This window comes from Pseudomonas petrae (assembly GCF_021728295.1).
GTDB lineage: Bacteria > Pseudomonadota > Gammaproteobacteria > Pseudomonadales > Pseudomonadaceae > Aquipseudomonas > Aquipseudomonas petrae.
This window is the reverse complement of record NZ_JAKJXE010000022.1, coordinates 1-57671: the sequence shown is the minus strand read 5'-3', so window position 1 is coordinate 57671 and position 57671 is coordinate 1. Positions and strand designations below refer to the sequence as shown.

The 57671-nt window shown below is 59.3% G+C and carries 46 protein-coding genes (1 of these 46 running past the window's edge); 21 read left to right on the top strand and 25 right to left on the bottom strand.

What is annotated here, in order from left to right; genetic code table 11:
• The 6 genes from lhpI to L4G42_RS25150 all read left to right on the top strand — a co-directional run.
• Positions 1-970, top strand: partial view of a cis-3-hydroxy-L-proline dehydratase gene (gene lhpI, locus L4G42_RS25175; RefSeq protein WP_237261283.1) — the 3' portion only. 803 nt of this gene lie to the left of the window's left edge; the window shows 970 of its 1773 coding nt (coding positions 804-1773); its start codon lies off the left edge, out of view; its stop codon occupies positions 968-970.
• A complete protein-coding gene (locus tag L4G42_RS25170; protein ID WP_065992814.1) occupies positions 963-1628 on the top strand; it encodes an amino acid ABC transporter permease in 666 nt (221 codons plus the stop codon). Before lhpI ends, L4G42_RS25170 begins: the two co-directional genes overlap by 8 nt.
• 10 nt (positions 1629-1638) lie before the next feature.
• A complete protein-coding gene (locus L4G42_RS25165) occupies positions 1639-2289 on the top strand; it encodes an amino acid ABC transporter permease (RefSeq protein WP_237254665.1) in 651 nt (216 codons plus the stop codon).
• Positions 2282-3004 (top strand): amino acid ABC transporter ATP-binding protein, encoded by a 723-nt coding sequence (locus L4G42_RS25160; protein WP_237254664.1) that lies wholly within the window; start codon positions 2282-2284, stop codon positions 3002-3004. The genes L4G42_RS25165 and L4G42_RS25160 overlap by 8 nt, the downstream gene beginning before the upstream one ends.
• 226 nt (positions 3005-3230) lie before the next feature.
• Complete coding sequence (locus tag L4G42_RS25155; RefSeq protein WP_237254663.1) at positions 3231-4268, top strand: trans-3-hydroxy-L-proline dehydratase; 1038 nt, start codon at positions 3231-3233, stop codon at positions 4266-4268.
• A gap of 231 nt (positions 4269-4499) precedes the next feature.
• A complete protein-coding gene (locus L4G42_RS25150) occupies positions 4500-5417 on the top strand; it encodes a dihydrodipicolinate synthase family protein (protein WP_237254662.1) in 918 nt (305 codons plus the stop codon).
• Positions 5418-5583: 166 nt separating this feature from the next.
• On the opposite strand, the gene ttcA is transcribed toward L4G42_RS25150, so the two are convergent.
• The gene (gene ttcA / locus L4G42_RS25145; RefSeq protein WP_237254661.1) at positions 5584-6408 is read right to left on the bottom strand and encodes a tRNA 2-thiocytidine(32) synthetase TtcA; all 825 of its coding nucleotides are present in this window, start codon (positions 6406-6408) and stop codon (positions 5584-5586) included.
• Between the two features lie 312 nt (positions 6409-6720).
• Between ttcA and L4G42_RS25140 the strand changes: the two genes are divergently transcribed.
• Together L4G42_RS25140 and L4G42_RS25135 are read left to right on the top strand one after the other, a co-directional pair.
• Positions 6721-7323 (top strand): Yip1 family protein, encoded by a 603-nt coding sequence (locus L4G42_RS25140; protein ID WP_237254660.1) that lies wholly within the window; start codon positions 6721-6723, stop codon positions 7321-7323.
• 83 nt (positions 7324-7406) lie between these two features.
• Positions 7407-7901 carry a SprT family zinc-dependent metalloprotease gene (locus L4G42_RS25135; RefSeq protein ID WP_237254659.1) on the top strand — a complete coding sequence of 165 codons (495 nt, stop codon included), beginning with the start codon at positions 7407-7409 and terminating at the stop codon, positions 7899-7901.
• A gap of 9 nt (positions 7902-7910) precedes the next feature.
• Here L4G42_RS25135 and L4G42_RS25130 read toward each other — a convergent pair whose 3' ends face one another.
• From L4G42_RS25130 to L4G42_RS25110, 5 genes are all read right to left on the bottom strand, one after another.
• Positions 7911-9092, bottom strand: a complete 1182-nt coding sequence (locus L4G42_RS25130) for a CaiB/BaiF CoA transferase family protein (protein ID WP_237254658.1) — start codon at positions 9090-9092, stop codon at positions 7911-7913.
• 108 nt (positions 9093-9200) lie between these two features.
• On the bottom strand, positions 9201-10538 hold the full coding sequence (locus tag L4G42_RS25125; RefSeq protein WP_237254657.1) for a dicarboxylate/amino acid:cation symporter: 1338 nt from the start codon (positions 10536-10538) through the stop codon (positions 9201-9203).
• Between the two features lie 299 nt (positions 10539-10837).
• Positions 10838-12181: an ATP-binding protein gene (locus tag L4G42_RS25120; RefSeq protein ID WP_237254656.1), complete on the bottom strand. Its 1344-nt coding sequence runs from the start codon at positions 12179-12181 to the stop codon at positions 10838-10840.
• Positions 12178-12855, bottom strand: coding sequence for a response regulator transcription factor (locus tag L4G42_RS25115; RefSeq protein ID WP_237254655.1), 678 nt, complete (start codon positions 12853-12855; stop codon positions 12178-12180). The genes L4G42_RS25120 and L4G42_RS25115 overlap by 4 nt, the downstream gene beginning before the upstream one ends.
• Positions 12856-12981: 126 nt before the next feature.
• Positions 12982-13410, bottom strand: coding sequence for a hypothetical protein (locus L4G42_RS25110; RefSeq protein ID WP_237254654.1), 429 nt, complete (start codon positions 13408-13410; stop codon positions 12982-12984).
• An 886-nt stretch (positions 13411-14296) separates the two neighbouring features.
• Between L4G42_RS25110 and L4G42_RS25105 the strand changes: the two genes are divergently transcribed.
• Positions 14297-15022, top strand: a complete 726-nt coding sequence (locus tag L4G42_RS25105; RefSeq protein ID WP_237254653.1) for a 4'-phosphopantetheinyl transferase family protein — start codon at positions 14297-14299, stop codon at positions 15020-15022.
• Here the strand turns inward: L4G42_RS25105 and fhuF are convergent.
• The 3 genes from fhuF to L4G42_RS25090 are packed head-to-tail and all read right to left on the bottom strand — an operon-like array spanning position 14973 to position 18085.
• Positions 14973-15746: a siderophore-iron reductase FhuF gene (gene fhuF, locus L4G42_RS25100; RefSeq protein WP_237254652.1), complete on the bottom strand. Its 774-nt coding sequence runs from the start codon at positions 15744-15746 to the stop codon at positions 14973-14975. The genes L4G42_RS25105 and fhuF overlap by 50 nt on opposite strands.
• A complete protein-coding gene (locus L4G42_RS25095) occupies positions 15704-17344 on the bottom strand; it encodes an ATP-binding protein (protein ID WP_237260027.1) in 1641 nt (546 codons plus the stop codon). The genes fhuF and L4G42_RS25095 overlap by 43 nt, the downstream gene beginning before the upstream one ends.
• Before the next feature lie 3 nt (positions 17345-17347).
• Positions 17348-18085 carry a response regulator gene (locus L4G42_RS25090; protein ID WP_237254650.1) on the bottom strand — a complete coding sequence of 246 codons (738 nt, stop codon included), beginning with the start codon at positions 18083-18085 and terminating at the stop codon, positions 17348-17350.
• A gap of 1015 nt (positions 18086-19100) precedes the next feature.
• Here L4G42_RS25090 and L4G42_RS25085 point away from each other — a divergent pair.
• The 4 genes from L4G42_RS25085 to L4G42_RS25070 all read left to right on the top strand — a co-directional run bounded on the left by L4G42_RS25085 (position 19101) and on the right by L4G42_RS25070 (position 24835).
• Entirely contained in the window at positions 19101-22016 is a 2916-nt protein-coding gene (locus L4G42_RS25085) for a ribonucleoside-diphosphate reductase subunit alpha (RefSeq protein ID WP_237254649.1), read from the top strand.
• Between the two features lie 151 nt (positions 22017-22167).
• On the top strand, positions 22168-22338 hold the full coding sequence (locus L4G42_RS25080) for a YhfG family protein (RefSeq protein ID WP_192172937.1): 171 nt from the start codon (positions 22168-22170) through the stop codon (positions 22336-22338).
• A complete protein-coding gene (locus L4G42_RS25075; RefSeq protein ID WP_237254648.1) occupies positions 22338-22946 on the top strand; it encodes a putative adenosine monophosphate-protein transferase Fic in 609 nt (202 codons plus the stop codon). Before L4G42_RS25080 ends, L4G42_RS25075 begins: the two co-directional genes overlap by 1 nt.
• Positions 22947-23587: 641 nt before the next feature.
• A complete protein-coding gene (locus tag L4G42_RS25070; protein WP_237254647.1) occupies positions 23588-24835 on the top strand; it encodes a ribonucleotide-diphosphate reductase subunit beta in 1248 nt (415 codons plus the stop codon).
• Positions 24836-25258: 423 nt separating this feature from the next.
• On the opposite strand, the gene L4G42_RS25065 is transcribed toward L4G42_RS25070, so the two are convergent.
• From L4G42_RS25065 to L4G42_RS25045, 5 genes are all read right to left on the bottom strand, one after another.
• Positions 25259-26920, bottom strand: coding sequence for a response regulator receiver domain (locus L4G42_RS25065; protein ID WP_237261281.1), 1662 nt, complete (start codon positions 26918-26920; stop codon positions 25259-25261).
• Between the two features lies 1 nt (position 26921).
• The gene (locus L4G42_RS25060; protein ID WP_237261278.1) at positions 26922-29864 is read right to left on the bottom strand and encodes an ATP-binding protein; all 2943 of its coding nucleotides are present in this window, start codon (positions 29862-29864) and stop codon (positions 26922-26924) included.
• A 35-nt stretch (positions 29865-29899) separates the two neighbouring features.
• Positions 29900-30982, bottom strand: a complete 1083-nt coding sequence (locus tag L4G42_RS25055; RefSeq protein WP_272904128.1) for a DNA cytosine methyltransferase — start codon at positions 30980-30982, stop codon at positions 29900-29902.
• Between the two features lie 93 nt (positions 30983-31075).
• On the bottom strand, positions 31076-32404 hold the full coding sequence (locus tag L4G42_RS25050; protein WP_237260025.1) for an McrC family protein: 1329 nt from the start codon (positions 32402-32404) through the stop codon (positions 31076-31078).
• The gene (locus L4G42_RS25045) at positions 32401-34497 is read right to left on the bottom strand and encodes an AAA family ATPase (RefSeq protein WP_237260024.1); all 2097 of its coding nucleotides are present in this window, start codon (positions 34495-34497) and stop codon (positions 32401-32403) included. The genes L4G42_RS25050 and L4G42_RS25045 overlap by 4 nt, the downstream gene beginning before the upstream one ends.
• 355 nt (positions 34498-34852) lie before the next feature.
• Here L4G42_RS25045 and L4G42_RS25040 point away from each other — a divergent pair, with 355 nt between their 5' ends.
• The gene (locus L4G42_RS25040) at positions 34853-35833 is read left to right on the top strand and encodes a restriction endonuclease (RefSeq protein ID WP_237254383.1); all 981 of its coding nucleotides are present in this window, start codon (positions 34853-34855) and stop codon (positions 35831-35833) included.
• A 490-nt stretch (positions 35834-36323) separates the two neighbouring features.
• Here L4G42_RS25040 and L4G42_RS25035 read toward each other — a convergent pair whose 3' ends face one another.
• On the bottom strand, positions 36324-37577 hold the full coding sequence (locus tag L4G42_RS25035; protein ID WP_237260023.1) for a glycine hydroxymethyltransferase: 1254 nt from the start codon (positions 37575-37577) through the stop codon (positions 36324-36326).
• Positions 37578-37602: 25 nt separating this feature from the next.
• Positions 37603-38328, bottom strand: coding sequence for a GntR family transcriptional regulator (locus L4G42_RS25030; RefSeq protein WP_237260022.1), 726 nt, complete (start codon positions 38326-38328; stop codon positions 37603-37605).
• Between the two features lie 162 nt (positions 38329-38490).
• Between L4G42_RS25030 and L4G42_RS25025 the strand changes: the two genes are divergently transcribed.
• From L4G42_RS25025 to L4G42_RS25015, 3 genes are all read left to right on the top strand, one after another.
• Positions 38491-39702, top strand: coding sequence for a pyridoxal-phosphate-dependent aminotransferase family protein (locus L4G42_RS25025; RefSeq protein ID WP_237254386.1), 1212 nt, complete (start codon positions 38491-38493; stop codon positions 39700-39702).
• Positions 39703-39815: 113 nt separating this feature from the next.
• Positions 39816-41114: an MFS transporter gene (locus tag L4G42_RS25020; RefSeq protein WP_237254387.1), complete on the top strand. Its 1299-nt coding sequence runs from the start codon at positions 39816-39818 to the stop codon at positions 41112-41114.
• A gap of 91 nt (positions 41115-41205) precedes the next feature.
• Positions 41206-41970 carry a 2-keto-4-pentenoate hydratase gene (locus tag L4G42_RS25015; RefSeq protein ID WP_237260021.1) on the top strand — a complete coding sequence of 255 codons (765 nt, stop codon included), beginning with the start codon at positions 41206-41208 and terminating at the stop codon, positions 41968-41970.
• A 64-nt stretch (positions 41971-42034) separates the two neighbouring features.
• Here the strand turns inward: L4G42_RS25015 and L4G42_RS25010 are convergent, their stop codons facing one another.
• Positions 42035-43711 carry an NAD-dependent malic enzyme gene (locus L4G42_RS25010; protein ID WP_237260020.1) on the bottom strand — a complete coding sequence of 559 codons (1677 nt, stop codon included), beginning with the start codon at positions 43709-43711 and terminating at the stop codon, positions 42035-42037.
• Between the two features lie 394 nt (positions 43712-44105).
• Between L4G42_RS25010 and L4G42_RS25005 the strand changes: the two genes are divergently transcribed.
• Positions 44106-44690: a DcrB/PsbP domain-containing protein gene (locus tag L4G42_RS25005; protein WP_237254390.1), complete on the top strand. Its 585-nt coding sequence runs from the start codon at positions 44106-44108 to the stop codon at positions 44688-44690.
• Positions 44691-44784: 94 nt separating this feature from the next.
• Here the strand turns inward: L4G42_RS25005 and L4G42_RS25000 are convergent, their stop codons facing one another.
• Positions 44785-45954, bottom strand: a complete 1170-nt coding sequence (locus tag L4G42_RS25000; protein WP_237254391.1) for a hypothetical protein — start codon at positions 45952-45954, stop codon at positions 44785-44787.
• A 105-nt stretch (positions 45955-46059) separates the two neighbouring features.
• Positions 46060-46695 carry a LysE family translocator gene (locus L4G42_RS24995; protein WP_237254392.1) on the bottom strand — a complete coding sequence of 212 codons (636 nt, stop codon included), beginning with the start codon at positions 46693-46695 and terminating at the stop codon, positions 46060-46062.
• A 305-nt stretch (positions 46696-47000) separates the two neighbouring features.
• On the opposite strand from L4G42_RS24995, the gene L4G42_RS24990 reads away from it, so the two are divergent.
• Positions 47001-48080, top strand: coding sequence for a diguanylate cyclase (locus L4G42_RS24990; protein ID WP_237254393.1), 1080 nt, complete (start codon positions 47001-47003; stop codon positions 48078-48080).
• Between the two features lie 32 nt (positions 48081-48112).
• Here L4G42_RS24990 and L4G42_RS24985 read toward each other — a convergent pair whose 3' ends face one another.
• From L4G42_RS24985 to L4G42_RS24960, 6 genes are all read right to left on the bottom strand, one after another.
• A complete protein-coding gene (locus L4G42_RS24985) occupies positions 48113-48832 on the bottom strand; it encodes a hypothetical protein (RefSeq protein ID WP_237254394.1) in 720 nt (239 codons plus the stop codon).
• 187 nt (positions 48833-49019) lie between these two features.
• The gene (locus L4G42_RS24980; RefSeq protein ID WP_237254395.1) at positions 49020-49292 is read right to left on the bottom strand and encodes a LuxR C-terminal-related transcriptional regulator; all 273 of its coding nucleotides are present in this window, start codon (positions 49290-49292) and stop codon (positions 49020-49022) included.
• Between the two features lie 391 nt (positions 49293-49683).
• Entirely contained in the window at positions 49684-51003 is a 1320-nt protein-coding gene (locus tag L4G42_RS24975) for an MFS transporter (protein WP_237254396.1), read from the bottom strand.
• Positions 51004-51118: 115 nt separating this feature from the next.
• On the bottom strand, positions 51119-53290 hold the full coding sequence (locus L4G42_RS24970) for a TonB-dependent siderophore receptor (protein WP_237260019.1): 2172 nt from the start codon (positions 53288-53290) through the stop codon (positions 51119-51121).
• 808 nt (positions 53291-54098) lie between these two features.
• The gene (locus tag L4G42_RS24965; RefSeq protein ID WP_237254398.1) at positions 54099-55265 is read right to left on the bottom strand and encodes a PQQ-dependent sugar dehydrogenase; all 1167 of its coding nucleotides are present in this window, start codon (positions 55263-55265) and stop codon (positions 54099-54101) included.
• 41 nt (positions 55266-55306) lie between these two features.
• Positions 55307-55660 carry a hypothetical protein gene (locus L4G42_RS24960; protein WP_237254399.1) on the bottom strand — a complete coding sequence of 118 codons (354 nt, stop codon included), beginning with the start codon at positions 55658-55660 and terminating at the stop codon, positions 55307-55309.
• 438 nt (positions 55661-56098) lie between these two features.
• Between L4G42_RS24960 and L4G42_RS24955 the strand changes: the two genes are divergently transcribed.
• Positions 56099-56935 (top strand): AraC family transcriptional regulator, encoded by an 837-nt coding sequence (locus L4G42_RS24955; protein ID WP_237254400.1) that lies wholly within the window; start codon positions 56099-56101, stop codon positions 56933-56935.
• 54 nt (positions 56936-56989) lie between these two features.
• Positions 56990-57592 carry a LysE family translocator gene (locus tag L4G42_RS24950; RefSeq protein ID WP_237254401.1) on the top strand — a complete coding sequence of 201 codons (603 nt, stop codon included), beginning with the start codon at positions 56990-56992 and terminating at the stop codon, positions 57590-57592.
• The last annotated feature ends 79 nt before the right edge of the window (positions 57593-57671 follow it).

Genomic DNA, 57671 nt, shown 5'->3' with positions numbered 1-57671 from the left:
CATGGGCGCGCGCGTGAGTTTTACCTGCGCGCCGTACCTGCTGGACAGCGCGCCGGAGCTGGGCGAGCAAATCGTCTGGGCCGAGTCCAACGCAGTGGTGTACGCCAACAGTGTGATCGGCGCGCGCACCCTGAAATACCCGGACTACCTCGACATCTGCATCGCCCTCACCGGCCGCGCGCCGAAGATCGGCTGCCACCTGACGCAGCAACGGCTGGCGACCCTGCGCATCGACGTACCTGCACTGGACGGCCTCGACGACAGTTTCTACCCGCTGCTCGGTTATCACGTCGGGCTGCTGTGCGGCGCCACGATTCCGGTGATCTGCGGCCTGGAGCACAAGGCCCCCACGCTGGATGACCTCAAGGCCTTCGGCGCTGCGTTCGCCACCACCTCCGCTGCGCCGATGTTTCATATCGTCGGCGTGACACCCGAAGCCACCACCGCCGAACTGGCAATGGGCGGGCACGCGCCGGAGAAAATCCTGACCATCAGCCCGGCGGATCTGCTGCACAGCTGGCGCGAGCTGAACAGCGCGCAGACGCCGGAAGTGGACGCCGTGACGTTGGGCAATCCGCATTTTTCCCTGAGCGAATGCGCGACGCTGGCGCACCTGTGTGGCAGCCAGCGCAAACATGACAACGTGGCGATCGTGATCACCTGCGGCCGCGCCACGCTGGAGCGCGCGCAACAGGCCGGCTATGTCACCACGCTGGAACGCTTCGGCGTGCAGTTCGTCACCGACACCTGCTGGTGCATGCTCGGCGAGCCGGTTATCCCGCCGACCGCGCGCAACCTGATGACCAACTCCGGCAAATACGCGCATTACGCCCCCGGGCTGGTGGGGCGTCGCGTGCATTTCGCCAGCCTGGCCGAGTGCGTACACAGCGCGATCACCGGGGTTGCCAGCGGGCGCCTGCCGGTCTGGCTGCAGGCCGCCACCGTTGCCGAGGCCAGCCCCCATGTTTGATTACAACTTCCACTGGCGCGCCGCGTTCAAGGCCCTGCCCGACATGCTCAACGGCGCGTGGGTGACCTTCGAAACCGCCGCGCTGTCGATGATCCTCGGCGTCACCATCGCACTGTTTCTGGTGTTCATGCGCCAGGGCAAAAACCGCCTGTTCCGAGGCTTCGCGGCGACCTGGATTTCCATCGCGCGCAACACGCCGTCGCTGTTTCAGGTGTACATCCTGTATTTCGGCCTGGGCTCGTTCGGCCTGCACATCAGCTCATGGGCGGCATTGCTCGCGGGCATCACCATCAACAACGCGGGCTATCTGGCGGAGAACTTTCGCGGTGGTCTGAAGGCCGTGCCCGACACCCAACTGCGCGCCGCCCGTTCGCTGGGCATGAGCGCACCTCAGGCCTATCGGCTGATCGTCATCCCGCAGTTGCTGCGCATCGTTTTCTATCCACTGACCAACCAGATGGTCTGGGCCGTGCTGATGACCTCGATGGGCGTGATCGTCGGCCTGAACAACGACCTCACCGGCGTGACCCAGGATTACAACGTCAAGACCTTCCGCACCTTTGAATTCTTCGCCATTGCGGCGGTGCTCTACTACCTGATCGCCAAGCTGATAGTGGCCGTTGCCCGGCTGCTGTCCTGGCGGCTGTTCCGGTACTGAGGAGATGGGCATGTTCGAGAGCACGTTCACCTGGAACGACCTGCAATTCATCCTTCAGGGCGCCTGGGTCACGATTTTGCTGACGGTGGTGTCGATGATCATCGGCACGCTGGCCGGGGTGGTCTGCGGCATGGCCCGCGCCCTGCTGCCGCGCAGCACCATCCCGCTGGCGTGGCTGCTGGACGTGTTTCGCAGCGTGCCGTTGCTGATTCAGTTCGTGCTGTTCAACGCACTGAAAAGCATCGTCGGCCTGAACTGGAGCGCCTTCGCCGTCGCCTGCGTTGTGCTGGGCTTGTATGTCACCGCGTACTGCACGGAGATCGTGCGCAGCGGTGTGCTGTCGGTGCCGCTCACCCTGCGCCGCGCCAGCCGTTCGCTGGGGCTGACGTACTGGCAGGACCTGCGCCAGATCGTCATGCCGATGGCCACCCGCGTGGCGTTTCCCGGCTGGATCAACCTGCTGCTGGGGGTGATGAAAGACACCGCGCTGGTGATGTGGATCGGCATCGTCGAACTGCTGCGCGCCTCGCAAACCATCGTCACGCGCATTCAGGAGCCGCTGCTGGTGCTGTGCATCGCCGGCCTGATTTATTACGTCATGAGTCTGGTGGTCGCCCGTTTAGGCGCCCGGCTGGAAACGAGGTGGCAGGAAAATGATTGAGATCGACAACGTGCACAAGTCATTCGGCGAGCTTGAGGTCATCAAGGGCGTGAGCCTGCAGGTGAAGAAAGGCGAAGTGGTGTCGATCATCGGCGGTTCGGGCTCGGGCAAGTCGACGCTGCTGATGTGCATCAACGGGCTGGAATCGATCAAGAGCGGCAGCATTCGCGTCGACGGCACCGAGGTGCATGCCCGGGGCACGGACATCAACAAGCTGCGGCAGAAGATCGGCATCGTCTTTCAGCAGTGGAATGCGTTTCCCCATTTGACGGTGCTGGAAAACGTGATGCTGGCCCCGCGCACGGTGCTGGGCAAAAGCAAGGCCGAAGCCGAGGCGCTGGCGGTCAAGCAACTGACCCATGTGGGCCTGGGCGACAAGCTCAAGGTGTTTCCCGGCAAGTTGTCGGGCGGCCAGCAACAGCGCATGGCGATTGCCCGGGCGCTGGCGATGTCGCCGGATTACATGCTGTTTGACGAGGCGACGTCAGCGCTGGATCCGCAACTGGTGGGCGAGGTGCTGGACACCATGCGCATGCTCGCGGAGGACGGCATGACGATGATTCTGGTGACCCACGAAATCCGCTTCGCCCGGGACGTGTCCGACCGCGTGGCGTTTTTCCGCAATGGGCTGGTGCATGAGATCGGCACGCCGGATCAGGTGATCGGCAACCCGCAACGGCCGGAGACGGCGGATTTTTTGAGATCGATTAATTAGGGGGTTGGCTTGAAGGAGGGCGTCCATGGAAACCACCACCTGTAGGAGTGAGCTTGCTCGCGAAGACTGCATTGCAGGCGCCAGAGAGGATGTGAATGTACCGGCCCCTTCGTGAGCAAGCTCACTCCCACAAGTCATCCAGCGTAAGTGAGATCGAAGGCTCGCCTCATTTTCTGATGAGCCCAAGCAAATCGATAAGTATTTTTTTACAGGAGGGCCTTAGGTCATGCGCTCATCGAAAGTGATTCATGTGGTCAGTTGTCACGCCGAGGGTGAGGTGGGCGATGTGATTGTCGGCGGGGTTGCGCCACCGCCGGGGGAGACGATCTGGGAGCAGTCGCGCTGGATCGAGAAGGACAACGTGCTGCGCAATTTCATGCTCAACGAGCCGCGCGGCGGGGTGTTCCGCCACGTCAATCTGCTGGTGCCGCCCAAGCACCCGAAGGCGCAGATGGGCTGGATCATCATGGAGCCGGCCGACGTGCCGCCGATGTCTGGCTCCAATTCCCTGTGCGTGGCGACGGTGCTGCTGGACAGCGGGATCCTGCCGATGACCGAGCCGGAAACCCGCCTGATTCTTGAGGCGCCGGGTGGGCTGATCGAGGCGATTGCCCAGTGCCGCGACGGCAAGGTGACGAGCGTCGAGGTGCACAACCACCCGTCGTTCGCCGATCAGTTGGATGTCTGGATTGAGGTGCCGGGCCTGGGGTCGATTCAGGTCGATACCGCCTATGGCGGCGACAGTTTTGCCATCGTCGATTCGGTGAAGCTGGGCTTTTCCCTGACCGCCGATGAAGCGAAGGACCTGGTGGAAACCGGCCTGAAAATCACCAAGGCCGCCAACGAGCAACTGGGGTTCAGCCATCCGTTGAACACGGACTGGAATCATATTTCCTTCTGCCAGATCGCCGCGCCGGTCAACTTTGACGGCGGCGTGGCCAATGCGGCGAACGCGGTGGTGATTCGCCCCGGCAAGATCGACCGCTCGCCGTGCGGCACCGGGTGTTCGGCGCGGCTGGCGGTGTTGCATGCGAAGGGCCAGTTGAAGGTGGGCGACCGGTTTATCGGGCGTTCGATCATTGGCTCGGAGTTTCACTGCAGGATTCAGAGCGAGACCGAGGTGGCCGGGCGCAAGGCAATCATCCCGAGCCTGTCCGGGCGGGCGTGGATCACCGGGACGCACCAGCACATGCTCGACCCGAGCGACCCGTGGCCGGAGGGTTACAAGCTGAGTGATACCTGGCCGGTGGGGTTGAAGTTGTGATGGAAACACCTGAGTCGTCGGGCTAACACATTACCCTGTAGGAGCGCGCTTGCCCGCGAATGCGGTGTGTCTGCAATGGATGTGATGACTGGCACACCGCATTCGCGGGCAAGCGCGCTCCTACAGGGATCGGGGGGAGCCTGAAATACCGGTTAAACGCAGCAATCATTGGGCGTGACTCGTCCGAATTTAAACGTATACGAAATACCTTTATCCAATCAGGAGTCAACCATGAGTCAGTCCGTATCCTGGAGCGGGGTCTTCCCTGCCGTTACCACGCAATTCAACGACGATTTTTCCCTCAATCTGGAGGCCACCCATAAGGTCATTTCCAACCTGGTGCGCGATGGCGTGTCGGGGCTGGTGATCTGCGGCACGGTCGGGGAAAACACTTCATTGAGCGTGGCTGAAAAGATCAGCCTGGTGGAAGCCGCCAAAGACGCCTCGGCCGGCCGCGTGCCGGTGATTTCGGGCATCGCCGAGTTCACCAGCGCCAACGCCAGCGCTGTTGCCAAAGAAGTTCAGAAAGCCGGAGCCGATGGGATCATGCTGATGCCGGCGCTGGTGTACTCGGCGAAGCCATTCGAGACCGCCGCGCACTTCCGCACCGTCGCCGCCGCCACTGACCTGCCGATGATGGTTTACAACAACCCGCCGATCTACAAGAACGACGTGACGCCGGACATCCTCATCTCCCTGGCGGACTGCGACACCATCGTGTGTTTCAAGGATTCATCGGGCAACACCAATCGCTTTATCGATGTGCGCAACGAAGTCGGCGATCGCTTCGTGCTGTTTGCGGGCCTGGATGACGTGTTGGTGGAAAGCGTTGCGGTGGGCGCAGTGGGTTGGGTGTCGGGGATGTCCAACGCCTTCCCGAAAGAGGGCGAGACGTTGTTCCGTCTGGCCAACGCCGGGCGTTTTGCCGAGGCGATGGCGCTGTATGAGTGGTTCATGCCGCTGCTGCACCTGGACGCGCGTCCAGACCTCGTGCAGTGCATCAAGCTGTGCGAAGCGATCATGGAACGCGGCAGCGCCCTCACCCGCCCACCACGCCTGGCGCTGCCGGACAGTGATCGGGAATATGTCGAGAAGTTGATGAGGACGGCGCTGGCGAACAAGCCGGTGTTGCCGGATGTGGGGTTGTAAAAACGACTGCCGAACGATGTGGTGTCTGATAACGACGCGAATTCATTGTAGGAGCGCGCTTGCCCGCGATTGCGGTGGGTCAGGTTCACCTCTGGCGGCTGACACTCCGCAATCGTCCGGATGCGGCCCAGACCAAGCGCGCTCCTACAGGGGACAGCGCAAGGCCTTACACATTCACCACATTCACAAACCGCGAGGCAGCGGTTTCGTCGATGCGCAGGTTGGTGAAGTCGAACAGGTTGCGGTCCGCCAGTTGCGAGGGCTGGACGTTCTGCAGGCTGCGGAAAATCATGTCGGAGCGGCCCGGGGTCTTGCGGTCCCATTCCTGCAGCATGTCCTTGACCACCTGACGCTGCAGGTTTTCCTGGGAGCCGCACAGGTTGCACGGGATGATCGGGAATTGCTTGATGTCCGAATAGGCCTGAATGTCCTTCTCGGCGCAGTAGGCCAGCGGACGGATCACCACGTTGCGGCCATCGTCGGCGCGCAGCTTGGGCGGCATGGCCTTGATGCAGCCCTGGAAAAACATGTTCAGGAAGAACGTCTCGACGATGTCGTCACGGTGATGACCGAGGGCCATCTTGGTCGCGCCGATTTCATCCGCAAACGTATACAGCGTGCCTCGACGCAGGCGCGAACACAGCGAGCACGTGGTCCGGCCCTCGGGGACCAGTTCCTTGACCACCGAATAGGTGTCTTTCTCGACGATGTGATACTCGACGCCCAGTTGCTCCAGGTACGCCGGCAGGACGTGTTCGGGGAAGCCCGGCTGTTTCTGGTCCATGTTCACCGCGACGATATCGAAATGGATCGGCGCGACTTTCTGCAAATGCAGCAGCACATCCAGCAGCGTGTAACTGTCTTTGCCGCCGGACAGGCAGACCATCACCTTGTCGCCCTCTTCAATCATGTTGTAGTCGGCCACCGCTTCGCCCGCGAGTCGACGCAGACGCTTCTGCAGTTTGTTCTGATTGACTGAAAGGGTGCCCATGGCGCTGGTATCCGCTCGCTGTGGTGTGAAGAGACGTGGGGAAAGGGTCGGGATTTTACGCAAAAAGCCCAAGTTGGGTAATGCCGGCCCATCCTACAGTTTAAGCACTTCCCCGAGCGTTCATGACCAACCGCTATTAGCAGGATGCTTGAACACCTCAATCGCTCTAAAGCAGCCGGTTTTCGGGGTACTCAGCTTCCTATACTGGCCTGAGAGGTCGCAGCCCTTGAGCGATTGTGGCCTTGCCCTGACGGCGTCTGGCGGTCAGACGCTTCGTCGGAAGCGGCGGCACACTTCGCGGGAGTAACGGGCATGATCCATCACGTCTTGGGGCTGTTCACCCACCCCGATCAGGAATGGCAACAGATACGTGGCGAAGATGAAGAAAGCATCGGCCACTTGTACCTCACCCACACGCTGATACTGGCGGCGATCCCGGCGGTGTCGGCGTACATCGGCACGACGCAGGTGGGCTGGCAGATCGGCGACCGGGCACCGGTCATGCTGACCAGCGACAGCGCGGTGTGGATGGCATTGATGTCGTACATCGCCATGCTCGCCGGGGTCGCCGTCATGGGCGGCTTCATCCACTGGATGGCGCGCACCTATGACGCCACGCCCAGCCTGGCGCGCTGCGTGGCCTTCGCGACCTACACGGCGACGCCGCTGTTCATCGGCGGGCTGGCCGCGCTGTACCCGCACATGTGGCTGGGAATGATGGTCGGGCTGGCGGCGGTCTGCTACACGGTGTACCTGCTGTACGTCGGTTTGCCGGTGTTCATGGGCGTCCACCCGGACGAAGGCTTCATGTTCTCAAGCTCGGTGCTCGCGGTCGGGCTGGTGGTGTTGGTGGCGATCATGGCGTTTACGGTGGTGTTGTGGGGCGTCGGGATCGGGCCGGAATTCACCAGTTAGTACCGGGTGACCATTCGGCGCTTTGGGTTTTGGCGGCACAGAAGCTTTGCGGCATACTCGCGTCCTCTGGAGACCGATGAAGCATGCTCGAACCACTCAACACCCGCGTCGAATCCTGCTACCAGCAAGCCGAAGATTTCTTCAAACGCCCTTTCAAGCGCCCGGTCGTGAGCGTCAAACTGCGCGGCCAGAAGGCCGGCGTTGCACATCTGCACGAGAACATGCTGCGCTTCAATCCGAAGCTGTACCTCGAAAACAGCGAAGACTTTCTGCGCCAGACCGTCCCTCACGAGGTCGCGCACCTGGTCGCTCATCAACTGTTCGGCGACACCATTCAGCCCCATGGCGAGGAATGGCAGCTGATCATGCGCGGCGTCTACGAGCTGCCGCCGAACCGCTGCCACACCTACGAAATCCAGCGCCGCAGCGTGACCCGCTATATCTACCGTTGCCCATGCCCGGAAAGCGATTTCCCGTTCACCGCCCAGCGCCACAAGCTGGTGCGCAAGGGCCGCCGGTATCTGTGCAAGCGCTGCCGGGAGATTCTGGTGTTCAGCGGCGAGACGCGGGTGGAGTAATCGCCCGCTTCATCCAAACACACCCGCCTCACCCATCGACTCAATCTCTTGCGCGCTGAACCCCGCTTCGGTCAGCACCTGCGCAGAGTGTGCACCGACGGCCACGCCAATGTGCCGGGGCGCGGGCAGTCCCGCTGAAAACTTCACCGGGCAGGCCATCTGCATCTGAGCGCTGCCATCGTCTCGTGGAACCTGCGACAGCATCTCTCGCGCCTGAATGTGCGGATGCTGCGTCGCTTCTAAGAAACTCAGTACCGGCTCGACACAGGCGTCAATGCCGGCGAACAGCTCCTCCAGCTCGGCACAGCTGCGGCGCTCGAACTCGATTTCCAGCTCGTGCTTGAGCGAGGCCTGTTCGTCGGGCACGAACGACAGTCCAAGCCGCGCCAGCTCCGGTCGCCCCAACGCGGCACACATCCTGTGAAGAAACGCCGGCTCCAGGCCCCCCACCGAAAACCATCGGCCGTCGCGACTGCGGTAGTAATCGTAGAAGCTGCCGCCGTTGAGCATCTGCGTCTCCCGCTCCGGCTCGATGCCGGCCGCCAGATACCCCGCGCCGGCCAGGGCATTCAGGCTGAACGCACAATCGGTCATGCTGACGTCGACGTACTGGCCCTGCCCGGTTTGATGGCGCGCGACCACCGCCGCGAGGAGACCGATCACCCCATGCAGCGAACCGCCGGCGACATCCGCGACCTGCACGCCCAAGGGCAACGGCCCGCTGTCCTTGCGGCCGGTGTGGCTGGCCAGCCCGGCCACGGCCATGTAATTGATGTCGTGGCCGGCGCGATCGCGGTAAGGCCCGGTTTGGCCATAGCCAGTGATGGCGACGTAGATCAGACGCGGATTGATCGCCTTCAACGCCTCATACCCAATCCCCAGCCGGTCCATCACACCGGGCCGAAACTGCTCCAGGACAATGTCGTAATCCGCCACCAGTCGCTTGACCACCTCGATGGCCTGGGCCTGCTTGAGGTCCAGCGCCAGGCTGCGTTTGTTGCGGTTGAGGTAGGCGTGGCTGGCTGAAACGCCATGGTCGTGGGGCGGCAATTCGCGAAGCAGGTCCGGCCGGTTGGGTGATTCGATGCGCAACACCTCGGCGCCCATGTCCGCCAGCAGCAGCGAAGCGAACGGCCCGGGCAGCAACGTCGAGAAATCGAGGACTTTGAGCGATGACAGCGGACCTTGCATGGGGCGTTCTCTGATGGCCGGCGGGTGGCTCAGAGTAGGTGCGATTCGCCCATAAAAAAAGCCTGTCCGAAGACAGGCTTTTTCAACAACCTTTACCGCTAACGCGTGTTACGAACGCACAACGGGGGTAGGCGCGACTTCGGCCACACCCAAGTCGTCGGTCGGAGCGGTGTTGTCGATGGCACGACCGCCGGAGGCCAGCTCAGCCTGCATCTGCGGAACGTCCAGCTCGCCGACCCACTTGGCCACGACCAGCGTTGCCACGGCGTTGCCGCACAGGTTGGTCAGGGCGCGGGCTTCGGACATGAAGCGGTCGATGCCCAGAATCAGCGCCAGACCGGCAACCGGCAGAGTGCCCACGGCAGACAGGGTGGCGGCCAGCACGATGAAGCCGGAACCGGTCACGCCTGCCGCACCTTTGGACGACAGCAGCAGCACCAGCAGCAGGGTGACCTGATGGGTGATGTCCATGTGGGTGTTGGTGGCCTGGGCGATGAACACCGCGGCCATGGTCAGGTAGATCGAGGTACCGTCGAGGTTGAACGAGTAACCGGTCGGGATCACCAGACCTACCACGGATTTCTTCGCGCCCAGACGCTCCATCTTGATCAGCATGCGTGGCAGCGCCGACTCGGACGACGAGGTACCCAACACGATCAGCAGTTCTTCGCGGATGTACTTGATCAATTTGAGGATGCTGAAGCCGTGAGCGCGCGCGATGGAGCCCAGCACCAGCAGCACGAACAGCAGGCAGGTGATGTAGAAGCACAGCATCAGTTGGCCCAGCTGCACCAGCGAGCTGACGCCGTAGGCACCGATGGTGAACGCCATGGCACCCAGCGCGCCGAGCGGGGCGAGCTTCATGATCATGTTGATGATGTTGAACATGATGTGGGCGAAGCGATCGATGAAGTCCAGGATCGGCTTGCCGTACGCACCCAGGCGATGCAGGGCGAAACCGAAGATCACCGAGAACATCAGCACTTGCAGGATGTCGCCGTTGGCGAAGGCGCCGACGATGGTGTTCGGGATAACGTTGAGGATGAAGCCGACGATGCTCTGGTCTTTACCGGCGGTCACGTAGGCCGCGACCTTGGACGCGTCGAGGGTGGACACGTCGATGTTCATGCCTGCGCCCGGCTGAACGACGTTGACCACGATCAGGCCGATGATCAGCGAGATGGTCGAGACGATTTCGAAGTAGAGCAGCGCGTAGCCGCCGGTCTTGCCCACGGATTTCATGCTCTGCATGCCAGCGATGCCGCTGACGACGGTGCAGAAGATGATCGGCGCAATGACCATTTTGATCAGTTTGATGAACCCGTCACCCAGCGGTTTGAGCGTTACGGCAGTTTCGGGGTACCAGTGACCAAGCGCGATACCGACGATGATCGCGACGATCACCTGGGCATACAGGGATTTATAGATGGGCTGACGAGTCGTCATTGCAGTTTCCTCAAGAGCATCGATCTGCAGCATTCCGGTTGCAGTGACGCCTAAAGTGCGAACCCTCCTGCTCGGAGGGATTTGTTTTTGTCGAGCTGCGCGCGGCAGACCTCTGCCCAGTGCATCGCAAGCACCGTGCCATAGTTGTTAAATCGTGTGACAGGCCCGGATTCCGTGAACCGTCTGGTTAACGGTAGACCCATTGGCGGGAAGATGATGGCGGTTTTCCGCCGTTTATCGGCAAATCGCCCGCCACACTGGCGGGTATCCGCCTCGAAAGGCGTGCGAACGGCTTGAGCTTAGAGGGCGAACTGAATGCGGAAGGCCGCGCCGCCCAGTTCCGAATCGCCCAGGGTCAGCTGCGCGCCGTAGCTTTCGATGATGTCCTTGACCACTGCCAGGCCGATGCCCTGCCCCGGGTTTTGCGTGTCCAGCCGTTCGCCGCGTTCGAGAATCCGGGCGCGCTGGCTTTCCGGAACGCCCGGGCCGTCGTCTTCGATGCACAACTCGTCGCCCATCATCGATGACCGCCAGCTCACGCGCACTTCGCCGAGACACAGGCGGTAGGCGTTTTCCAGCAGGTTGCCGAGCATTTCCAGCAAGGCGCCCTCCTCCATCTGTACCTGGCCGTTGTCCGGCAGGTCGAGCACCACATTGACACGCTTGTCGCGGTAGACCTTTTCCAGCGTGTTGCACAGGCTTTGCACCACGGGTTTGAGGGCCACGTGATAGCGCACCAGCCCGCTTTTACGCAGGCTGGCGCGCTGCAATTGGTAGCTGATCTGCTGGCTCATGCGCTCGATCTGCGATTGCAGAATCCGCGCCTGCTCCAGATCTTCTGGCCGTTTGGCGATCTGCTCGCTGACGCCCTGCAACACGGCCAGCGGCGTTTTCAGGCTGTGGGCGAGGTCGTCGAGGGAGTCGCGGTAACGAATGCGCTGTTCACGTTCGCTGCGCAACAGGCGGTTGAGCGAATCGGTCAGGCGCAGCAGTTCGCTGGGGTGTTCTTCGCTGAGGCTTTCCCGCGAGCCGGCCTCGACCTGATCGAGTTCCTGACTCATGCCGCGCAGCGCACGCAAACCCCAAGTCAACCCGCCCCAGAGCAGAATCAGCAGCACCAGCAGCGCGCCGCCGAAACCCAAGTAGAGTTTTTCGCGCAGGCCGGAGATGGTTTCCTGGTATTCGCGCACCGGTTGCAAGGCGACGATGCTGAAAGCCGCGTTACGCCCGCCGAGCAGTTTGATTTCGACGTCATAGACGAAGAACTCCTCGCCATTGGGCTGGCGAATCTTGGCGAATTCGTTGCCGCGGCCGTCATAGCGCGGCTGGTAGTCGATGGCTTCGTCTTCGGTGGCCCGGGAGCGCCACACCAGTTTGCCGGCGCGGTTGTAGATGTAGCCGAGCAAGCGGCTGTCGGGCAGGGCGAATTGTTCGCCGGGCAGTAACGACGGCATCAGCAGGTGGTCGTCTTCGACGCGGGCGGCGGAGATGAGCGTGGTGACGTCCGACGCCAGGCGTTTTTCGATGGAGCTTTCCAGCGCCAGGCTGAAGGCGCTCTGCAGCGCCGGCAGCATCAGCAGCATGAAGATGACGGCCAAAGTCGCGGCGCCCAGCATCAGACGAAGGCGCAGCGAACGAATCATGTACAGCGCTCGGTGAACAGGTAGCCGAGGCCACGCACGGTGTCGATCGGTTTGAAGCCGGCGGGCCCTTCGAGCTTGCGCCGCAGCCGACCCACCAGCACTTCGATCACGTTCGGGTCGCGCTCGTCGTCGTCGGGGTACAGCTGCTCCATCAGGCGTTCCTTGGGCACCACTTGCTGGTGGTGACGCATGAGGTATTCGAGAATCCGGTACTCGTAGGCGGTCAGCGCCAGCGGCTGTTCGTTCAGGGACGCTTGCTTGCGGTTGAGGTCCAGGCTCAGCGGGCCGGCGACGATGGTCGAGTGGGTGAATCCGCTGGAGCGTCGCAGCAGGGCATTCAGGCGCGCTTCGAGTTCTTCGAACTGGAACGGCTTGACCACGTAGTCGTCGGCACCGGCGGCCAGGCCTTCGACTTTGTCCTGCCAGTTGCCGCGCGCGGTCAGGATGAGGATCGGGAAGGCCTTGTTCTGCGCGCGCAGTTGACGGATCAGGTCGAGACCGCCAACACCCGGCAGGCCCAGGTCGATGACCGCCAGATCGTGGTTGAACTGGCCCGCCTGATACAGCGCTTCCTCGGCGTTGCCCACCGCTTCGACGACGTGACCGCTTTCGGTCAGGCGGGTCTGCAGGTGGTGACGCAGCAGGGCTTCATCTTCGACAACCAGCAATTTCATGACGCTCTCCCAGGCAAAGGCATACCTCTTGTTTCAAGAGTCCCAACGACGCTGCCGAGCGCGTGCAGTGTGACGAGCCCGGCAGCGATTGTGCAATCCAGACACCGCGAAAAACAGGCTGGCGGCTTATAAAATGTGGTGGACGGGTAAATAGGTGTGCGGGCTTTCGCTCAAGCTCAGCGAGGGGGGTTGCTGCAGCGTGCGGACCGGTCCGCGAGTCTCGAACAGTCTAGTCGTGCCCGGCAAGGACATCTGCACGTTGTAAGCGGCCGGAAGATTGCCTGTTTGCACGCTCACACCGTTGACGCGGGCGGTGAGATTTCCATAGCCGGCGGCGTAGGGATCATCCGCAGGCTGCTGGCTGAACGTCTGGCTCCAACTGCCGACCTGGGTGCTGGTGGTGAGACTGCGGCGCAGGCCGTTGATGCGGTCGGCGCGTTCGGTGTTCTTGCCGAAATCGGTGCGGGACAGGTCCGCGTTGCCATCAGCCGCTTGCGCCGCCGCGCTGCTGCCAAGGAACGCCAGCGCCAGAAAGAGCTTATTGAACGTCAGCATGAGCAGGTCCTCCGGCGCCAGGCGCCTTGTTGGGTACGGTTTGGAGCATACGCAGCCAGCGCTGAACCCCTCCTGAACACGCACTGAACCCGGGCTGAACGGTGTATTGGGGTTTTTTGATGGGCCGTGCTCACACTCCAACTCTCCAGGATTGCCCCGATCCCCTGTAGGAGCGTGGCTTGCCCGCGAATGCAATCTGCCTGTGCCATCGATTTCGCCTGACCCATCGCATTCGCCAGCAAGCCGGCTCCCACAGGTTTTGCGCATGCCTTTGGTTTTGCGTTCTCCACAATTGGTGTTGCGGGTGCCCACGATCTCGCTCTCGCCGCAGATCCACTGTAGGAGCGTGGCTTGTCCCGCGAATGCGATCTGCCTGTGCCATCGATTTCGCCTGACACACCGCATTCGCCAGCAAGCCGGCTCCCACAGGTTTTGCGCATGCCTTTGGTTTTGCGTTCTCCACAATTGGTGTTGCGGGTGCCCACGATCTCGCGCTCGCCGCAGCTCCACTGTAGGAGCTTGCCCGCGAATGCAATCTGCCTGTGCCATCGATTTCGTCTGACCCACCGCATTCGCCAGCAAGCCGGCTCCCACAGGTTTTGCGCATGCCTTTGGTTTTGCGTTCTCCACAATTGGTGTTGCGGGTGCCCGCGATCTCGCGGTCGCCGCAGATCCACTGTAGGAGCGCGCTTGCCCGCGAATGCAATCTGCCTGTGCCATCGATTTCGTCTGACCCACCGCATTCGCCAGCAAGCCGGCTCCCACAGGTTTTGCGCATGCCTTTGGTTTTGCGTCCGCCGCAAACCGACGTACGGACGGCCGCGCTTCCATTCGGCGGCAAACCGATTTTTGCGCACGACACTGCGGTTCCGGCAGAATGCCGGGCATGACTCGATCCCCGACACTGCCCGACTGTTGCCCCGCCCTCACCGCTCACTGGCCCTTGCCCCATGGGCTGGCGGATGTGGTGTTGGTGAGCAGTCGGTTCGATCCGCAAAAGCTCATCGACGGCGATTTTCAGCGCTGTCTCATCGAGCCGCCCGCCTCCATTCAGCGTTCGGTGGCCAAGCGGCAGACGGAGTTTCTTGCCGGTCGTTTGTGCGCGCGGGAGGCGATGCGCCAGCTGGATGGGCGTTTGCAGGTGCCGCTGATCGGCGAAGACCGCGCGCCGATCTGGCCTGCGGACGTCACCGGTTCGATCACCCACAGCACCGGCTGGGCCGCCGCGATCGTTGCGCGCAAAACGGACTGGCGCGGATTGGGGCTGGACGTGGAACAGTTGATGAGCAACGAGCGCGCCGTGCGCCTGGCCGGGGAGATTCTGACTCCGGCAGAAATGCAGCGCCTGAACGCTGGGTCCGAACATCAAGCGGCCAAGGTCGTCACCCTGACCTTTTCCCTGAAAGAAAGCCTGTTCAAGGCGCTCTACCCCATCGTGCTCAAGCGCTTTTATTTCGAGGACGCCGAACTGCTGGAATGGTCAGACGACGGCAACGCGCGGCTGCGGCTGACAATCGATCTGTCGAAGGAATGGCATAACGGCAAGGAGCTGGAAGCACAGTTCAGTGTGCAGGACGGGCAGCTATTGAGTCTGGTGGCGATTCGGGGCTGACGGCCGCGTCCAAAGGACAATGCTCACACCGCCCCACCCATTCCACCCGATAACTCAGGCAGCACGTGCGCCTCTGCCGGACCGTCTGCCCCTCCCTCTCTCTATAGCTAACGGCGTTGAACAGCGGATTGCGCCGCCCATCCGGCCTCAGCCTTTCACGCAACAGCCCATACCCCGGAACAACGGAAACGTCGCTCGCCGCGGACAATTGCCGCAAGCAGGTTTCCAGATAATCCCCGGCGTTGCCCCACAGCACCGCCGCCGGCACATCACCGTAGGCACTCATGCGGTCGATCACCTGCTGCAGATTCGCCAGCAGCGTCGCAAAACGCTCGAACGGGTCATCCGAAGCCGACACATGCGTCATGGCCCCCTCGAACCGCACTCCATCCAGATAGCCACGTTCGTGCAGGGCGAAACTCAGCCGGTCTAGCCCCAACGGCCACCCCAGGCCATGGGCCAGACTCGCCACCACCACCGGCGGAATCAGCTGCATCGCGTAATACTTCATCCATTGCGAGACCAGCACCGGCAACTGGTCCTTCACCAGCTCCGGCCCATACACCTTCAGCAGCAAGCGATCCAGAGCGTCATCCCGCAACAGCTCGGTCAGCGGCAACACAGGCCGCGTTTCATCGATCACCACCGTGCGGGCAAACCCGGCCAGCGCCCCTTCGAACATCACGCCTCCCCCTGCTGACGCGGCCAGGCCAGGCTGAAACACGCGCCACCCAAGGTCTGACTGCGCCCGATCAGCGCACGGCCGCCATGCCAGTGAATGATGCGGCGCACGATCGACAACCCCAACCCATGCCCGCCCGACGCCCGGGTGCGGCTGTCGTCCAGGCGCATGAAGGGCGTAAAGATGCGCTCCCAGGCACTTTCCGGCACGCCGGGGCCGTCATCTTCGACGTCGATGCGACAGCGCTCCTCACTCAGCTGATAACCGATGCGCACCTCCGACTCGGCGTGGCGCATGGCATTGCTCACCAGATTCTGCAGCGCCCGGTGCAAGTAACGCGGCTCGGCCTCGACCCAATGCTCTTCCCCTGATCCGATACGATGCAGCGCATCAACGCACTCCCCGCGCCTGACACTGATATGCGGCCGCAGCGGGGCCAGTTCGGCAATCACCTGATCGATCAGGGCGTCGAGGTCGATGCGCTGGAAATTCAGGGTCGGCGCGCCCTGCTCCAGGCGCGCGTAGGTGAGCATCTCGTCAACCAGCTTGTCGAGGTCCTGAATATCGCTGTCCATGCCGACCATGTATTTATGCCGCGCTTCCGGGGTCGTGGCGTCGTTGATCATTTCCAGCCCGAAACGCAACCGCGCCACCGGCGTGCGCAGCTCGTGGGACACCGCGCGCACTAGCTCGCGCTGGATCATCAGCGAACGCTGCAGATGCTCGGCCATGCCATTGAACGCCAACGCCAGCCGCCCGACCGAATCAGCGCCCGCTGCGGGCACGCGGGTTTCCAGGCTGCCCTGGGCGATCTGCGTGGCCGCCGCTTCCAGCCCGCGCAGCCGATGCTCAAGCCGACGCACCAGCAGGTACACAACCAGGCCGATCAGGCACAGACCGAGAAACGCGATGAGGATCAGCAGCTCCGGCGGATAGGGGTTCATCTGGAACAGCGGGCCGATCTCCAGCACCCACGGGGTTTCGCCGACGCCGGACAGCACGCGGATCGAATCGCCGCCCTTGCCCAGCGCCATCACCGTGTCGCCCTCGTCGATGCGCCGACGCTGGTCATCGTCGACATCCAGCTTCTCCAGCCGGATCAGCTGCATGTCGAAGCCGAAACCCTTGCTCTGGCGCAACGCTTCAAGCCGCGCCGGTTGCTCATTGACCGGCAGACGCACCAGCTCATCCAGCAACAGAAAGATCGTCGCGCGGGCCAGTTGCTCGCTGATCTGCCGCACCTCGCCGGTCAGCAGCAAACCGCTGGACGGGTTGCCCGACACCGCAGGCTCGACCTCCCGAAACACTCGCGCGGCATGAGGCCCGGTCTGCTCGACCACCACCTGCCCTCGACTCAGCCGGCTGCGCGCGCTGCCGTCCAGATACGCGTGCTCGGCGGTTTCCAAGGTCAGCGGGATGCCCAGCAGACGCTCCCACACGGCGAGGGCGCGGGTGCGTTCGATGTCGTTCATGCCCCGCAGATTGTCGGCCATCAGCGTGAACGTACCGTGGGCCAACTGCTCGCGGTAGTGATCGGCGCGCACGGCATTGACCAGATGCAGGGTCAGCACGCCCAGCAACGCCACCAGCACCAGAACGCCAAGCATGCCGCCATAGATGCGCAGGAAAATGGAATTCATCGGTCAGCCGTCGCGCTTGAGGGAGGGCAGTTGCGCGGCCGCGTGGGGCACAAACAGGTAACCCTTGTTGCGCACGGTCTTGATCAGGCGCGGGTGATCCGGGTCGTCACCGATGCGCGGGCGGATTTTCGAGATGCGCACGTCGATGGAGCGGTCCTGGCCGTCGTAGCCGACGCCGCGCAGGGCGGTAAAGATTTCTTCGCGAGAGAGAATGCGCCCGGCATTGGCGACCAACAGCCACAACAGGTCGAATTCGGCGCTGGTCAGTTCGACGCTCTGGTCGTTGAGCCAGGCTTCGCGCAGGGTGTTGTCCACCACCAGCGCGCCGAATTCCAGCCGGCGCTGTTCCTGGACGGGGCTTTCGACGGTTTCGCTGCGCCTTAACAACGCATGGATGCGCGCAAGCAGAACCCGGGGATGCACCGGTTTGCCGACGTAGTCGTCAGCGCCCATGTCCAGACCCTGAATCTGGTCGCTGTCGTCGGTGCGCGCGGTGAGCATCAGGATCGGGCCGTCGTAGTGGCTGCGCACTTTGCGGCAGATGCTCAGGCCGTCTTCGCCGGGCAGCATGAGGTCGAGGATCACCAGATCCGGCTGCTCGTCGATGATTCGCTGCGCCGCCCGCGCGCCATCCCCTTCCAGGCTCACGCGCAGGCCGTTGTTTTCGAGGTAGTCGCGGGTGAGCTCGGCCAGCCGCTGGTCATCCTCGACGATCAGCACCTGCCAGGGTTGTTGCTGCACGGTGAGGCTCCTGGTGTTGTTCTTATTAATAGGTGTCTTGTGATGTGCTTCTGCCGAAGGCGTGGCGCGCTTGCCGGCGATGCGCCCGATCATGGGCAAATCGGGCGGCGGACACAACGCATTCGCCAGCAAGCCGGCTCCTACAGATTTTGCGGGCGTCTTTGGATTTTGCGTTTGCTGCAAACCGATTTTGCGAATGACCGCGATTATTGGATTCGACGCAAATCCACTGTAGGAGCGCGCTTGCCCGCGAATGCGGTCTGCCTGCGCCACCAATTTCGCCTGACCCACCGCTTTCGCCAGCAAGCTCACTCGCACATGAATAGCGTTTACTGCGCGACACGGTGGCGGTCTGGAACGACGAGAAATCTTCCGCAAATGCGCCGACAACCGCCCTTGCCAAATACGTTTTTTGTGATAGCGTTCGCGCCCGCAAAAAACCGGGCAATTGTTTTTCGCCGGCGTTTTCCACGATGAAAAAACAGTGACCAGCGGCCCATCCCAGACGCCATGCGGCCTACACGGGATTTCACCGTTTCACACACAAATTACACACAGCTTTATCCACAGGTCATGCGTTGCAGTAAGTGTCCGAAACGCATATCTTGTAGCCCTTCGACGGCGGAGACCCTACATGTGGGGTTTTCGCCCAAATCTCAAACACAAGTCAGGGCGCCATTTCAAGGTTTTTTTCTCGCGCATTACGTGTGCAGGAATGGCTGAATAACCGCCGAATCCACCGCTCTACCCCGCCAGCGCGAATGGCAGACCACCCAGCCTTGGGATCTGCGCGCAGCGGCACACGTGTTGCAACATCACACGCGCATTCTGCAACAGTTTTTCGGGTGACGGGCTCAAGTCCGGCACCCTTTTCGACTTCAACGCCAGGGAGGGTAAATCCACCTTCCCATTCGTCCTGAAGTCATGGCCTGACATTTGTCGGTTCACTGCCGCAAGACGAAACGGTGGGCGCGCACGTCGCGCCCAAACAAACTTAGAGAACGTGGAGACACCCATGCAAACCGACACAACTCGCGAGAATCCGCAGGCCACCGCGCCGCAGACAGGTGCGACCCAGCAGGACCTGTCCGCCACCGCTCCGGGTCAGCTGCGTGTGATCAAGCGTAACGGCACCGTCGTTGCGTACACCGATGACAAGATCACCGTCGCCATCACCAAGGCCTTTCTCGCAGTTGAAGGCGGCACCGCTGCCGCTTCGTCGCGTATCCACGACACCGTTGCGCGCCTGACCGAACAGGTCTCCGCGACCTTCAAGCGTCGCATGCCGTCGGGCGGCACCATCCACATCGAAGAAATCCAGGATCAGGTCGAACTGGCGCTGATGCGCGCCGGCGAGCAGAAAGTTGCCCGCGACTACGTGATCTACCGCAACGAGCGCTCCAAGGAGCGTGCCGGTCGCACGGCTGGCGAAACCACTGTGCACGCGCACCCGTCGATTCGCATCACCGCCAAAGACGGCAGCCTCGCGCCGCTGGACATGGGCCGCCTGAACACCATCGTCACCGAAGCGTGCGAAGGCCTGGCCGAGGTTGACGCCAACCTGATCCAGAGCGAAACCCTGAAAAACCTGTACGACGGCGTGGCGCTGACCGACGTCAACACCGCACTGGTGATGACCGCGCGCACCCTGGTTGAGCGTGAGCCGAACTACTCGTTCGTCACCGCCCGCCTGCTGATGGACACCCTGCGTGCCGAAGGCCTGGGTTTCCTCGGTGTCGCCGAAAGCGCCACTCACCACGAAATGGTCGACCTGTACGCCAAGGCGCTGCCGGCTTACGTCGAGAAAGGCATCCAGTTCGAACTGCTGAACCCGGTGCTGGCCGAATTTGACCTGGAAAAACTGGGCAAAGCGATCAACCACGAGCGCGACCAGCAGTTCACCTACCTGGGCCTGCAAACCCTGTACGACCGTTACTTCATCCATAAAGACGGCATCCGTTTCGAACTGCCGCAGATCTTCTTCATGCGTGTGGCCATGGGCCTGGCGATCGAAGAGAAAGCCCGCGAAGACCGCGCCATCGAGTTCTACAACCTGTTGTCGTCCTTCGACTACATGGCCTCGACCCCGACACTGTTCAACGCTGGCACCCTGCGTCCACAGCTGTCGAGCTGCTACCTGACCACCGTTCCGGATGACCTGTCGGGCATTTACCACGCCATCCACGACAACGCCATGCTGTCCAAATTCGCAGGCGGTCTGGGCAACGACTGGACCCCGGTTCGCGCGCTGGGCTCTTACATCAAGGGCACCAACGGCAAATCCCAGGGCGTCGTGCCGTTCCTGAAAGTGGTCAACGACACGGCCGTGGCCGTGAACCAGGGCGGCAAGCGCAAAGGCGCTGTCTGTGCGTACCTGGAAACCTGGCACATGGACATCGAAGAGTTCATCGAGCTGCGCAAGAACACCGGTGATGATCGTCGTCGTACCCACGACATGAACACCGCCAACTGGATCCCTGACTTGTTCATGAAGCGTGTCTTCGACGACGGCAAATGGACCCTGTTCTCACCGTCCGAAGTGCCTGATCTGCACGACCTGACCGGTAAAGCCTTCGAAGAGCGCTACGAGTACTACGAAGCACTGACCGAGTACCCAGGCAAGGTCAAGCTGTTCAAGACCATTCAGGCCAAAGACCTGTGGCGCAAAATGCTGTCCATGCTGTTCGAAACCGGCCACCCATGGCTGACATTCAAGGACCCGTGCAACCTGCGCAGCCCGCAGCAGCACGTCGGCGTAGTTCACAGCTCGAACCTGTGCACCGAGATCACCCTGAACACCAACAAGGACGAGATCGCGGTCTGCAACCTGGGCTCGATCAACCTGCCGAACCACATCGTCGACGGCAAGCTGGACACCGACAAGCTCAAGCGCACCATCGACGTTGCCGTGCGCATGCTCGATAACGTGATCGACATCAACTACTACTCGGTGCCGCAAGCGAGGAACTCCAACTTCCGTCACCGTCCGGTTGGTCTGGGCATCATGGGCTTCCAGGACGCGCTGTACCTGCAGCACATTCCTTACGGTTCCGATGCGGCCGTGGAATTTGCCGACCGTTCGATGGAAGCTGTCAGCTACTACGCGATCCAGGCGTCCTGCGATCTGGCGGACGAGCGCGGTGCCTACGAGACGTTCCAGGGTTCCCTGTGGTCCAAAGGCATCCTGCCGCTGGATTCGCAACAGATCCTGATCGAACAGCGTGGCCAGAAGTACATCGACGTCGACCTCAACGAAAGCCTGGACTGGGCGCCCGTGCGTGCTCGCGTTCAGAAAGGCATTCGTAACTCGAACATCATGGCCATCGCACCGACCGCCACCATCGCCAACATCACCGGCGTGTCGCAGTCGATCGAACCGACTTACCAGAACCTGTACGTGAAATCGAACCTGTCGGGCGAATTCACCGTGATCAATCCGTACCTGGTTCGCGACCTGAAAGCCCGCGACCTGTGGGACTCGGTCATGATTAACGACCTGAAGTACTACGACGGTTCGGTGCAGCAGATCGAGCGCATCCCGCAGGAGTTGAAAGACCTCTACGCAACGGCCTTCGAAGTGGACACCAAGTGGATCGTTGACGCGGCCAGCCGTCGTCAGAAGTGGATCGACCAGGCGCAGTCGCTGAACCTGTACATCGCCGGCGCATCGGGCAAGAAGCTGGACGTGACCTACCGCATGGCCTGGTACCGTGGTCTCAAAACCACTTACTACCTCCGTGCCCTGGCCGCGACCAGCACCGAGAAGTCGACCATCAACACCGGCAAGCTGAACGCCGTTTCCAGCGGTGGCCACGGCCCGGACGACTCGGCGATCACCGCCCCGCGTCCAGCCGAAGCGGGACCGGCCGGTCCCGCGCCAGTGCCTAAAGCCTGCGCGATCGACGAGCCGGACTGCGAAGCCTGCCAGTAACCCCCCTGACAAGCGCCTCCTCCTGTAGGAGCGCGCTTGCCCGCGAAGCAGTTCACGCAACATCGCGACCCGGGAGCCAAACGCTCCCGGCCCTCGCCGCCCCTCCCCCGTTTCAGCTACACTCCCCTCATTCCCAGCCAGGAGAATGCCCATGCCAGCTGCCTCGCTAGAGTCCAAAAAAGCCTACTGCGCCAGAACGCGACGCTCCAACTACGCCGCCAGCCTTCGTCTGGAAGGTTTCGAGAGTTCGCCCGCCGACTCCGAACGCCGCCTGCCCTCCCGGGAAGAGCTGCTCACCAGTTACCGCAAAAAACAGGCCTGATGGTCGACAAATACGGCGTCGGACAAGACCCCTACTGTCCGCCCGGCAGCACCGTGCTGCGCAACCGCCTCGACCTGACCGACGCAAAAACCCTGGCGCAAGCCGAGCGCGACCTTTCCGAAGTCGCCGCTGAATCCATCGACTTCTCCCCTCCTCCTTACGACCTGCCCTACCTGCAAGCCATCCACCGCCAACTGTTCGCCGATCTTTATGACTGGGCGGGCGAACTGCGCACCGTCGACATCTCCAAAGATCAGACCCACTTCTGCGTGACCCACCGCATCGAGCCCGAGGCCGATAAGTTGTTCAAGGTACTGGCCGACGCGAACTGGTTTCAGGAACTGGATCGGGGGCGCCTGATTGCGGCGAGTGCTGAGCTGTTTGGTGATCTGAACGTGATTCATCCGTTTCGGGAAGGAAACGGGCGTGCGCAGCGGATTTTGTTTGAGCACATCGTTGTGAATGCGGGGTTTGAGATCAGTTGGTGGCCGGTGGAGCCGGAGGAATGGATACGGGCGAATGTGGATGCGGTGGGGGGTGATTATGAGGGGATGGTGCGGGTGTTTGAGCGGTGTGTTGGGGGGGCGATTGGGGTTACGGCTGAGTGACGCGCCTCGATTCAAACACCGCAGGCGCGAGCGCCTTTTGTCAGGTCAGCCCTCGTTGAAATGAGCGGTGTAAGCGCTCGCGTTTCCATGGACGTCACGTATCTCGGGCGTCTTCAGGGTCAAGGGCATTTATCAGCCGTTGACCTGCGTCACAAACACCGACACATGACGAAATACGCAGTTCCACAAACACCATATCGTGTGTATTCTTACGCCTCTGACCACTAGATAGGCGATTCGGAATCAGTGAATCACGGTCAGGTCAAGAAAAATCCAGCGTGCGTTCGCCCTGTCGAACGACCGTTGAAAATGACGGATAAACGGGTCGCAGCACAGACGTGCGGAGCAAATTTCCGTATACTCGCGCCCCCCAATCAAGGACAACGCCATGACCCACTGCGCAGCCAAAGCCGACCGGATTTCCACGGTCACCACGTGCCTGCCATGTCCGCGTTTCGCTCCGCTCCCGGGTGACGGCCCTAGCGCCTGACAGCCTTCACCGGAACCCCGAACACACAAGATTCAAGAGAGCCCTCTCTCGACCGCTGTATGGCGTGACCCGTGTCACAACAGCAGCAAACAGATTACTCAAATCCACAGGCCGCTCAAATAAGCGGTCCTCTAGCAGGAGCCTCCTCACCATGCTGAGCTGGGACGAATTCGACAAGACCGACGAAGCTGAACCCGCCAAAGGCGCCAACGCCGGCCACGCTTCCGAAGCCGCGATGGACAAACTCGACAGCGCCGGTGGTGCTGCCGCGCTTGAAGCACGCGCCGTCAGCGCAAACGACTCGGCCGCCATTGCCCGCGCCAAAGCTGAGCTGGACAAACTGGACGTCGCCGAAGGTCTTGCCGAACTCGAAGGCTCCGCCGCCCGCGTCGCGGTCGACGAAAAACGCATGATCAACTGCCGCGCCGACCTCAACCAGCTCGTGCCTTTCAAGTACGACTGGGCCTGGCAGAAATACCTCGACGGCTGCGCCAACCACTGGATGCCGCAAGAGGTCAACATGACCACGGACATCGCCCTCTGGAAAGACCCGGAAGGCCTGACCGACGACGAGCGCCGCATCGTCCTGCGCAACCTGGGCTTCTTCTCCACCGCCGACTCCCTGGTTGCCAACAACCTCGTGCTGGCGGTGTATCGCCTCATCACCAACCCTGAATGCCGCCAGTACATCCTGCGCCAGGCCTTCGAGGAAGCGATCCACACCCACGCCTACCAGTACTGCATCGAATCGCTGGGCATGGACGAAGGCGAGATCTTCAACATGTACCACGAGATCCCGTCGGTCGCCAAAAAGGCAGCCTGGGGCCTCAAATACACCCGCTCGATCTCCGATCCGAAGTTCGAAACCGGCACCGTCGAGACCGACAAAGAACTGCTGCGCAACCTGATCGCCTACTACTGCGTCCTGGAAGGCATCTTCTTCTACTGCGGCTTCACCCAGATCCTCTCCATGGGTCGCCGCAACAAAATGACCGGCGTCGCAGAACAGTTCCAGTACATCCTGCGTGACGAGTCCATGCACCTGAACTTCGGCATCGACGTGATCAACCAGATCAAAATCGAAAACCCACACCTGTGGGACGCCGAAATGAAGGAAGAAGCAACCCAGATGATCCTGCAAGGGACCCAACTGGAAATCGAATACGCCCGCGACACCATGCCCCGCGGCGTACTGGGCATGAACGCAGCGATGATGGAGGACTACCTCAAGTTCATCGCGAACCGTCGTTTGTCGCAGATTGGTCTGAAGGAAGAGTATCCAGGTACCACGAACCCATTCCCATGGATGAGCGAGATCATGGACTTGAAGAAAGAGAAGAACTTCTTTGAGACGCGGGTTATTGAGTATCAGACCGGTGGGGCTTTGAGCTGGGATTGATTTGATCTCGACTTAGTAAGCTGCACACGAAAGGGCTGCCAGAAATGGTGGCTCTAATTTTTCAGACAGCGAAAGTGCAATATGGGGTACTCATCCTTATGCCTAGACTATTCTATAAGACAACCGCCACGCGTGGTACACGTGTCTAGGTTCACGATGCAGCGTAAGCTTGCCAAGACAATTCTATGTTATATGCTGTCATTAGATACTTAAGAAAGCGGACTCAACGACCATAGGCTTACCATCGAATTGAGCAGCCAAGTAACTGACCTACCGCTCGGTCATGCTTCTTGACTGATATACATGGTGAAAAGAAGACTAGTAATAGTTCAAAGTAGGTACTCAGAGGTGTTTAGTTAAGCGGCCTAAAAGCTTGGTGCAATCAGACCGTATCAGTTATAAATATAATTTAAAGCTGGCCGATCAACTTCTAAAAGGTTCGAACTCATCAAAGCCGATACGCGACAGGTCTGCCCCTAGCTGCTGAGATACCCGCAAAGCCCTGCGCTGCTTTAGATCACCAATCCACTCAAACTGAAAGCCTCCTATATCAGTGAAAACGAATCCCCCATGAGCGGTTCTCGCTGCAGCGACGCGTAGTGAAGCGTCGCAAAGTATGGGCTCGAAGGTGAACGAGACCGATTTAGTATAAGCTTTATCAATCAAGTCCAAGCCAATATAGTCAATGCTACCAAGTGGACTGAGTAAAGGAACAACGTGCTGCGGGCGGCTCGTTGCAACGCCCAACGGAACAAAGAAAAATGCGGTTTTTGTCTTAACGCGAACGCTATCGCAAGCGGCCTGCAGACATAACCAGTATTCACCAGCCTTGCGAAGGATGCTTCCGAGCCTCAACACAGGTAATGCACCGCTGCCGTCGTTGAACATACGACTGCCGGGAAACGCTCGAATACCCGTCAAAGATGCGAACTCATGCATATTATTATCAGCGTCCTCAATGCTCGTTGAAAAAACTGAAGGCCACCCATGCTCGTAATCATTTTTATTTGGCTTCGGTTCAGCGGTAAAACTTAGATAACGTTTGTTACGCCCCTGAATCACAAAATCTTTAACCTCTGTAACCGCCGCTTTAGCGATGAATGGTTTGCCCTCTCTTTGAAAGTGAAAATCCAAGTGATCGCTGCCTTTAGCAATCACATCAATTCGATTAGAAATAGCACTTGCACCTGCCCACCGGCGGACGACACCATCGCGATCAACTAGATTCTTGAGTTCACTTAATAATATGTCTAGGGCGTACTGCTCAGCTTCCTCCGCTTCAACGATCGCCGCTCTATGCAGGAAATACGGGCCGTCCATATTGCCGTTAAACCTAGACAGAAGGTGATGCGCGACGCCTCTGATCGACGCGACCGCCGCCAATGCAACGTTCGAGAGTAAGCCTTCAGTAATAGAGGCGAATTCATTCAACAACCGGTTAGGAAGCTCACTTTCGGAAACCTGATAATTTGAGAACTGCGCCGGCACCTGCGTGCCGTGCTTCTTGAACAAACAAACTATCTTCAGTCCGCCTTTCCCATTTATAAATGAGTCGCCCAAACGAAGACTCAGAGTTTCTCTATCGGACAAGCTGAAGCTTTCAAAAATACTAGAGAGAATTACATCTAGACGTTTGTCGCCAGTATAAATCGAGATAAGCCTTAAGCGTCCAAACCTCTCAAGATCGGAATAAACGATACCCTTAATCAGCTTTCTCGCTGTCTCACCTGAATCGTTAAACATTTCCCAGTCGAGACTAACAATATCTACTCGTGCAGCCGCTTTGACAACGCGGCCTACTATATCTTCATCCTTAGTCTGCGGACACAGCACTGAACATATTAGCCCGAGTTCCATAGCGGTATCGATCAATAATTTTGAGTCAAGCTGATGTAGCACCTCAGACACCTTAGTCGCTACATCATTTTCATCTGCCGCAGATCTTGCAGTACGCCTTGTAGGAGCCACCAGCTTGTCTACCGGCTCGTGAACAGAAATGCCAGCCTGATCATCCACAACGATCATAGTCTGAGCAAACTCGCTGGCCGCAGCAAGACGATCTGAGGAAAAATTATTCAAATCCATATCAATTGATATCCTTAGCGTTTGATTCCTCGACGGGCTTTATTATAAAGGACGAGCCGAGAGCAGAGTCCACTAGTGCAAGTTCATAACCCACTTCGGCCATAGACTGGCGGGATATATAAAGCCCCATTCCCCGCCCACCTGGCCGACGAGAAAAATTCAGGGAAAAAATATTAACTCGATCTCCGAGCCTAATCCCTGGCCCATTATCACTGACAACCCAACCATCCTGCTGATTCGAAAGCGTAATTTCTCTATCTCGGTCATTAATTCGTTGTAACCAAAAAATAGCGTTATCGACAAGATTAACGAAAACAGGATAAAAAGATGAGGTAAAGCCTTGGACTGAGCTTTCGATAAAGCTTTTAGTAGCGATAAGCTGGATTTTATTAGTCTGAAGGCGTTCACCAAACAGATTCACCAAAAAGTCATATATGTGCTTCCCTGTTATATCAACAGGCTTTCGGTACAGTCTGCGATCCAGCGGGGTGAACAGGGTCAGATAACCATCTAGATGATCGAAGCTTGCCCGCATGTCCATATAGAGCTTATCGAGCGCCGGATTTTCCGCTGCCCAGGCTTTTAGCCGTCTAAAACCGTCGCGCAGCGCACCCACAGTTTTTTCAAACTCATGAGTAACTGTGCTAAGCGCCATTCCGATTTGTGCCAACTCCAGATCCGCATCGCGTCGTTCTTGCAAAGCGTCCAGCTCTTCCTCCAAAGCTTCCGCGAGTTCCGCAGTATCGAAAGAGCCAGAGTTTTGGAGCGCATATACTGTTGAAAGTTGGTCACGCAAACGAATAAGTTTTGTAGTCTCTGCGATATAAACTTCTTCGATCCTTGCTTCGATAGAGCGTCGGATATTTGAGAACTCTGCATCTTTGGTCGAAACCCGTTGACAATTAGCAAGCTCAGCTATCGCGTCGTCAACTGCGTGATTGACTGATCGAAAACAATCCTTGGCCGCTGATCTAATCTGTACTGCCACTTTAGACGCTAATTCTTCAGACTCAACTTTAAGCTTTCTCGTACCCTTTATGACCAAGTCCGCTTTTTCTCTTATGGAAAACTCGAGCCTGGATATATGGTCAATCGGGATCTTAGTAGACTCTGCTACTTCAGAAATCAAAGACTCAATCTCTTGCTCAGCGCGGTAAAACACCTCAACATTCAGCCGCTCCGACTGCTCAAGATAACCTACCCACTGATTATTAAGAGCGCGGGGAAGCCCAACCCCGCGCGGCTTGGATATGGTAATAGACTGACGCTCGGCGTCGATTGCACGTAGAGCATCCTTCTCAATTGAAACAACTGAAGCGGCTTTATAGCCATCAGACTGCTCACCCCCTAGTACGCTTTCTATCCTTGTTTTAGTCGTTCTCAGTATTTCACTAAGCTTTCGCTGGGGCGTGTTATCTTCAATTTTGGTAAAAAAAGCCTCAAGCTCCGATCTGAGTTCATTCCGCTTTAATCCCACTTGCAAGGATTTTTTCTTTCGCACATTGGCGGCAGTGTTCAGCAACATCTTAGTATCTTGCCACTGATCTGCGTAACGGCCTTCTTCGCGAAAAAAATCAGCTGCGGATTGGATGAAGAAATTCATCAATATTGAGCGAAAATCCCTGTAAGCTTTATTTTCTCTAAATCCTTCACGACCAGCCTTTTCTGTTAATCTACTATTATCTGCTCCATTAAGCTCAATCACTCCAAAAAGACGACGATAAGAATAAAAGTAGTAACTTGCCCCCAGATTTCGTCTGCGCTCAATATCTAAAAAGTCGTAGTCGGAATCACCGTAGGGTTGAACTCTGACCCCATCTCTATAAATATAAATCCCCCCATGCCTATCAAGCTTTTGCTTGAGTTTAGCGTACCCTTCACTGGAAAGAAGCGAGTCTCGTTCCGCTCCTTGCAAATAGGCAAATGAGAGGGAGAAACGTCCGCACGCGGTTGGGGTACCATCCGCCTTGTCCCAATTTAATACATATGGCTCAGGCTCCTTCTGATACACGCCGATATTTCCCTGAAACTGGCCGAACTCATCGAAAGTACCAATAACATGGTGATCAACCTCGTTGAATTCTTGAGGGGAAAAAAAAGCCTTATCGCCTATTCGTTCAATAGGCGTCCCTTCATCCACATAGTCTCGAAACTTAGTGAGGATAGGTGGTTTTTTAAACCCGGGCGTCATTGTATTCGTAAAGCCGATTAAATTCTTCTCGAATCGCGTTGCTTTGCGCTCATCGGACCTGTTATCAATATCATCTTTTATTAGATCATCAGTTGGAGTTATGTAAAAGTGAGTACCAAAACCATCTCCACAAAGTGACGGCTGGCCAAGTTCGGATGAGAGCAGCGAGGGGTCCACATCAAAACTTTTAACTTGACGAATTACTGATTGTAACGCACGCGGATCTATTCGATATTTAAATTTATCAAGTGAGGACAATAACTCCTCAACCATCGAAGCAATCAACCCGCGATCAGGCATCGTACCCGGCTCAATTTCCCGTACAGGGATGACAACTTCTTCCAGATCCAAACCTGGCAGTTCAAAAACGCCCCAGTTAATGTAAGCCACTACCGTACTTATGGGCAGCAGACCAACCCTCTTCGCTCGGGAGACGATTAGTACTTGTGGTCCTAATACGGCGATCGCAAGTCGGCCAATACCTTTTTCTCCTAATATTGGCCTTTCATCCTGATCTGGATCTTTGGGAGGCTTCTCCAGACCTTTAGAGCCAACCTTGCTATCCGTCCCTAACGTTAGCCAGCGCTGCTCGAAATCATATTTCGACATGCCGAGACCGTCATCTCTGAGTACTAATAGATTTTCACCTCGAAAAAAATCAACTTCGGCATTCCTGGCATAAGCGTCGTGCGCATTTTTGAATAGCTCACTTATGGCAGTTGGTATACCTGCTATCTGCTGGCGGCCTAACATGTCTACCGTCCTGGCACGTACTTTAAACCTGGCCATTAAGCCTCCTGCGCTAGCCGATGCGCCGCATAATGTCGGCGGAATTCATTGCCAAAAATCTCTGCCATCTTAACTGGGACAGCGTTGCCTACCTGTCTGGCCATTGAATTCAAATTACCATGAAATGTGAAATCCCTAGGAAAAGTTTGGATACATGCTGCCTCGCGTAGACTTATTGCACGGTTTTCCTCGGGATGCCCAAACCGACCGTTGGAAAGGCTTATGCAGCGAGTGGTTAAAGCCGATGCCGGCTTGTCCCAAGCCACCCGTCCATAAACGTCGGTGTGTCCAGAATAATTCTTATGGCAATCTAGCCAAAGCCGCTCTGGCCAGCATTCCCGCCCCGCGCCAGGCGGCGTTAGTGAAATCCTTTCTAAGTTAAGTGCCGACAACTGTGCAGCACGATGCATCGGGTCATCTGGATCCGTCTGCCCTGCCTCAAGCTTTGAAAGTCCATGTATCCACTCTGCAACGGTAGGCAATCCGGGCTGTTCGGTACCTGGCCCGTGAGTCATGGGCGGCATTTTAATCGGGCCTAACGAGCTCGCGATAAGCACTAGGCGCCGTCGGCGCTGTGGAACACCATAGTGATACGCCATAACTATCTTATAGTCATAGCAGTAGTTTAAATCCTCAAGTAGAGCCAAGAATTTTGCAAATGGTCCATCCACTTTATCCACTGCCTGCATACCTGGTACATTCTCAATGAAAATATATTCAGGTTGAAACTCATCAACAAACTTGTGAAATTCGGGCAGTAGTGTTCTTCGTAAATCGTCACCTTTTTGTTGGCGGTTTTGCTTGGAAAATGGTTGACATGGAGCGCACGCGCCGAACACCCTCGGTTCAGCGTCAGTGATGATATTTTTTCTGATATCAGCTGCTTTTAAACTGCGTATATCAGCACACAAGAACCCTGCAGCTGGGAAATTAGCTCGAAAAGTCGCAGCTGCATCTTCGTCGATGTCTATACCCAACCGCACGGTAAGGCCTGCAGCGCTCATGCCACGGCTTGTCCCACCGCAACCACTGAAAAAATCATAGAAATTCAGGCGACCTACTCCTAATGCCTTAGCTGCCATCAACCCGGAGCTAAGCTAGCCAGCAAAAAATTTCCGCATCATACCTAAGCTGGGAATGCCAGTCATAGCCCCCCGTTTGAGTCTGAGGACGCTTCAATTGCCAAGCCCTGATCGGCGCATGAGCGCGCTGAAGTCGACCCATCCGCTGTTTCCATAAAGTACCGGGCCCTGAGAGGGTTGAATGATGAGTGCACCTTGCTCGAGGTCAAACGGTATTACCCATAGCTGAAGCTGATTGGTGAAGTCGAAAGCAGGCAAAAACCATGTAAACGATGTCTGATTTGGATAAACCATCACCAAATTTCCTCGCCCTCCTAGGTATTTTTGGCCATAAGCGAATAGCTGATAAAAGTCCTGTTGACTCAGGCCATAGTTTTCCCGGCTAGCGCCGCCATCCAGCCGCTTCCATTTCGTGTCCAAAACCCAGCTCTTGTCGCCCTGAGTGATTATCAGATCCGGCCGCAACTGAAAAACTTTCCTCCCCTCATGCTTACAAAGATATTCGCTCCGACGCTCGACACGCAGAGTCGCATCCGGCGGAAGGGAATCGCGCAGACACGCCGCCACGTAACGTTCGAACAGCTTTTCCATAGGAAAAAGCAAGCTCATGCCCTGCCATTCGCCAGCAATCGCTAAAGGCGTCTTTTGCTGAATGATCAGTTCACACCAAGGCTTTATGGGCTGGTAATGAGCCATAAGCCGATCGTTGCGCCACTGTTTAAAGTCCTTCTTGATGTCACGGCTGGTCGGAAGCTCTATCAGCATTGAGCGCAGTTCGTGGGCTAATCGCCAATTGCCAGGCTCCCGAGTCGCCTTGCACACGATGTCCAACGCTGCTTTTAACAAACGGTTTTCAGCACGATCTGGATGGAACAGGTCATGCCGAATCTGAAAGTGATGCTGGCGCCCAGGTGGTTGACGCATCTGGCGAGCGGTGTCGAGTTGGCCACGTAGGTAACGCTGCTCCTCCTCCACACGTTGGTAATCAAAACGCAGGCCTCGCTTGATCAAATGGTCGAGTGCTTGCAGAAAGCTGCTCATCACCCACTCCGTCAGTGGGGTATCAAAGCGCTGCAGTGCAGTAGCACCGACTTCCCGAGTGGGCAGCTTTAACGATTTTTGGATCATCCGCCTGAGCAATGCTCGGCTTTGCTGAATGCAATCTCCTTCTTCGAAATGCTTGGGGAGGATTTCGATACGAGTGCCGCAAGGCGTCTCCAGCACCCCTACGTAATTATCGAGCTTTAGCCATCGCCGATCTTCGACCTGAACGAGCGCGGCACCGGCCTTGCTGAAGCGCGAGCTCAATTCGCACAACCAGTCGAACGCTGAAGCGGAGACATGTGCCCTATCCAAACTTGGGTTTGGGACGTGGCTGGTTGTGAGCCGAGCATACTCTCGGACTATCACATTGGCCTTCACGCTGATTGTTCGCCCAGCGATTTGATTACTTTGCGGCCGAGCCTGCGGGTGTTCAGCGGCGTCCCACTGCTTGTCAACGTCGAGATGTTGAGCGTTTCAGCCAGATCGCGAAGTACAGGTTTTGAGGGTTTTACTAATACACCGTTGCGTAGGACTTCAATTGTGCCTGAGTCCGATTGGCGCACTGTCAAATCGCCGGATGTAGCTTCCACCGCTTTGTAACGCGGCTGAGCTGTTGCTTTGATTGTGTGATCAATGATGCCGAGGTAGGCATCGATATTTTTGAACGCAGCAGGATCTAGCTCCCAGCGCTCGCCGTGCTGACTGACCGTGACATCGTCGCCGAACAGCTCGCTGATATTCTGAATGGGCTGCAGCAGAAAACGATTTGTGGGTTCCTTACGATGATCATTCAGCACCCACTGAATCCGCTGCCAATCCTCGAAGAAATATTCCTGGAGCAACGGGATGATCTGTTCCCGAAAAATTCCCTCCAACCGCTCCACAGTCGGCTCTGATTTCAGTGGCAAGAAGTACGCGTGCCCCAAGCAATGATCGCGATCAAGCAAAACCGAAATGCGTTCATTCATAACGCTGAGGAGCTCATCGATAGGTACGCCGTCTACCTCCACCTCGTCGAGCAACTCTGGGTTTGGTGCTACCTCAATGAACGTGAAACGTCGACGAAGGGCGATATCAAGCGCTGCCAACGAGCGGTCGGCGGTATTCATAGTCCCTATGAGGTGAACATCAGCCGGAACGCTAAAACGCTCCTTTGAGTAAGGCAATGTCACTTCCAATGCTTCCGGTGCGCCTGCTCGCTTGGAGGGCTCGATCAGAGTGATCAGCTCGCCGAAGATGCGAGAAATGTTGCCTCGATTAATTTCATCAATGATGAGCACCCGTTTGCTATGTGAAGGTGAGTCGGCCTCGCTTACCGGCGCCCCTTTCAGAACGCGTTCCACAAGCGCAGGCATTATGTTGTTGTAGCCATTGACAAGGTTAGGTTCGAGTGTCGTCCCGACCGCAGCCAGCTTAGGAAATACCCGCTTCTCGGCAATATCATCGAGCGTCAACTCACCGCGCCTTACATGCTGGGCCAGTTTCCGCAGCATGCTCATTCCGATTGGAAGCTCATTACCTTTAGGCTTTTTCAGCTCGAGCACATCCCCTGAGCAATAGGTCACAACGTAACCGCCAATCTTCTCGCCCGTGCGGAATAGGTTTTTGCCCAACGACCCTTGCGCGCCCAAATCTGCGTTTAGCAATTGGCTAAGCTTGGTTTTATCAATCGCAGCTTGCGCTAACTCATACAGAGTCCGTTGGGTGAACTTCACGTTTGTGAGCTGCTGGTAAGGTAATGAAGTGCTATAGGTGCGGAGCCATTTAACAGGTCGGCACTGTGCGTAGTCGGCGTCGCGTTCCTCGCCAGAGAGACAACGATAATCGCCGGTGACCTCTCCGATTGCTCGGAACTTGGCGTTCCCGCCGGTGATTACCAACAGGTCTCCCGTTTTCATGCGAACCACGAAATCCGTCACGGCTTTCACAGCGTAAGCACCGCTCTGCATCGGCTGTCCGGCCGCCGCAAACCGGTCAGCTACGTCCTCGCGGCTTTTGCATCCAGCGAAATCAATTCTGTCGCCATAACCCAGCAAGGCAAAATTGGACGCTATGCAGTCGTCGTAGACGTAGGCGTCGCTCCCTTGCGTGTTGCCCAGTGACATCTTCCAGATTCTGGACTTGGAGATATCAGCAGATGCGGACTCCTCATGGGTCACCTTCGCGGTGGCCGGGGTACTGCACAAGCTTTTGAATATTCCATCAATCACGTCGTAAGTGATATGGCCGTCTTCATCGGTATCAGCCCGCAGCCCCTCCACAAAGTCTTCGTAGCTGAAGCTTTGGTGGAAGGTGACAAATTTAACGTGCTCGGCGGCGACCAGCGCATCAAAACGCGCCTTTAAGGCCTCCCTGTTGCCGCGATTAGATTGCAGAAACGCAGGATCAAGGATCTGCAATGCGGCTTCCACAGTCGCGTAGGTTTTCCCTGTGCCAGGAGGACCAAAGAAAATTTGATTGAGCGAAGCCATGGGAGAACATCCTTGTAGGAGAATTCCTCAATCTTTGTCCATATGGCCACTATCGGTAAAGCGCTAACGACTTTGATGCGGAAATAACTTTGTGATCACGACTGCGGTTTAGGGTTTGCTGCCGCTTCGCGCCAGATGGCGGGACAAGCCACGCTCCCACGGATGGCCTCAATCAAATCCTATAGCGTGGTCCCGGTTACTCACTTGAGCAAGACAAGATGAACTCTCTATCGCAACGAGCCAACTAGCCGATACCCTTTCATCAGCGTCACCTCATCGCGAGCAAGCTCACTCCTACAGGTCCAGCAGCGCTCACCAAATTTCCACCACAACGGACTCAGAAAAGACCACGGATATGGCCAAGAAAACCTCCAATCTAGAAGCCCTCATTTTTCTCGCCAGCAAGCTACCTTGGTGGATCAGCGTTGTTCTCGCCGTGGCGTGTGCAGTCTGGCTGCACTCGGTGGCCATTGCTCCGCTCCCAACAAACCTAGATCCGCGCCATTTCGACAAGATGGTTTCCGCGTCGGCCTTTAGAGGCATGGCCATGTTCGGGCAATTCTTTATTCCCCTGATACTCACCGCCGGCGCCATCGCTTCAATCATCGGCCGCCGCAAACGCCGCAATCTCCTAGAATCCGCCGCCACTGCCACAGGCAATCCACTGTTAGGCATCACCTGGCACGAATTCGAATTACTGGTAGGCGAAGCCCTACGTCGGCGCGGCTACTCAGTACGAGAAACAGGCAAAAACGGCCCGGACGGCGGCATCGATTTGATTGCGCGCAAGGACGGCGAGACGTATGTGGTGCAGTGCAAGCAGTGGCGTTCGGTGCAGGTGGGTGTGCCAGTGGTGCGGGAGTTGTATGGCGCGATGGCGGCTGAAGGCGCTGTCGGCGGTTTCGTGGTTACCAGTGGGACGTTCACCAAACCGGCGAGGGATTTTGCGGCAGGTCGCAACGTGCAATTGGTCGACGGCACAGTGCTGAAACAGTGGATCGCCGAGGCGAAGAAGCCCGGTCCACAACCAACCGTCGAGGTGGTGCCAGAGCGTGTCGAGCCAGCAATCGTTGAGCCGGAGGTTGTCGTTACGGCAAGCCCCGCTCCAGATCCAGCTCCGATTCCCGTTCAAGCGCCGGCTCCAACCGCGACGCCACCCGTCACACGAGAAGCCGAGCCTGAACCTGCTGCACCACTCTGCCCGCACTGTCGCAAAGCCATGGTGATACGTGTCGCCAGAACAGGCGCCAACGCCGGCGGGAATTTCTGGGGTTGTGTGGCTTATCCGAAATGCCGTGGGATCCGTGCGATTTTCGCGCCGATGACCGCGAAGTAACGCCGCCAGACCAGATGAGCACGTCGGCCAACCCCTGGACGTGCTCCGCACAAATCTCGCACCAACAAGCCCCCGCCGCGCAAACACTCTAGCGGCGTTATGGGATGGCGGTGTGTCAGTGACGACTCAGGTGCTGATACGATTTTCGCGGGCAAGCGCGCTTCTACAGTGGATGTGTGCTCGGCAGGGACTGTCTGGCGGTCCTCATACCAAGCGCCGTGCCGCGAAGCACCACGAAGCCCTGAAAGTTCCCGCCCCACGCCCTACCCGCACATAACATTTTCGCTAAGTAATAGTTACCCGGGTTTCATTTGCCCCTGCGGCCCATCGTTCCTAAAGTGGCTTCACCCCATCGAACTCGCCCAGCGCGGGAACGGTGAACCTCCACACCCAAGCCGGAGAAGGTCAAACGCCTGATCAGCTTTTAGCATTTTGTTTCTGTCGTTCGCTACGTCGTTGCTCCCGACGTGGTGCCTCCAAGCTCCAAACTTCAGCCGCTCCCCAGCGGCTTTTTTTTGCTCAGCATTTGCTGAATCCGATCTGCCATCTGCGCCGTATCAGTAACCGGGCGAGCGTGCAGCCGACCGCAAGCGCCGACATGCATAACATCACCCAGCAATCGCGCAACCTCTGTCATGTCCAGCGCGTCCATCCCTTGCCTGGTGATGAATTGCGTTCCCAGCCGCAACGCCTGATGCCCCGCGCGTGAAGGGTCAACGCAGGTCCCGATGAGAATCCCCTGAGCTTGCAACGCGTGCATCACCGCGCGCGGATCAGCATCAGGTGACAGCGGCAGCAAGAGTTGATGGGTGTGCACTTCGCTGCCATTAGCCCCTATGACAGGCAAACCGGCATCGACCAGCGCGCGATGCAGAGCCGCGCTGTTGCTGACGATGCCGGCAGCGTATTCGCGGCCACTCGCCTGGGCTTCGGTGAGGGTGACCGCCAGGGAGGGCAGTCGGCCGGCGTCGTAGTTGGCGAGCAGACGGGTGTCGAGCAGCTCGCTCAGGGCCAGGGCGTCCTCGGGGTCGCGGCCCAGCACCAAACCTTGCGGGCGGCCGGGCAGGGTTTTGTAAGTGGAGCTGCTGATGAGGTCGACGCCGACGTCAAACGGGTTGGGGTACGTGCCGCCGGCGATCAGGCCCAGCACGTGGGAGGCGTCGAACAGTGTTTTGGCGCCGATCGCGCGGGCGGCGCTGACCACCGGGGCGATGTCGTCGGCCTTGATCATGACGCTGCGTCCGAGCACGACGAGCCTGGGGCGTGTTTGGGTGATCATTTCTGCCGCGCGCGCTGCGTCGAGCTGGCAGTTGCGGCGGTCGAACGGCAAGTCTTCAACGATGAGACCTGCCGATTCTGCGGTGCCGCCACGGCGGTGGCTCAGATGCCCGCCGTGCTCGGCAGCGGGTGCCAGCACCTTGTCGCCTGGTCGGCAGTAGGCGTGGAAGATGGCCAGGTTGGCCAGGGTGCAACTGGCCAAGCGGACTTCGGTCCATGCCGCGCCGAACAGGGTCATGGCGGCGTGGCTGGTGAAGGTTTCAAGCTCGCTGACCAGTTCGGTGTCCGGCTGTTCTTTGTGGCCGGTGGGGCCCATCGCCGGGTAGGCGCTGAGCGCAGGGTTGTAGGCGGCCATGGCGCGGGCGCTGGGGAGGTTGGCGCCGGCATAGAGCATCAGGCGCTGGGTTTCCAGTTGCGGCAATCGGTCGGCGCAGGCGGCGAGCAAGGCATCGAGATCACGCGGCATGGTCGGCAGCTTCCTTAATGACGAATCATCGACGAATCGAATCCGGGTGCTCGGACTCATCCCTGACCAGCAGCATCAGGGCATCGCGCTTTTCCAGCAGGTGGTGGCGCAGGATGCTGCTCAGGCGCTTGCCGTCCCGGGCTTGCAGGGCTTCGATCATTTCTTCGTGGTCGTGCAGGGCGCGATCCCATTTCGGGGCCTGATGATTGGAGAGAAAGCGTAAGGCGTGGATGCGCCGGTTCAGCGACAGGTAGACCTGGCGCAGCGCCGAGTTGCGTGCGGCCAGGTTGATCAGGTCGTGGATGGCGCGGTTGCGCTGGTAGTAACCCGGCAGGTCGTTCTGGTTTTTGCTGACCACCATGGCGTAGTGCAGCGCCTTTATCTCTTCAATCTCCTGAGCGGTGATGCGTTCACAGGCCAGCTCCCCGGCGAAGGCCTCTATGCCGCTCATCAGTTCGAAGGTTTCGCGGATCTCGAGCTCCGACATGCGCGCGACGCTGGCACCACGGTTCGGGTTGATTTCGATCAGCCCTTCCACGGCCAGTACCTTCAACGCTTCGCGCAACGGCGTGCGGGAGATGCCGAGGGTTTCGCACAGCTCGCGCTCATTGAGCTTGGTGCCGGGTGCGAGCACGCCTTCAGTAATGAAGCCGCGCAGGTGATCGATGACGATGTCGTGCAGGCGCTGGCGTTCGACCTTGGGGATCAGTAGGGCGGCCGGTTGGTCGGTTATTTGTTCAAAATTTTGCATACAAAATCCTTATCGGACCCGCTCTGGCACCGAGTCCTTATTCGAAAATGCTCCAGTTCACTGGGAAGATTAGCGTAATTAGGCCGTTTGACACAGCATTGCCCTGTGCTAAGTTAATTTTGAATTCAAAATACCAAATTATAAAAAAACAAGGAGACACCGATGCTGAAGCTCGATTTCCATCCTGCCGGCCGCCATTTTCTGCAGATTCCGGGGCCTAGCCCGGTGCCGGATCGCATCCTTCGCGCGATGAGTTACCCCACCATTGACCACCGCGGCCCGGAGTTCGGCGAGCTGGGGCTCAAGGTGCTCGAAGGCATCAAGCAGATCTTCAAGACCGTGCATCCGGTGGTGATTTATCCCGCATCGGGCACCGGTGCCTGGGAAGCGGCGCTGTGCAACACCCTGAGTTCGGGCGACGAAGTGTTGATGTTCGAGACCGGCCATTTCGCGACGCTGTGGCAGAAGATGGCGCTGAGTCTCGGCCTCAAGCCGCAGTTCATCGGTCGGCCCGGTATTGAAGGCTGGCGCGGCGGCGTGGATGCGCAAATGATCGAAGACCATTTGCGGGCAGATGGCGCGCATCGCATCAAGGCCGTCTGTGTCGTGCACAACGAGACCAGCACCGGCGTGACCTCGGACATCGCTTCGGTGCGCAAGGCCATTGATGCGGCGGACCACCCTGCCCTGCTGCTGGTCGACACCATCTCCGGCCTGGCCTCCGCCGACTATCGTCATGATGAGTGGGGCGTGGACGTGACGGTGTCCGGCTCGCAGAAGGGCCTGATGCTGCCGCCGGGCATCAGCTTCAACGCGTTGTCGCCCAAAGCCATCGAGGCCAGCAAGCGCGCCGGTCTGCCGCGCAGTTTCTGGGCGTGGGACGAAATCATTGAAATGAACAAGACCGGTTACTGGCCGTACACGCCGAACACCAACTTGTTGTACGGATTGTCCGAAGCGCTGGACATGATCCTGGGCGAAGGCCTGGAAAACGTGTTCACCCGTCATAAACGTCTGGCAAAGGCCTGCCGCACCGCCGTGACGGCCTGGGGTCTGGAAATCCAGTGCGCCGACCCGAGCGTTTACAGCCCCGTACTCACCGGCGTGATGACGCCTGAAGGCATCGATGCCGACCAGGTGCGCAAGACCATTTACGAGCGCTTCGACATGTCCCTGGGCACCGGCCTGGGCAAGATGAAAGGCCGCATGTTCCGCATTGGCCACTTGGGCGACTGTAACGACCTGATGCTGATGGCCACCCTGACCGGCTGCGAAATGGGCCTGCAAATGGCGGGCGTAAAACTTCAGTCCAGCGGTGTTCTGGCCGCGATGGATTACCTGGGAGGGCAATCAGTGCCGCTGCGACGCGGCTGACGCGTAGGCCCCGCCCCGCCCAGCTGCGGCACACCCGCAGCTTTGTTTGACACATCTCACTATCCCGAATCATCGCGTTGTCAGCGAACACAATAAGAAACTGGAGATAGCACATGAAGTTTTTACGTCTGCGCCCCACCACGGTGGTGCTGTTCATGCTGTGCGCCATGTATTTCATTACGTACCTGGACCGTGTCAATGTCAGCACCGCCGCGGTCGGTTTCGGTAAAGAGTTCAACCTGAGCAAAACCGAGATCGGCATCGTCTTCTCCGCCTTCGCTTATCCCTACCTGATCTTCCAAATCATCGGCGGCTGGGTCAGCGACCGATTCGGCGCCAAGCGAACACTGGTGGTGTGCGGATTGATCTGGGCCAGCGCCACGGTGCTGACCGGTCTGGCCGGCGGCTTCGTCTCGCTGATCGTCGCGCGGATCCTCCTCGGCCTAGGTGAGGGCGCCACCTTCCCGGCTGCAACGGCCGCAATGTCACGCTGGATCCCCAAGGAAAAACGCGGTTTCGCCCAAGGCATCACTCACGCCTTCGCCCGTCTCGGTAATGCGTTGGCGCCGGCAGCGATGATTGCGGTGATGGCCACGTACGGCTGGCGCGAATCGTTTTATGTCTGCGCGGCCACCAGCTTCGTCTGGGTCATCTTGTGGATGGCGGTGTTCACCGAGCACCCGAAAGACCACCCGCGCATCTCGAAACAGGAACTGGACACCCTGCCGCCGCCGAAAGTTAAGTCTACCGTCGTGCTGCCATGGGGACGCCTGTTCAAGCGCATGGCCCCTGTCACGATCGTTTACTTCTGCTACGGCTGGACGCTGTGGCTGCTGCTCAGTTGGGTGCCGATGTACTTCATGAACATGGGCCTGGATTTGAAGGGCACGGCGATTTTCGCGTCTACCGTGTTCTTCGGCGGCGTGGTCGGCGACACCCTGGGCGGCATTGTCAGCGACCGCATTTATGCGCGCACCAAGGATCTGAACAAGGCGCGCAGCCTGATGGTTGCCGTGTGTCTGGGGCTGACGCTGCTGTCGCTGGTGCCGTTGATGTTCACCAAGGACATGCACATTTCCCTGGCCTGCCTGGCGATCGGGTTTTTCTTCTCCGAGATGACCATCGGCCCGATGTGGGCAATTCCGATGGACATCGCGCCCGACCATTGCGGCACCGCGAGCGGCATGATGAACACCGGATCGGCCATGGCCGCCATCGTCAGCCCGGTGGCCGCCGGTCTGTTGATCGACAAGTTTGGCAACTGGCAGCTGCCGTTTCTGGTCAGCATTGTTCTACTGGCGATTGGCGTCGTGCTGTCGTTCCGCATGAAGCCGCAGAACAAGTTTGACTATGGGCAGCCGGCTGCGCCGCTGACACCGAGTGCGGAACCGGCGCCGGTGGTCAGTAAATAAAGCCACAACGGGAGCCGCCTTCGGGCGGCGTTCTGATCCATAAAGCTTCAGCCCGGCACCTGCAATCGAGCCACTTCAACGGAGCACCCTTTTGGACACTGCCACCCAACCCTCGCGCCTGGCGCAACTGATTGTCGATGCGCAGAACAAGCGCAGCCTGTTAGGCGAGCTGGAATTCGACCTGAACCCGACAGACCGCGACGCGGCGTACCTCACCCAACAGAAAATCCTGCGCTTGCGTGGCGTTGAGGCGGGCGGCTGGAAGATCGGTTCGAAGTCCACGGACGGGCCGATTCAGGGCTCGCCGCTGCCCCGCGACTGCCTGTTCCCGTCGACTGGCACACTGGACCGCAGCGTCTATCCGCCAGTGGGTCTGGAGCTGGAAATCGCCTTCCGTTTCAACCGCAACTTCAGCCCGCGGGATGAGGCGTACAGCGACGAGGAAGTGATGGCGAACATCGGCGAAATGGCGGCGACCATCGAGGTCGTCTCCAGCCGGTTTGCGGCCTGGCCGAAGATCGAGCCGCTGACGCAATTGGCCGACTTGCTGAACCACGGTGCCTTGGTGGTGGGTGATTTTGTACCCTACGATGCGTCCTTTCCCTTCGTTGAACCGACGCTTTCGTTCACGGTGAATGGCGAGAGCATTGTGCCGTCGAAAGTCGCCAATCCGGCAGGCGATCCGCGTCGGCTGTTGCCGTGGCTGGTCAACCATCACACCCTTAATGGACTGCCGTTGCCCGAAGACTTCGTGATCACCACGGGGTCTTACACCGGCATGCACTTCGCCCAGGGCATGGCTGAGGTGCTGGGGCAGATCAATGGGCTGCCGCCTGTATCTCTCACGCTGGCTTGATCCTGCAACCGGTGTCATAGAAAAAACCCGCCGATTTGGCGGGTTCTTTTTTGCTGTGAAGCTTTTAGTCAGGACGACGGACATACGACCGGTAAACCGGCTGCCAGAAGTCTTTCTCGATGGCCGCTGACAAGGCTTCTTCCGATTGCGGCGGCGCCACACTGTCGCGCTGGGCCGCCATGCCGACAGCGAACGCGATGCGCTTGCTGACCGCCTGAACATCCCGCAACGGCGGCAGCATCTGCCCTGCCGCCGCGCACTCAGCCAGCGCCTGTGCCGACGCCATCAGCATGCCGTCGGTGACGCGGGTGGCTTTGCTGGCAATAGCGCCAAGGCCAATGCCGGGGAAGATGTAGGAGTTATTGCACTGCGCGATAGGAAAGGTTTTGCCAAGCACCTCAATGGGCAGGAACGGACTGCCCGTGGCCACCAGCGCTTGCCCGTCGGTCCATTGCAGAATGTCCTTGGGGTGCGCTTCGATCTGCGAGGTCGGGTTAGAGAGCGGCATGATGATCGGCTGCGGGCAGTGGCTGTGCATGGTCTCGACGATCTGCTGGGTGAACAGTCCGGCCTTGCCCGACACGCCAATCAGCACGGTGGGTTTGGCGTTGCTGACCACCTCATGCAACGAGGGCCAGTCGGCGCTGAAGTCCCAGTCTTTCAACGATTCGCTGGAATGGGCCAGGCGCTGTTGGAAGTCGTAGAGGTCCGGCTGGCGATCGGTGAGCAGGCCTTTGCTGTTCAGCAGAAACACCTGACTGCGGGCCTGGTCTTCGCTCAATCCTTCGAGCTGCATGGCGGCGATGATCTGCTCGGCGATCCCACAACCCGCTGACCCGGCGCCTACAAACGCGACTGTCTGATCGGACAAGCGCTGGCCCTTCATCTTGCAGGCGGCCAGCAGCGTGCCGACGGTGACTGCGGCAGTGCCCTGAATGTCGTCGTTGAAGCAGCAAAGCTGATCGCGAAAGCGCGCCAGCAGCGGCATGGCATTGGTCAGCGCGAAGTCTTCGAACTGCAGAATGGCTTCCGGCCAACGACGCTGGACGCCCTCCACGAATGCCTGCACGAACGCATCATATTCAGCGCCGCGAACACGCTCCTGCCCGCGGCCGAAGTACAGCGGATCCGCCAGCAGCGCCGGATTGTTGGTGCCCACGTCGAGCACCACCGGGAGTGTGTAAGCCGGGCTGATGCCACCGCACGCGGTGTACAACGACAATTTGCCGATGGGAATGCCCATGCCGCCGACGCCCTGATCGCCGAGGCCGAGAATGCGCTCGCAGTCACTGACGACGATGACTTTGACGTTGTCTTTGGTGACGTTGTTGAGGATTTCGTCGATGCGGTCTTTGTCGGCGATGCTGATGAATAAGCCGCGATGGCTGCGGTAGATGCGGGAAAATTCCTGGCAGACTTTGCCGACGGTGGGGGTGTAGATGATCGGCAGCATCTCGTCGAGATGGTCGTCGACGACGCGGTAGAACAGCGTTTCGTTCGAGTCCTGGATCGAGCGCAGGAGGATATGTTTGTCCAGATCGGTCGTGCAGGCCTGGTATTGGTGATAGGCGCGGCTCGCCTGCTGTTCGATGGTTTCGACGCGTTCGGGGAGCAGGCCCTGCAGGGCCAGGGCTTCACGCTCGTCGAGGCTGAACGCCGTGCCTTTGTTGAGAAGTGGGGTGCCCAACAATGTGGGACCGGCGAAAGGGACTTGCAAGGCGCGATCAGTGGCATGGGTCATGTCTGTCTCCTGTGCTTATTGTATTTTGAATTCAATGTACACCTTTGGCCTGGAAAGCCAACGTGTGGATGAAAATCTGAGGCGCCAGGACGGGCGCTTTCCCGGCTGAAGCCGGTCCCACTAAACACCGCGTACACCCAGGGAATTGGCTTATGCCGCATACCCTGTGGGACCGGCTTTAGCCGGGAAGGCGTCAGATGTCACGCTGCAAATCTTATGGCGTACACACTGGCCTGTTCCCGGCTGAAGCCGGTCCTACGTAAATACCGCGTTCGCCCCTGGGACCGGCATTAGCGAGTCCCACTGACACCATCGCCCCCACGACTATCAACCTGCCATCACCCTCTGGCAAAATGCCGGACCTATGTAGGAATCATCCCCAGGAGTGGTCGGAATGCGCTTGTTCAGTTTAAGAACCCTGCTGGTCTGCACCGCCTTGGCTGCATGCCTGGGCATGGTCGGCGCGCAGGCCGCGACCAAAGCCAAACCCGCGCCGAAACCTTCTGGGCAAAAAGTCGCGATGCTCGGCGGCAAATTCGCCTTCACCCTGCCGAAGGACTACGTCAAAGGCCCGATGGAAGAGATCGACGCCAAAGCCAGGGCCGCAGGCGTGACCGGCTCGCTGTACATGAACAAGCCGGCCAAGCGCGTGGTGATCATCACCGAAGCGCCGTTGCCCAATGACCAGAAGGTCGGCGCCAACGACAAGCAAACCCTCGACGGCATCATCGCCGACACGCTGCAACAGCAGCAGTCGAGCTACAAGGATTTCAAGAAGCTGGGCGAGAAGAAGATCGTACGAAAAGGCCTTGGCATGCGTCAGCTGGATATCTCAGGCAGCGTAGACGGCGGCCGGGTGTTGAGCACGACGATTACAGCGGCCTACGGTAAACGCACGGCGATGGTGAACGTGATCTCCCTGGCGAAAGATGCCAAGGCCCATGCCGAGGTGGTGAAGGGTGTGACCGGCGGGAAGTGAGGGTTGCTGCTCTTTCGGCAGCGATTGCAGCCGGAAAAGCAGCGATATCCGATCTACCTTCGTCAGACGCCGGTGGACAGCCACAAGAGGTGATTTACTCCGGCAACGTCAGTTTGGTCCCGCCCGGATGCGCTTTGATGACGCTGTACGGCAAGACCGACCATTCGGGACTTTCACACGCGCGCATCACCCGGGCGAAGGACGGGCCGAAAGCGATGCCTTTTTCGGTGAAGTACCACGACGGAAATTCCCAGACCGATGGGTCGGTATAGTCGCAGTCGTCTTCGGTAGCAGGCGCTTGCATGTCTGCAGGGTGCGCGGCCTTCAGTTGATCGACGAGCCAGGGGGCAAAGGCTTTGCCGCGATAGTCCGAATACGTGTCGAAACTCGTGCCACCTTCTTCATCACGTTCGTAGTGAAACGGCGCCCCCTTGCCGACCCACACCACATCTTCCAGCGTTAAGGCCTTCCCGGTGCTGGCATCCAGATTAAGCGGCGAGTCGCCGAAGTCCGGGTGCGCGCCGCCGCAATCGTAATCGGTGAAGACGCTCAGGCTGACGATGCCGGGCGTCAGCAAGTGCGGCGTGACCGTCTGGGCAAAATCACCGCCGTTGCGACTGGCGTTGAGCATGCACTGGTTGTAGCTGACAACCTCCTGCCACAAGCGCGAGCGCAACTGCTGATTGATACGTGCGGCCTGCTCCGGTGAGTAACCCGACGTGATTTCAAACATCGAGACGCCCGACTCCGGCTCGGCCCACCACTGCAGCGTGTGGCCCATGAACGTGGCTTTTTTATCCGCCTTGAGCGTCAGGTGCGTGAGCCGCAGGTAGTCGTACGCCGACTGTTTGTAGATATCCTGCCAACCCGGTTCGGCGGAAGCATCCGGTGCGGTGATGGCGTGTTCGGCCAGTTGCACCTTGTAGGACTTGCCCTTGCTGCTCCAGTCCCCGGTCCAGCTCGCATCCGGATTTTTATGAAGGACCAGCTTCGGCAACTTGGCTTCGTCGTCGTAGCTCAAGCCCTCAGTGAGCGTCAGATCATTGCCCTTCGAGGTGCCGGAAAGCGGCAGGTCCTTGTGGTACTTCTCGTAGAAATACCGGCCCGTCACGTCTTCGGCGCTGGTGAGATCCAGCTCGACGACGATGGGCGATTTACCCAAGGTGCCTGTCAGAACATGGACCGCATTCTCGGCGTGCAGGGTGAATGGCGCCATCAGCGCAGTGAGGCAGGTGATACGCAAAACGGAGAGAGAAACAGGCATCAGACGTCCCTTGTGATGATGCTAACGAGCTGGGGCGGTAATCTCGCGAATCGCGGAGCGTCTGGCAAGGGCCAGCCGTGTTTTCCTCACAGCGTGACCGCGCACTCACCGCCTGCCCTCAACCGCCATTCGCACCGCAAACCCGAACAACACCGTGCCCATCAGCCAGCGCTGCACCGTCGCCCAACCGGGCTTCTGCGTCAGAAACACTGCGATGGAGCCCGCCGCCATAGCGACGATGGCGTTGACGCTCAGGCTCACCAGAATCTGCGCACTGCCCAATACGAGCGACTGACCGAGCACGCTGATACCGCTGCCGAGGGTAATGAACTGCGGCAACAGCGACAGGTAGAGCACCGCCACTTTGGGATTGAACAGGTTGGTCATCAGGCCCATCAGGAACAGCTGCCGGTTGCTGTCCTGCGGCAGTGCCTTGACCTGAAACGGCGAGCGACCGCCCGGTTTCACGGCCTGCCAGGCGAGGTACAGCAAATACACGGCACCCGCCATGCGCAGCGTGTCATAGGCATAGGGGACCGCCATTACCAGGCCGGTGATGCCAAACGCCGCGCACAGCATGTAGAAGATAAAGCCGACCGCTACGCCGCCGAGGGAGATCAGACCCGCCTTGCGCCCTTGTGAGATGGATCGCGAAATAACGTAAATCATGTTCGGCCCTGGGGTCAGCACCATGCCGAGGGCGATGAGGGAAAAAGCGATGAGGTTAGAGAGTTCGGGCATCGGAGCCTCCTGCCGCCGTGACGGAATGCACATTCGGACCGCGCCGAATTGCAGCCCTATTTCAGCCAACCTGTGCGGAACGGTCTATACACAGATGGCCGAAAAACACGGCATGACAGACAACACCCGTCACTCATCCAAACGGCACCTGCATCCCCGCACTCTTCAGCAACAGCTGGCGTGAATTATTTATCCAATAGTGGCTAAAGGCTCTTCCCAGCATCGCCGTCGGCGAGCGACACTCGGAGCGTTGATCGTGACCAATGTTGCAGTCGGGATGCTGCGTTATAACCCGGTGAAGCGCTATGAACACTTCGGTGCAAAAAGGTCTCTCCTTCGCCAGACGCATGTACCTGCCGCGCAGCATTGGCCTGGGCATTGGCTTCTTCGCGGTGGCAGCGGCGCTGTACCCTTCCCATCCGCCGATCTGGATGTGGATCGCCATGATCGTCCACGGATACGGCTGGCCGCACATAGCCTACCAACTGGCCAAACGTTCACATCAGCCATACGCCGCCGAGCGCCGCAACCTGATCTACGACTCTCTGGGCGGCGGCTTCTGGGCGGGAGCGATGGGAATCAGCCCGCTGCCCACCGTGACGGTGCTGTCGATGATGGCGATGAACAACATCGCGTCCGGTGGTTTGCGTCTGTTTGTGCTGGGTTCGCTGGCGCAGGTAGCGGGAGCGCTGGTGGCGTACAAGATGTTCCTGCCGGTGTTGTTCCCCCACGTCACCCAGCTGCAGGTATTCGCCTGCCTGCCCATGCTGGTGATCTACCCGATGGCCATCGGGCTGGTCTGTTATCGCGTCGCCGTGCAGCTGTCCAGAAGCAAGAAAGCGCTGGAAAAACTCAGCACCACCGACAGCCTCACCGGCCTCATGAACCACGGCGCGTGGAAGGATCGACTGGCGCTGGAATTCGATAAATGCCAGACGCTCAATCGCCAGCACAGCGTGGCATTGATCGACATCGATCACTTCAAAGCCATCAACGACACCTACGGCCACATCACCGGCGACAACGTGCTCAAGCAGTTGAGCAACGCGCTGTCCGCCAGCCTGCGACAGACCGATCTGGCCGGCCGTTACGGCGGCGACGAATTCTGCGTCATCCTGCCCGACACCACCCTGACCCAGGCGATCGAGATACTCGAACGCCTGCGCCGCACGGTTCATGACCACGCCCACTCGGCCCTCCCCGATCTCAAGCTGAGCCTGAGCATCGGCGTCGCGGCGTACGGCACGCACCAGACCGACGCCGGCCTGTGGCTGCACGAAGCCGACATGGCGCTGTATGACGCAAAAAGCGCCGGGCGCAATCGGGTCACTTCGGCGCAGCCATCCAGCAAGGTTTGCACGCGCGAGGGCGCGGCGCTGGGGTGAGTCAACGACGTAATTGAGGTCAGGAAGATTCGCTATTCGCTGCAGGCCATGGCGTCGGTTGGCACCTGAACCTGCTTGAGCAGATCAAGGGGCGTCATGCGTGTCAGCAGCTTGTGCAGGCTGTCGCCCAATATCAGCGGCCCATACAGCCCTTCTTCCCGGTCCAGATGCGTTTGCTGCACGTCGCGGTAGGCCTCGGGGTAAATGCTTTTTTCGATCGGCAGCAGCCGGTCGTAGTGCTCGAGCAAGCCGCGAAAGACGATGCGCCGCTCCGTGACGCCGCGGGTGGTGGCGATGAGTTTGATGAAGAAATCCGAGTCGCTCTGGCGCATGGCTTCGTACGCGGCGTATCGCTCCGCCAGGGTGTATGCGCCGGTCTCGTTGAACACCACGCAACACAGGTCCTGACGCGAGCGTGAGCCGAAGGGGTTGTTGGTCGCGCGCCGGCGGTTGCTCTGCGCCAGCGCGAAGGCCACCGCCCGTTCGGCCTCGTTCATACGGTCCGCGCTGCCCAGGCTGGAGAGGTCATCCAGCGCGGGGGCCTGACGCCCCAGTCGCTCGACCTCCGCGCTGAAGGTGGCAAACACGCCATGAGGCCCGAGCCATTGATTGTGCAGCTCGCTCAACTGGCCTCGGGACAGTTGGCTTTGCTCATCGACCAATTGCTGAAACGCGGTTGAGGCGTCCACATTGAAGTTTGCATCGATGCGCTGTTGCTTCAAGGGCTCAGACGTTGCGATTTGAATGGTCATCAATTCCATCCTTATTATTCATCATTATTATGGGTGCGCCATGGCGAGCACTTTTATTGAAGAAATCAAAGTACTGACAGCGAAGTCGCGATTCAAAAAGCCGCGCATTGAGAAACAAACGTCACCACAGCAAATCACACTGACGACGCATTAGAAGTTTGGTTATCACATTGGGTTAATTATGCACTTACCGCTCAACGGAACAATCCGTCAGATGTAGGGGTGTGAGCAGTTTTTTCTTTCGCGGCGCTGTGATGTGCAGCGCAATGAGCTGTGCTCGGTTTCTCACCTCGTTCTTTCGCAGCAATGCTGAAACGTGGTCGCGGGCCGTGTAATCACTGATCCCCAGCCGTTGCGCGATGTCCTTGTTGGTATGCCCCTGCAGCAACAGAAGCAGGACTTCCTGCTCTCGGGGAGTGACTTTATTCAACCGCTTACGCTTGCGTTCTTCTTCCAACATTGGCCCTCAACCGTCTCCGCGACTGGCCGACCCCTGGCATTACATCTGCCAGGGACGCGACATTGTTCTTATTGATATTTAAGTTTTAACGCCTGAAGCATTCACACAGTCAAGCCCGGCTAATAACCGTTCAAGAACAAGTAAACTTTCCTACAGATATTTGCGAAGCATCCCTACTCAATCGCGCAGACAAACAATTCGAACACGACCCAAATGCAGGCCGTGTGGGTATATAAAAGCGGGTCAGTTGTATAGACAGGGACAATAAACACTGCAAATGATAATTACAATCATCTGTTACAAAACAGCGGATCAATTCGTTTGAAACGGCACGGACTGGATTCGCGCCATCGAGTGAAGACAGGGGCGCCGTTGCAGCGCCCCTCCCTTTTCAGTTTCCAGCCTGCACTACCCGCGGATCATCGACCTGCATGCCCTTGCGCAGGCCAAAGAACATGGCCGTCACCAGACCGACCGCGCCCATGATCACGCAATAGCCGACGCACACCCATGGGCTCCACGGCATCAAGGCGATCAGCGCCAGCGGCGTGGTGCTTGCCCACAGCGCGTAGCTGATGTTGTAGGTCAGCGAGATGCCGGAGACGCGAATGTTCGCCGGGAACAGTCCGACCATGACCGAAGGCACGACGCCGACAATCCCGCAGGCCAGGCCGGCAACCGCATAAGCGAGGCTCAACGGCAGCCAGTGACTGACCAGACTGGCGTAGAGCACGCCGACGCCGACAGGCAGCAACAGGCTGTAAAGCACCACGCCACGCCAGGCGCCCATGCGATCGACCAGCATGCCGGCCAACACGCAGCCGATGTTGAGGAAAACGATGCCAACGCTGCTCAGGGCGAACGTGTCGCTGGGGCTCATGCCGAAGCGCTGCTGCATCACCGTGGGCGTGATGACCACCAGCGTGACAACAGCGGAAGTCAGCACGCAGGTCAGCAACGCAGCTGGCAGCAGAGATTGCCGGTGCTGGCGCAGGACAGCGCGCAGCGGCAGTTCAGTCGTCTCCGCCCGTTGAGCGTGCATCGCCATGAACACCGGCGTCTCGCTGAGCCAGCGTCGCAGCCACACGCCGATGACGCCGAAGACACCGCCCAGCAGAAACGGTATGCGCCACGCGTAATCGAGGATTTCCGCGTGGCTGAACACTTTCGCCAGCCAGGTCGCTGTCAGTGCACCGATAAGGTAGCCGAAGGTCAGCCCGGCTTGCAGAACGCCCAGCGCATAACCGCGATGGCCCTTCGGCGCATGCTCGGCGACGAACACCCAGGCGCTCGGCACTTCGCCACCAACCGCCGCACCCTGAAGGATGCGCAGCGCCAGCAGGATGAGCGGTGCCCAGTAGCCGATTTCGGCATAGGTCGGCATCACGCCGATCAGCAGACAGGGCAGCGCCATCATCAGGATGCTGAGGCTGAACACGCGCTTGCGACCCAGCTTGTCGGCGAAGTGCGCCATCAGAATGCCGCCCAGCGGGCGCGCCAGGTAGCCGGTGACGAAGATGCCGAAGCTTTGCAGCAGGCGCAGCCACTCGGGCATTTCCGGCGGGAAGAACAGCTGACTGAGCGTCAGGGCGAAAAATACAAAAATGATGAAATCGTAGATTTCCAGCGCCCCACCCAGTGCCGCCAAGCCAAGGGTTTTGTAGTCTCCCCGGCTGATGGGTTGTGGGCGTGGTCGAAGAATGGCTGTCATGAAAGACCCCAAATCACAGGTTGAAACGCACTTGGGTGCGACAAAGGCGCGCAGGATAACAAAGCTGACGGCTTGCGGGCGGATCGCTGACGGCTGACGCGTTTCAGCGGCTGATTTAAAAATTCACCGTCGCCGAAACCCGCGCCGTACGCGGTGCACCGAGGAACAGGTAATCGTCCCCCAGGTATTCGCCCGCGTCCCGCCAGTAGCGCTTGTCGAAGAGGTTGTCGACGGTCAGGCGCAAGACCGTGTCGTAGCCCTCGATTTTCGTGCTGTAGCGGCTGCCCGCGTTGAACACCGCGTAATCATCGACTTTCACCGAGCCTTCGCGGTTGGCGAACTTGCTGGAGCTGTATTGCACGCCACCCAACAGCGCCAAACCTTGAATCGGCAACGCGTAATCGGCTGACAGGCTGCTGCGGAATTTGGGCACGTTGATCGCCTGATGATCTTCGTAAGCCGCGGTGCCGCTGTGTTCAACCCGCGCGCGAATGGCCGCGACGCTGGCCGACACCTGCAGCTGCGAGGTGACGTAGCCATTGGCGCTCAGCTCGACGCCGGTGTTTTTCTGCTGGCCCTGCTGGACGAAGGTCAGGCTGCCGTCGTCGTTGGGTCTGGAATACTGATAAGCCTGGCGGGTCTGGAATACGGCAGCGGTGAAACTCATGCGGCGCCAGTCGTATTTGAGCCCGGCTTCCAGTTGACGAGAGATCGTCGGCGCGAGGATTTCCCCGATATTGCTGTCGAACACCGACGCCGTTCCACCCAGGGACAGCCCTTTGCTGTAGCTCGTGTACAGCGAAACGTTGTCGATCGGCTTGTAGATCAGCGCGGCCTGGGGCAGGAAGATCGAGCGCTCGGTGTGACGGTTCTCGCTGCCCTCCTCGTTGTAGGCCTTTTCATCGAGCTTTACTTCACGCCCGCCGATCACCGTCTGCCAATGCTCGTTGAAACTGATGCGGTCGGTGGCGAAAAGCCCGTACTGGCGGCTGTCCAGGCGCCGTTCGGTGTGGCCCACGGACAGGTCCGACGGTGCGAAGGTGTCCGGCGTCTCGTGAATGTTGCCGGAACCTACGTATTCGCTGAAATACGGCCGGGTGTCGACCGTGCGCCGGAACGCGCTGCTGCCGAACGTCAGCTCATGCTTGAGCCAGCCGGTGTCGAACAGGCCGGTCATCGACGCTTCGACTTCATCGTTGCGTCGCGTGTCGTCCGGGCTGCGGAAATCGTAGATGTCGTAACCGCCGCTTGGCGTGAAATGCCCGGTCAACGGCTCGGCAGGGCAGTCGCTCTGGTAATAGCAGCCGTAGGCGAAAGCGCTGTAGTCGTCGATGACCACGCGGCTGCGTGACGCGCTTAGGCTGGCTTTCCAGTCGTCGCTGAGGCGGTATTCGTAACGGCCGGTCATGTTCAGCGAGTCGATGCCCACCGGGTTCGAGCCACTTTGATAGCCCAGCAATTTGCGCGGCGAAGCGTCGTGGGGCAGCTCGGTGCCGCCCAGCAGCTGATAGCCCGGCACCGAGCGCTGCTCTTTGGTCTGGTATTCGACGTCGAGCTGCAGGGTGGATTGGTCGTTGATGTTCCAGTCGAACGCCAGCGAGGCAAAATCGCGCTGGCCATTGGCGTGCTCGACGTAAGAGCGAATGTCCTCATGGGCAACGTTGGCGCGCAGGCCGAATTGCTTCTCGCTGCCAAACCAGCCGCCGACGTCCGTGGCGATGTAGCGCTCGCCGTGCTCGTTGGTCGAGACGGTCACCGAGCGCACGTCTTCCGGGCGTTTGGTCTTGTAATTGATCACGCCCGCCGGCTCGGACACGCCGCTCTGCAGGCCCGACAGCCCCTTGAGCAGCTCGACCTGTTCCTTGTTTTCCAGCGCCACATTCTGCTCGCCGGTAATGCTGCGCCCGTTGATGCGGTAGCTGTTGGCTGCGTTCAGCGAGAAGCCGCGCACGACGAAATTCTCGTAATAGCCCACCGGCGCATAGCTGTCGCCCACCGAGGCATCGTTGCGCAGGACATCGCTGAGCAGCTTGGCCTGCTGGTCCTTCAGCCGCTCGGCGGTGAACACCGATATCGACGCCGGCGTATCGCGCAGCGGCGCTTCGCTGAACCCGCCAACCGACGCGCCACTCGCCTGATAGATCGACTCCTGCTCCCCGGTCACCCGCAGCGCATCCAGCGTCACCGGCTCGGCGTCCTGGGCCGCCAGCCACGGCGAAGCGAAAGCGATACTCAGCGGCAACAGCCGACGGGTGAAACCGGCAGCGGGACGGGACGAGGTGATCATCGGCGGGTGAATTCCTGGTGATGGGCAGTCGGGCAGCGAGATACGCAGGCCAGTTCAGCGGCGCCTCTTTTACGTTCTGCGCGGAGTTTTTACAACCGGGATTGGTGTGGAATTCGGTGTGCAGGTGATTCTTGCAGGACCGGCTTCAGCCGGGAAGACTGCGGCACTGATGAGAGAGATGCGTCGAATGTACTGGCCCCTTCCCGGCTAAAGCCGGTCCCACAGTCCATTCTGGCCGACATAGCGCTGTTGAAGGAACGAGCTTTTGTAGGACCGGCTTCAGCCGGGAAGGCTGCGGCACAGACGAAACAAATGCGTCTGATGTACCGGCCCTTCCCGGCTGAGGCCGGTCCCACAGTCCATTTCTGGCGGACATAGCATTTTTGAGCGGGACGAGCTTTTGTGGGACCGGCTTTAGCCGGGAAGGCTGCGTCACTGACGAAGCGGTAAGCCAAACGTACCGCCCTTTTCCAGGCTGAAGCCGGTCCCACAGTCCATTTCTGGCCGACATAGCAATTTCGAATGGGACGAGCTTTTGTAGGACCGGCTTCAGCCGGGAAGACTGCGGCATTGGCGAAACAACTGCGTCGAATGTAACGGCCCCTTCCCGGCTGAAGCCGGTCCCACAGTCCATTTCTGGCGGACATAGCATTTTTGAGCGGGACGAGCTTTTGTGGGACCGGCTTTAGCCGGGAAGGCTGCGGCATTGGCGAAACAACTGCGTCGGATGTACCGGCCCCTTCCCGGCTGAAGCCGGTCCTACAAGATGCCGTTAGCCAGGCGTTTTCGCGATAATTTCAAAGCGGGGCTACTGCTCCACTTTCAAGCCCACCTTCAGCAGCTTCCCGTTATCCTCATCCGTCAGCACATACACGTACCCATCCGGCCCTTGTCGCACGTCGCGAATGCGGGACTTGAGCTCGCCCAGCAAACGCTCTTCATGCACGACTTTGTCGTCCTTCAGTTCCAGACGGATCAGCTCCTCGGACGCCAACGCGCCGATGAAAACGTTGTGGTCCCACGCCTTGAACGTGCTTGCGTCGTAGAACGCCATGCCGCTGACGCCCGGGGATTTCTCCCATACGTGGAAGGGGTTTGTCACGCCTTCGACTATCTTGCCCTTGGACTCGGAAATCGGCTCGCCGCTGTAGTCGATGCCGAATGTCGAGATCGGCCAGCCGTAATTGCCGGCGCGTTCGATGATGTTGATTTCGTCACCACCACGCGGGCCGTGCTCGTTGGTCCACAGCGTGCCGGTCCAGGGGTTGAGCGCGGCGCCCTGTTGATTGCGGTGACCGTAGCTCCAGATTTCCGGCCGCACGTTTTGCTGGCCGACAAAGGGGTTGTCTTTGGGCACGGTGCCGTCGGGGTACAGGCGCACGACCTTGCCCTGGAGCTTGTCGAGGTCCTGAGCCGTGGCTCGGTCGTTGTTTTCACCCAGCGCGATGAACATGTAGCCGTCTCGATCAAAGACGATGCGCGAGCCGAAGTGGTTGCCCACCGACAGTTTCGGCTGCTGCTGGAAGATACGGGTGAAGCCTTCCAGTTGGGTCATGTCTTCCGAGAGCCTTGCGCGCCCCGCCGCAGTGCCGCCGGTTTTACCGTCGCTCGCGGCCTCGGAGTAGGTCAGGTACACCATGCGGTCCTTGGCGAAATCCGGCGACAGCTCGACATCCAGCAAACCGCCCTGCCCTTGCACCCAGACCTTCGGCACGCCGGAGATGGGCGCCGACAATTTGCCGTCAGGCGTCACCCGACGCAGGTTGCCCGTACGCTCGGTGACCAACATGCCCTGAGAGTTCGGCAAAAACGCAACCGCCCACGGATGCTGCAGCCCGCCGACGACTTCATCGACTGTCAGCGTGCCATTCTCGCTCTGGTAGGTCGCGGCAGTCGCCTGCACGGACAAGCCCAGGAATGCGGAGGCGCATAAGGTCGCTAACAGGGTCTTGCGCAGGGCTTTGGTACGCAACATAGGCGATTCCTTGTGAAATGGACGGGATGCTGGCAGTGGTTTCAGTTGCTGCGGCGTTCGGCATCGCCGCCAGGCCGAGCGGGTTGTTGCCGGGTCGGATAACCATTGCCGATGCCACCGTTTTCAAGGGTGGGCGGACGTGTCTGGCCCGGTCCGAAGTTAGGTCCGAGATTCGGGCCACCGACACGCGGCGCGATGGACTCGGTGCCCTGACGGCTGTTGGGGTTGGCGCGGCGCACGGCGCCGTTGTCGGGAACGTTGATCGAGCGGCTCGGGTAACCGGCAGCCGCCAGCAGCGGCGGCGAGTGCGCGGTGTGATCATCGGCCTGCGCCAGGCCAGCGGACAACAGCCCGCCGAGCAAGACGACGGCGAGGCGTCGCGGAAAACTGTTCATCATTTACCTTCTGTGGGATGGGTAACGATTCCAGTGTTTGATGGCGATCGAGCGCGTAGGTTCGCGCTGTGACGGTGGATGAGCAACGTGTAGGACCTTTCGGTTTGTAACAAGAATAGTCGGCGGGCATCGCGCAAGAGACAGATTGGACAGGCCATTCGATGTCGTAGGGTCACATAATCCCTGTAGGAGCGCGCTTGCCCGCGAAGGCGTTGGGTCAGATTGCATCCTCGGCACGGACACACCGCGTTCGCGGGCAAGCGCGCTCCTACACATGTGCGGCGCGGCTGCATGGGGAGGCAGGACACGACACCTCGTCGCCCGCTGCACAAATCTTCCAGACCTGCCGTAAGCTGCGCGATAACGTAGCTGCAACGGACTGCCCACCCGCACCGCCCAAGACTTCCAACCTGCACAGCCCAATCAGCGAGGCCCTCGATGTCCGACCGCAACTGGATCGAGCTCAAGCAGGACGCCGTGTCCGGCATCGAGACGGTGCGCGCGCATTTCGAGGGCCATGCCTACGATCCGCACTGGCACGACAGTTATCTGGTGGGCATCACCGAACAGGGTCTGCAGCAGTTCAATTGCCGTCGACAGCAGCACAACAGCACGCCGGGCAAGGTGTTTCTGCTCGAGCCGGGCGACATCCACGACGGGACTGCCCCGGAAGCGGACGGCTTCACTTACCGCACGTTGTACCTGGACCCGCGCTGGCTGGACCGGGAATTGCGGGCGCAGTTTGAAGAAGCGCCGGACAACGCCCAACTGAGCTTCGCGGCGACACTGGCGGAAGACCCGCGCCTCGCCATCGCGACGGCCAGCGCCTTCGAAGCGATGCACCACGACGAGCTGCGCATTGTGCGCCAGACCGCGCTGGACCACCTGCTCGCCAATCTGACCAGCCACTTGCGCTGGCGCACCCTGATCAGCCCCGATCCGCGTCTGCCACTGGTGGCGCAACGGGCACGTGATTACCTGCACAGCCATTTGCATCAGGACATCGGCCTGGACGATCTGGCGCAGGTGACCGGCGTTGACCGTTTCCGCCTGAGCCGCGCGTTCAAGGCCGCGTTCGGCCTGGCGCCCCATGCCTACCTGATCCAACTGCGCCTGACCCGCGCCCGTCATCTGCTGGCGCGGGGCGAGGCGCCTGTCAGCGTCGCGGCTGCCCTGGGTTTCGCGGATCAGAGCCACCTGGGCCGCTGGTTCCAGCGCGCCTATCGCATGGCCCCGGCGGACTACCGCCGACGCTGCTCAATTGTTCCAGACTGACCGCCCACGGCGCGTCGATCATTGCTCCACGATCAATGACCGCCGAGTGGCCTTATGCAAACCGTCCTGCCCTTTTTGCTGTTCGCCTTCGTCGCTTCCATCACGCCCGGGCCGACGAACATTCTGGTGCTGACCAACAGCTCGCGCTATGGCCTGCTCCGCACGCTGCCGATTGTCCTCGGAGCCTGCGCCGGTGCCGCGTTGCTGGTGCTGGTGGTCGGCACCGGGCTGGGCGATGTGCTGACGCGGCATCGGCAGGTGCAAACGCTCATGTCATGGGTCGGCATCGCCTGGCTGACCTGGCTGGCGTGGCAGATCTTCAGCGCGCCCGCCGAAGCGATCGACCCGACGCAACCCCGCAGCGGTCCGGCCCTGGGCCTGTGGGGCGCGGCAAGCCTGCAACTGGTCAACCCGAAAACCTGGATGATGGCGCTGGCCGTCGTCAGCGTGTTCGCGGGCACCGACGCCGACCGTATGCTGCGGGTAATGTGGCTGTCGCTGGCGTTCTTCCTGGTGTCGATACCGTGCATGAGTGCCTGGGCGTACCTGGGCGTCAGCGCCGCGAAATTCTGCCGTTCTGCGCAGAGCATGAAGCGCTTCAATCAGGCGATGGCGGTGTTGTTGCTGGTGTCGGCTTGGTTGACGTTGGTGGTGTGAAGCGCGGGCCGCAACAGTGCTCGGTCAACTGGCCGTGATTTAATGCGGGCTGACTCCCTGATCCGGACTGACGATGGCT

Excerpts from the sequence above, each read along its gene's own strand:
- L4G42_RS24965 (WP_237254398.1), bottom strand. The coding sequence starts at position 55,265 with ATGTTGCGTACCAAAGCCCTGCGCAAGACCCTGTTAGCGACCTTATGC.
- L4G42_RS25075 (WP_237254648.1), top strand. The coding sequence starts at position 22,338 with ATGGTCGACAAATACGGCGTCGGACAAGACCCCTACTGTCCGCCCGGC.
- L4G42_RS24985 (WP_237254394.1), bottom strand. The coding sequence starts at position 48,832 with ATGACCATTCAAATCGCAACGTCTGAGCCCTTGAAGCAACAGCGCATC.
- L4G42_RS25170 (WP_065992814.1), top strand. The coding sequence starts at position 963 with ATGTTTGATTACAACTTCCACTGGCGCGCCGCGTTCAAGGCCCTGCCC.
- L4G42_RS25045 (WP_237260024.1), bottom strand. The coding sequence starts at position 34,497 with ATGGCTTCGCTCAATCAAATTTTCTTTGGTCCTCCTGGCACAGGGAAA.
- L4G42_RS24980 (WP_237254395.1), bottom strand. The coding sequence starts at position 49,292 with ATGTTGGAAGAAGAACGCAAGCGTAAGCGGTTGAATAAAGTCACTCCC.
- L4G42_RS25115 (WP_237254655.1), bottom strand. The coding sequence starts at position 12,855 with ATGAAATTGCTGGTTGTCGAAGATGAAGCCCTGCTGCGTCACCACCTG.
- L4G42_RS24950 (WP_237254401.1), top strand. The coding sequence starts at position 56,990 with ATGCAAACCGTCCTGCCCTTTTTGCTGTTCGCCTTCGTCGCTTCCATC.
- L4G42_RS25030 (WP_237260022.1), bottom strand. The coding sequence starts at position 38,328 with ATGCAAAATTTTGAACAAATAACCGACCAACCGGCCGCCCTACTGATC.
- L4G42_RS25035 (WP_237260023.1), bottom strand. The coding sequence starts at position 37,577 with ATGCCGCGTGATCTCGATGCCTTGCTCGCCGCCTGCGCCGACCGATTG.
- L4G42_RS24960 (WP_237254399.1), bottom strand. The coding sequence starts at position 55,660 with ATGAACAGTTTTCCGCGACGCCTCGCCGTCGTCTTGCTCGGCGGGCTG.
- L4G42_RS25040 (WP_237254383.1), top strand. The coding sequence starts at position 34,853 with ATGGCCAAGAAAACCTCCAATCTAGAAGCCCTCATTTTTCTCGCCAGC.
- L4G42_RS25165 (WP_237254665.1), top strand. The coding sequence starts at position 1,639 with ATGTTCGAGAGCACGTTCACCTGGAACGACCTGCAATTCATCCTTCAG.
- L4G42_RS25135 (WP_237254659.1), top strand. The coding sequence starts at position 7,407 with ATGCTCGAACCACTCAACACCCGCGTCGAATCCTGCTACCAGCAAGCC.
- L4G42_RS24955 (WP_237254400.1), top strand. The coding sequence starts at position 56,099 with ATGTCCGACCGCAACTGGATCGAGCTCAAGCAGGACGCCGTGTCCGGC.
- L4G42_RS25010 (WP_237260020.1), bottom strand. The coding sequence starts at position 43,711 with ATGACCCATGCCACTGATCGCGCCTTGCAAGTCCCTTTCGCCGGTCCC.
- L4G42_RS24975 (WP_237254396.1), bottom strand. The coding sequence starts at position 51,003 with ATGACAGCCATTCTTCGACCACGCCCACAACCCATCAGCCGGGGAGAC.
- L4G42_RS25065 (WP_237261281.1), bottom strand. The coding sequence starts at position 26,920 with ATGGATTTGAATAATTTTTCCTCAGATCGTCTTGCTGCGGCCAGCGAG.
- L4G42_RS25000 (WP_237254391.1), bottom strand. The coding sequence starts at position 45,954 with ATGCCTGTTTCTCTCTCCGTTTTGCGTATCACCTGCCTCACTGCGCTG.
- L4G42_RS25160 (WP_237254664.1), top strand. The coding sequence starts at position 2,282 with ATGATTGAGATCGACAACGTGCACAAGTCATTCGGCGAGCTTGAGGTC.
- L4G42_RS25140 (WP_237254660.1), top strand. The coding sequence starts at position 6,721 with ATGATCCATCACGTCTTGGGGCTGTTCACCCACCCCGATCAGGAATGG.
- L4G42_RS24990 (WP_237254393.1), top strand. The coding sequence starts at position 47,001 with ATGAACACTTCGGTGCAAAAAGGTCTCTCCTTCGCCAGACGCATGTAC.
- L4G42_RS25060 (WP_237261278.1), bottom strand. The coding sequence starts at position 29,864 with ATGTTAGGCCGCCAGCAGATAGCAGGTATACCAACTGCCATAAGTGAG.
- L4G42_RS25105 (WP_237254653.1), top strand. The coding sequence starts at position 14,297 with ATGACTCGATCCCCGACACTGCCCGACTGTTGCCCCGCCCTCACCGCT.
- L4G42_RS25150 (WP_237254662.1), top strand. The coding sequence starts at position 4,500 with ATGAGTCAGTCCGTATCCTGGAGCGGGGTCTTCCCTGCCGTTACCACG.
- L4G42_RS25110 (WP_237254654.1), bottom strand. The coding sequence starts at position 13,410 with ATGCTGACGTTCAATAAGCTCTTTCTGGCGCTGGCGTTCCTTGGCAGC.
- ttcA (WP_237254661.1), bottom strand. The coding sequence starts at position 6,408 with ATGGGCACCCTTTCAGTCAATCAGAACAAACTGCAGAAGCGTCTGCGT.
- L4G42_RS25070 (WP_237254647.1), top strand. The coding sequence starts at position 23,588 with ATGCTGAGCTGGGACGAATTCGACAAGACCGACGAAGCTGAACCCGCC.
- L4G42_RS24970 (WP_237260019.1), bottom strand. The coding sequence starts at position 53,290 with ATGATCACCTCGTCCCGTCCCGCTGCCGGTTTCACCCGTCGGCTGTTG.
- L4G42_RS25020 (WP_237254387.1), top strand. The coding sequence starts at position 39,816 with ATGAAGTTTTTACGTCTGCGCCCCACCACGGTGGTGCTGTTCATGCTG.
- L4G42_RS25125 (WP_237254657.1), bottom strand. The coding sequence starts at position 10,538 with ATGACGACTCGTCAGCCCATCTATAAATCCCTGTATGCCCAGGTGATC.
- L4G42_RS25005 (WP_237254390.1), top strand. The coding sequence starts at position 44,106 with ATGCGCTTGTTCAGTTTAAGAACCCTGCTGGTCTGCACCGCCTTGGCT.
- L4G42_RS25155 (WP_237254663.1), top strand. The coding sequence starts at position 3,231 with ATGCGCTCATCGAAAGTGATTCATGTGGTCAGTTGTCACGCCGAGGGT.
- L4G42_RS25120 (WP_237254656.1), bottom strand. The coding sequence starts at position 12,181 with ATGATTCGTTCGCTGCGCCTTCGTCTGATGCTGGGCGCCGCGACTTTG.
- L4G42_RS25085 (WP_237254649.1), top strand. The coding sequence starts at position 19,101 with ATGCAAACCGACACAACTCGCGAGAATCCGCAGGCCACCGCGCCGCAG.
- L4G42_RS25055 (WP_272904128.1), bottom strand. The coding sequence starts at position 30,982 with ATGGCAGCTAAGGCATTAGGAGTAGGTCGCCTGAATTTCTATGATTTT.
- L4G42_RS24995 (WP_237254392.1), bottom strand. The coding sequence starts at position 46,695 with ATGCCCGAACTCTCTAACCTCATCGCTTTTTCCCTCATCGCCCTCGGC.
- L4G42_RS25025 (WP_237254386.1), top strand. The coding sequence starts at position 38,491 with ATGCTGAAGCTCGATTTCCATCCTGCCGGCCGCCATTTTCTGCAGATT.
- L4G42_RS25080 (WP_192172937.1), top strand. The coding sequence starts at position 22,168 with ATGCCAGCTGCCTCGCTAGAGTCCAAAAAAGCCTACTGCGCCAGAACG.
- L4G42_RS25130 (WP_237254658.1), bottom strand. The coding sequence starts at position 9,092 with ATGCAAGGTCCGCTGTCATCGCTCAAAGTCCTCGATTTCTCGACGTTG.
- L4G42_RS25095 (WP_237260027.1), bottom strand. The coding sequence starts at position 17,344 with ATGAATTCCATTTTCCTGCGCATCTATGGCGGCATGCTTGGCGTTCTG.